Here is a 57,671-nt window from a genome sequence, read left to right as displayed (position 1 = left end):
CGTCGCCGGCGGCGAGCCACGGGAGATCACCGTCCGGGAGACCGGGAACGGCCCGATCATCTCCGACCGTGAGGAGGAGTTCGCCGACGTCGGCGACAGCGCCCCCGTCGACTCCTCCGCCCCTGACCGGGGCGAGGGCTACGCCGTCTCGCTCACCTGGACCGCGCTGGAACCGTCCAGGACCATGGACGCCATCTTCGCCGTGGACGCGGCCGGCGGCTGGGAGGAATTCCGCACGGCGGCCCAAGACTTCGCCGTCCCCTCGCAGAACCTGATCTACGCCGACACCGAGGGCAACATCGGCTACCAGGCCCCCGGCCTCATCCCCATCCGCGGCGAGGGCGACGGCCGTTACCCGTCGCCCGGCTGGGACTCGGCGTACGACTGGACCGGTTACATCCCGCAGGAGGAGCTCCCCTGGGAGCTGAACCCCGAACGCGGCTACATCGTCACCGCCAACCAGGCCGTGATCGACGAGAGCCAGTACGCGTACACCCTGACGGACGACTGGAGTTACGGCACGCGCAGCGGGCGGATCGAGGAGCTGATCCAGGACACCATCGAGGACGGCGGCAAGATCTCGATGGGCGACATGCAGTCCATCCAGCTCGACAACCACAACGAGATGGCCGAGGTCCTCGTCCCGCACCTGCTCAACATCGACATCGACGACCCGTACATCCGCGAGGCGCAGGAGCTGCTGGAGGGCTGGGACTACAGCCAGGACGCCGACTCCCCCGCCGCCGCCTACTACAACGCGGTCTGGCGGAACCTGCTGCTGCTCGCGTTCGGCAACAAGATGCCCAAGGAACTGCGCGTCGAGGGCCAGTGCCTGCGCGTCCCCCCGGCCGACGACTCCCAGCCGCTGGAGAACCCGGACGGCGAGGACCGGATGATCACCGAGTGCGGTGAACGTTCCCCCGGCACCGCTCAACCGGACGGCGGGGACCGGTGGTTCGAGGTCGTCCGGGGCCTGCTGGAGGACCCGGAGAACGACTGGTGGTCCACGCCCGCCGCCGACGGCCGGCCCGCCGCCGACAACCGCGACGAGCTGCTCGCCCGGGCCCTGCGCGACGCCCGCTGGGAGCTGACCGCCGAGCTGGGCAAGGACATCGACACCTGGAGCTGGGGCCGCCTGCACCGGCTGATGCTCAACAACCAGACACTCGGCGAAGAAGGCCCGGGTCCCGTCCAGTGGCTGCTCAACCGGGGCCCGTGGGAGCTGGCGGGCGGCAGCGACGCGGTCGACGCCACCGGATGGAACGCGGCCGGCGGCTACGACATCACCTGGGTGCCGTCCATGCGGATGATCATCAGCCTGGCGGACTTCGACGAGTCGCTGTGGATCAACCTCACCGGCGCCTCCGGCCACGCCTACCACACCAACTACACCGACCAGACCGACCTGTGGGCCAACGGCGAGTACCTGCCGTGGGCCTACGGCGAGGAAGCCGTCCAGGAGCGCGCCGAGCACACGCTCACGCTCACCCCCTGAGCGGCCCGCCCGCCGAACCGCTCTCCCGGCCCCTCAGCGGAACCGGTGCACGTCCTCCGGCGTCACGGCGGCGTGCACCGGCCGGTCGTGCGGCTCGCGCGGCAGCTCCTCGACCACCTCGTGCCCGTAGACCAGCGCCACCAGCGCCGGCTCCGCGCCCGAGGCCGCCAGCCTGGCCAGCACCCGGTCGAAGCTGCCGCCGCCCCGCCCCATCCGGACACCGCGCCGGTCCACCGCCAGACCGGGCAGCAGCACCACGTCCGCCCCGGTCACCGCCTCGCGGCCCAGCCGCGGCCCGGCCGGCTCCAGCAGCCTGATCCGGCCGCCGCCGCGCTCGGCCTCCACCAGCCGCCCCGGCCCCTCGTACTCGGCCCAGTCCAGGTCGTCGTCCTCCAGCAGCACCGGCAGCAGCACCCGCGCGCCGCGCTCCCGCAGCGCGGCCAGCAGCCCGGTGGTCCCGGGCTCGTGACCCATCGACACGTACGCCGCGACCGTCCCCGCCCCGGCCAGCTCCGGCATCTGAAGCGCCCGCCGCGCGAGCGCCTCCGACGCCTGCGCCACCTCGTCGTCCGCCATGGCCGCGCGCACCGCCAGCAGATCCCGCCTGACCTCGCGTTTCAGTGCCGTCGTCTCCTCCACGCCGCCCGCTCGCTCCCTTCACACATACTCGCCCGTACGCATATCCATCGCCAGATCAAACCCGCTCATAACACGACGCACAACTCCAAAGTGCTCCGTGGCCGTGTGCCAGGTGGATAAAGTGACCGGCATGACGACACCTCGCCCCCGGATCAGCAAGGCTGTCATTCCCGCAGCCGGGCTCGGCACACGGTTTCTGCCCGCCACGAAGGCCACGCCCAAAGAGATGCTGCCGGTCGTCGACCAACCCGCGATCCAGTACGTGGTGGAGGAAGCCACCGCGGCCGGGCTCACGGACGTACTCATGATCACCGGGCGCAACAAGCGCCCCCTCGAAGACCACTTCGACCGCAACTACGAGCTGGAGGACGCCCTGCGCCGCAAGGGCGACTCCGAGCGGCTCTCCCGCGTCCAGCAGTCCACCGCCCTGGCGACCATGCACTACGTCCGCCAGGGCGACCCCAAGGGGCTCGGCCACGCCGTCCTGTGCGCCGCGCCGCACGTCGGCGACCAGCCGTTCGCCGTCCTGCTCGGCGACGACCTGATCGATCCGAGGGACCCGCTGCTCACCAAGATGATCGAGGTCCAGGCCGAGCACGGCGGCTCCGTCGTCGCGCTGATGGAGGTCGACCCGGAGCAGATCCACCTCTACGGCGCCGCCTCCGTCGATCCCGTCGCGGACGGCGTGCTGCGCGTCACCGGCCTCGTCGAGAAGCCCGACGCGGCGGACGCCCCCAGCAACCTGGCCATCATCGGGCGGTACGTGCTGGACGCCGGGATCTTCGAGGTGCTCGACAAGACCCCGCCCGGCCGCGGCGGCGAGATCCAGCTCACCGACGCGCTCCAGGCCATGGCCGGCGACCCCGCCCTCGGCGGCCCGGTGCACGGCGTCGTCTTCAAGGGCCGCCGCTACGACACCGGCGACCGCGCCGACTACCTGCGGTCCATCGTCCGGCTCGCCTGCGAACGCCCCGACCTCGGCCCGGAGTTCAGGTCCTGGCTGCGGCAGTACGTGAACGAGGAGATGCCGCACGTTGACTGACATCTGGTCGGTGGACGAGCACCTCGCCGACATCCTGCGGGCGGTCAGGCCGCTGGAGCCCATCGAGCTGCCCCTGCTCGACGCGTCCGGCTGCGTGCTCACCGAGGACGTCGTCGTGCCCGCCCCGCTGCCGCCGTTCGACAACAGCTCCATGGACGGCTACGCGGTCCGGGTCGCGGACGTGGAGGGCGCCACCCGCGAGTGGCCGTCCGTCCTCTCCGTCGTCGGGGACATCGCGGCCGGCGGCGGCGACCTGCCGACGCTCTTCCCCGGACAGGCCGCCCGCATCATGACCGGCGCGCCCGTACCGCCCGGCGCGCAGGCCGTCGTCCCGGTCGAGTGGACCGACGGCGGCCGGGGCGGCGGCCCGGTCGACTCCATGCACGCCGCCTCGGCCGTCCGGGGCGGCGGGGGCGAGGTGCGCGTCTTCCGGCCGGCCGCCGAGGGCGCCCACATCCGGGGGCGCGGCAGCGACGCGCCCGCCGGGGCCCTGGCGCTCACGGCCGGTACGGTCCTCGGGCCGCCGCAGATCGGCCTGCTCGCCGCCCTGGGGCGCGCGACCATCCTCGTGCGCCCCAGGCCACGGGTCGTCGTGCTGTCCACGGGCAGCGAACTGACCCCGCCGGGCGAGCCGCTCGGCCCCGGCCGGATCCACGACTCCAACAGCTACATGCTGACCGCCGCCGCGAGACCGCCGGAGCGGTCGCGTACCGCGCGGCGGCCGTCGCCGACGACGCGGAGACGCTGCGGGCGGCGCTGGAGGACCAGTTGATCCGCGCCGACCTCGTCGTCACCAGCGGCGGCGTCAGCGTCGGGGCGTACGACGTGGTCAAGGAGGCACTGACCGGCGACGTCGACTTCCGGCGGCTGGCCATGCAGCCCGGCAAGCCGCAGGGCTTCGGCCTGATCGGCGCCGCCCGCACCCCGTTGTTCGCCCTGCCGGGCAACCCGGTCAGCGCCTACGTCTCGTTCGAGCTGTTCGTCCGCCCGGCGCTGCGGGCCATGGCGGGCCACGACGGGACGGCGCTGCACCGGCCGCGCGTACGGGCCCGGCTGGAGACGGACGCCCCGCTGTCGTCGCCCCCGGGCCGGCGGCAGTTCCTGCGCGGCGCTTACGCGCCCGCCGAGGGCACCGTCCGCCCGGTCGGCGGCGCCGGCTCCCACCTGATGGCCGCGCTGGCGGGGGCGGACGCGCTGATCGAGATCCCCGAGAACGTGACCGAGGCCGCCGCCGGTGCCGAGATGACGGTGGTGCTGCTCGGCTGAGCGAGGGGTACCGTAGCTGCTCATGAGCACCCCGCACCTCACCCATCTCGACGGCTCGGGAGCCGCCCGGATGGTCGACGTGTCCGGCAAGGACGTCACCGCGCGCACCGCCACGGCCAGCGGCCGGGTGCTCGTCACCCCGGCCGTGATCGAGCTGCTGCGCGGCGAGGGCGTGCCGAAGGGCGACGCCCTGGCCACGGCCAGGATCGCCGGCATCATGGGCGCCAAGCGCACCCCCGACCTCATCCCGCTCTGCCATCCGCTGGCCGTGTCCGGGGTGACGGTGGACCTGACCGTCGCCGACGACGCGGTGGAGATCACCGCGACGGTGCGGACGACGGACCGGACGGGCGTGGAGATGGAGGCGCTGACAGCCGTCAGCGTCGCCGCGCTGACGGTCGTGGACATGGTGAAGGCGGTCGACAAGGGCGCGGTCATCTCGGACGTGCGGGTCGAGGAGAAGACCGGGGGCAAGTCGGGCGTGTGGAGCCGCGGCCGATGACGCCGTACCGGGCCCTGGCCGTCACCGCCTCCCACCGCGCCGCCGCGGGGATCTACGACGACACCACGGGACCGCTGCTCGTCGAGGCGCTGGTCTCGCTGGACTTCGTGGCCGACGGCCCGGAGGTGGTGCCCGACGGCGAGCCGGTCGAGGCGGCGCTGCGGGCGGCCGTCGCCGCGGGCTACGACATCGTCCTCACCACCGGCGGTACCGGCATCTCGCCCACCGACCGCACGCCCGAAATGACGCGGCGCGTCGTGGACTTCGAGGTGCCCGGCATCGCCGAGGCGATCCGCGCGGCCGGGCAGGCCAAGGTGCCGACGGCCGCGTTGTCGCGCGGCGTGGCGGGCGTCGCCGGGCGCACTCTCATCGTCAACCTCCCCGGTTCGCGCGGCGGCGTCAAGGACGGCCTGGCCGTGCTGAGACCGCTGCTGCGGCACGCGGTGGACCAGCTCAGGGGCGGCGACCACCAGCAGTGAACGCGCACTCGTGGTCCGTCGAACTCGTCGACGGCGAAGTCGGTCTCCGCCCCATCTCGCAGCGCGACCACCGCGCCTGGCGGGAGGTCAACCAGCGCAACCGCGACTGGCTGCGCCCCTGGGAGGCCCCCCCCCCGCCGGCCCCGCCGGGTCAACTGGCGCCGCGGCGGCCGACGTTCCGGCAGATGGTGAGACATCTGCGCGGTGAGGCCCAGGCGGGGCGGATGTTGCCGCTGGTGGTGACCTACCAGGGGCGGCTGGCCGGGCAGTTGGCGGTGGCGGGGATCACGTGGGGGGCGGTGTGCTCGGCGCACATCGGGTACTGGGTGGACCGCGCGGTGGCCGGGCGGGGGGTGATGCCGACGGCGGTGGCGCTGGCCGTGGACCACTGCTTCCGCTCGCTGGGACTGCACCGGATCGAGATCTGCATCCGTCCGGAGAACGCGCCGAGCCGGCGCGTGGTGGAGAAGCTCGGGTTCCGCGAGGAGGGCGTGCGACCGCGCTATCTCCACATCGACGGCGCCTGGCGGGACCATCTGGTGTTCGCGATGACGTCCGAGGAGGTGCCGCAGGGGCTGCTGACGCGGTGGCACCGGCAGCGGACCCCGCCAAAAATAAAATAGACGTTCGAATTCAGATAACAATCCGAAGAAATGCCCAGGAGGACGTCCTGAACGCGCGACACACCGCCCGATTTGGCAGTTGGACCCACACGAACCCCTCTACGGTGTGAGCGTGAGCAGCAGTGGCCTCATCTTCGCAATGATCGTCGGGGCCTGGGCCGCGTATCTGGTGCCGATGTGGCTCCGCAGACACGACGAGCTGAACGAGGCCCGCCCGACGGAGCGCTTCAGCACCGCCCTCCGGCTGCTGACGCGCGGCAGACGCGGCGCGCCGGCGACCGAGACGGCCGCCCCGGCCCCGCCCCCCGCCCGCCCCCCCCACCCCCACGTGTGGATTGGGCGTAACGAGGGCGATGGATGTTAGAGAGTTCTGATGTTAAAGGATGCGGCATAACGCGTGTACTCTGTGGACCCCGTCGTCGGCGAGGTCAGATGGGTATAGGAGACAGGCGCACCCCCCTGTTCGACCAGTACGCCGACGACGACCACCGCCGAGCGGCCGGCGGCTAGCCCGGGAACGGATTTCGGAACGACGCGGCGTAGGTGCTAGTGTTTCCACGTCGCAAGGGCCTGTAGCGCAGCCTGGTAGCGCATCTCGTTCGCAACGAGGGGGTCAGGGGTTCAAATCCCCTCAGGTCCACCGGCAGGGCCGTTCACGAATCCAGGTGTGAGCGGTTGACCAGGTCCCGTCCGATCGGATTGATCGGGCGGGATCTCGGGGTTTCCGGGTTATGTTCGAGGTGGTGTCCGAACACGGACGGGCTCCGACACGGCTGCTCAGCAGGGTGCTGTCCGGTGGCGGAGGTGGTTTCTGGTGCTGGAGACGCACCTAGGCCGCTTTGGGGCATGCGGTTGCTGGCTCGGCCAGGAGCCCGGTCGGGAAGCCGAACGGCGACAGTGCGGTGAGGGTGTGGATGGCGTTGGGGCCGATGCGTTTGCCGGGGGTGTCCAGGACCAGGCCGAGGGCGAACTGGGGGTGGCCGCTGACTCGTCGGCCTGCTTGCTGGTGTCCTTTGGGATGTCGTCGGCTGGCGGCGACGAGCAGGGTCGCGGAGTAGCCGAAGACACCTTCCTCGGACCCGCCACTGAAGTGCCAACCGGCGGAGATCTCGATCGAGCCCAGACCAAGGTACTTGTTCGGCTCGCCGTGCCAGGAGGGGATGGAGGTGGTGTCGACGCCGACGTCACCGTTCCAGCTTTTGAAGTGGCCGCGGCGATGGGCGAGGTGAACGGTGACGAGCACCATACGGTCGCTGATCTCCTGCAGCAGTCGGCGGCGGCGGACGTGCTCGGGGTCGGTGCTTTCCCACGCCGCGGCGGCGCGGGCAGCGTCCGCTTCGGGCAGGCGCCGGCGTCGATCGCATCGATACGGGTCAAGTGCGGTGGTCAGCCGGTCAAAGGCGCGGTAGACACTCCGGGAGAAGGCGATACGGGCGTGCACGTCGTGCTGGTCGAGTTCGGGGACATCCAGCCATGTCCGGGCCCGTGGCCGCAGTTCGTCGAGCAGGACCCGGCAGGCGTCGGCGAGGGTGGCGCTGTGGTGGCAGTGCAGGCTCAGCAGCAGGCCCACCAGCACTGTCCGCGCGGGCAGACCGTTCGATCCGGGACGGTCGGCGAGTTCGCCATCGATCAACTCCAGCGCCCGAAAAGTGCAGCAGGGCGTTGAGCTGGCCGACCTTCGAGTCCGGAATCTCAGCCGGGGCATCACTGGTCGCTCGTGGTCGGCTCTGCTTGATCTTCGCGGGGTTGCGCCAGGCCCGGGGCCGGGTCACTGCTGGGACCCCCGGAGCAGGGCGAGGGCGGTTGCTTGGCCCAGGGGCGGGACGTGCGGCTGGTAGCGGGTGAGCGAGGCGGCCGATGCCAGTCCTGCGGCTTTGGCGATCAGGTCGTGGTCGATGCGTGCTGCCATGAGTTCGACGATCCATGTCGCCCGCAGCCGGCCCACGGAGAGTGGGGGCAGGCTTGCGGGTGGTCGATGCAACAGAGACCAGGAGCTGACCAGGTTCTTGGCGTACTCGGTGGTGCGGCGGGGGCGGAAGAGATAACCGCGGCCCGCGACGTCGGCCAGCTCGCCCAAGACGGGCTCCCACTCGGCGCGCGCTGCCAGCGGCACGGGTCGGTCGACTGCGGTGTGCAGCACGGGCCCGTCGCGGCGCGTGCGCCGCAGGTGGTGGCCCCGGCTGGCCGCGACTTCTTTCGGGGTCAGTCCGTAGCCCGCGCCGAGGCCCAGAAGGGCCAGGGCGTCGTTGCGTTGTTGGCCGCGCAGATGCTCGGCCCAGTGCCGCAGTCCGGCCACCTCGCCCCGGTCATAGGGCCGTTGGGGCTGCGGTTCGGCGTGGAGGCGGGCCGGGGTTGCTTCCCCGCGCTCAGTCCAAGCAAGCGCGTCCCGCACCCGAAGCAGCCACGTCCGGTAAGTGCGAACCGAAGAAGCTTCGATCTTCCCGACGCGGGAGAGGACGAAGGCGTCGATGTTCTCGTTGCGCAGCCAGGCGTCCGGATCCCGTTCCACGCCTGTGGCCTCCGCCCACAGCGCCAGCGACGCGGTCACGTGCAGCAGCCGCTCCAACTTGTACGGTACCGCGCAGACGGTGGCGGCCACCACGGACCGCACCAGCGGCGCCACTGCCTCCCAGGCTGGCGGAGCGTCCCGCGGCCGGTAGCGCGTGATCTTCGCGGACGTGTCGGGATTAAGGACCACGGTCCATGCATACCGGCTGGACAAGCAGCCATTCCAGGAAAGATCCACTTCAACCGATAGGATGGCGCGCACATGGTCGGCGGACGCGCCTGCGCACGCTCCCCCAGGCAGATGACCCCGGATCCGGAAGCCTGGCCCGAGACGCCCAGCACCGACCCCGCTGTCGAGGCGATCCGTCAGATCGCCCGCGCTCTCGGAAGCACCCTGGACGAACGGAACTGGAGTCTGCGACGAGTGACGGCCGGCTCGCGTGTCAACCGGCAGGCCATCGCCGACCTGCTCGCGGGCCGATCCTGGCCCGATGTCGCCACCGTGGCGCGCCTCACTGCGTTCGCCTGGACGGCGTTGTGGCCGACCGGGCTCACGATTGATCGAAGGACGGAACACTGAGCCTCGATTTCCGCCCGAAGTCACCACAGGTGTGATCGGGCATGGCGAATTCATGGCTCCGCCCACCGAGCTGAGGAAATCTCCATTAGTCTCGGTGGTGCGGGAGCCACTATCTCTAGGGCGCTCACGCAACCCGGCACCGCCGAGCTGAACCCTCGGCGGTGCCAGCCTTATCGCCGCCAGCACAACACTCGGCCAACGGCAGGTCTTCTCAGTTCCTTAGGCGCCTCCCTCCATGCGCTCACCGGACGTGGAGGCGATGGCGAACCATCCCACAGGACCTTCGACGACCCGTCCTTCCGTGGTGAGTCGCTTGAGACGCGAGCGGGTGGTCTCCACTCGGCTCGTCACGGACACGTCCTCGCCAATGGCCGCCGCGATGTCCCGTACCTTCATCGCCCGTCCGGCCCCCGCCAGCAGCACCAGCATCCGCTCGCGGCCCTCTTCCAAGCCAACGGGCTTCGCCAGCCCGGATTGCTGCTCGCCTGAGCCCTCATCCGTGTCGCTCTCGAGGGCGCGCTGCCCGGGCTGGTCCGGTTCGGCCTCAGGCTCCTCGTGGGCCATCACGGCGGCAGGCAGCATCCGCAGGACCTTTCGCGCGACCTCCAACTCGTTCAGGGAGCTTTCAGCCGCCGCGACCTTCGCCCGGAGCGCTTCCAACTCGCCACGGATGACGGCCACTTGTTTAGACGTCGTTTCGTTTGGTGGGATGGGTCGTTGTGCTGGGCATGGCGAGGCTTGTCGAGCGGCTGGTGCCGGATGAGTTGTGGGAGTTGTTCCGTCGGGTAGTACCCGAGACGGTGGTGATACGCCCGCAAGGAGGCGGACGTCGGCGCGCCGGGGACCGTGAGTGTCTGGCCGCGATCGTGTTCGTGGCGACGTCGGGCTGCACGTGGCGGCAGGTCCCGCCGGGGTTCGGGCCGGCATGGCCGACCGTCTACCGTCGCTTCGCGCGCTGGAGCGCGGACCGGGTCTGGGCCCGCCTGCACCGGATCGTCCTGGACGAGCTCGGCTCCCGCGGTGAGCTGGCCTGGTCGCGCTTCGCCATCGACTCGGTGAGCGTCAGGGCCCTCAAAGGGGGCCCCTGACCGGACCGAATCCGACCGACCGTGGCAAGAACGGATCGAAAATCCACCTCGTCACCGACCGGTCGGGCCTGCCGGTCGCGGTCGGTATTTCCGCGGCCAACACGCACGACAGCCTCGCCCTGCGGCCGCTCGTCGCGTCGATACCGCCGGTCCGCAGCCGGCGCGGGCCACGCAGACGCCGACCGGGCAAACTGCATGCGGACAAGGGCTACGACTACCCCCACCTGCGCCGATGGCTGCGCGAACGAGGTATCACACCCCGTATCGCGCGTCGCGGCAAAGAGACCTCACGGCGCTTGGGCCGCCACCGCTGGGTGATAGAGCGCACGATGTCCTGGCTCGCCGGCTGCCGTCGGCTCCACCGCCGCTACGAACGCAAAGCGGAACACTTCCTTGCCTTCACCGCACTCGCCACCACACTGATCAACTACCGCCGACTCACCAAGTGAAACGACGTCTTATCCAGGAGCCGCAGTGAGTGCGCGACGTGAGGATCCACCTGTACCTCCCGGCTCTTGGCGCCCCGTGGGCCAGAGACCCAGGCAACCGTAAGGCCTGCAGCCAGAAGATCGCAGGAGCAGACCGGCAATGCCCCAAACCGACAACTCCCGTCTACCAGAAGACCATTACTGCGCCAGAGCTGACGCCCCCTGTTCGCCCCACACGCGGCGACATCCTGCCTCGGTGAATGAACACCGCCGCCTATCGATCTCGTGTGTGGTTGGCGGTGAGGCGTCGGGGAGCCTGATCGTCGATCGCGGCCGCGTGGCGGGGAACGCGACCCGTACAGCGATCACGAGGGACCGAAGAACCAGCGACGGACCCCGTGATCGCCAGCGATGGCGAGTGGCCTTGACGCTGCTGGGCAGCGGTCGTGCTGCCACGGCGTGCCCAGCAGCGCAACACGCTGGAGGATCAGTACTTGGCGTCCGCCAGGGCGGCAGCGGCACTACGAACGCTCGTGGCCGCATGGTGCAGTTGCGTAGGCAAATCGGCCAGTCGTGCTAGGTCACGTGTTGTCGAAGCCAACAGCGGCACGCTGTCTTGGAGGTGTTGGAGTTTTCGGCCTGCCTCATAGGGCCATCCATGTCGTTTCCTCCGACACGCCAGGTGGGCGCCTACGCTGATCGTCAATATCCGACTTCAGGACTTTCACCAGGGATGCCAGTTCAGGCATTTGTTGTGCGATGGCACCCAAGAGCGGGCCGAGGCGGTCGACGTAGGCCTCCTGCGCCTCTTGGATCATTGTTACCAGCCGGGCCTCGGTCAGGCTATTCAGCCCTGCCAGGGCGTCTTGCCCGTCAGCTTCGCGGGCACGCTTCCACTGTTCTAGGATCTGTACAGTGCATTTTCCTCCGCCCGCTCCGTCGATTCGTTTATGGTGTACGTTGCAGAGGAGCATGAGGTTGGCGAAGCTGTACCTTTCCTCAACGCTCCACGATGGGTCATACCGCTTCCCGTCGGAGTTGAGGGCACGAACGTGCGCGATGTCTAGGTTGAGCACGGGCTTGTCGTCGATGATGCGTACGGTAGGTGTCCCACACCGGGGGGCGTAACAACCGCCCCGAGCCAGGGTCATCAGCGCGGCCACGGTGGCGTTGCTGTAGTTCCTGCGTGGTTGCTTAGCCACTGCCTTCTCCTTCGTTCTAGCTCCAGACGCCGGTCGCGTTGTAAACGACGGCGAGGGGGAATTTTCCTGATTCATTGTTCAGTCGGGCCAAAGCCGCGTGTTGACCTCCCCGATCTGGAGCAGTCTGTTGTCCGGATGTGGATCGGATCAGGAGGCGTGGTTTGCGCGGTGGGTCGAGTTCGGTTCGACTTCCGGGCGAAGATCCGGTCGTTGCTGCAGGGCACCGGAGCGCCTTCGCCGTAATTCCGTGAGATTTGAAGAACTCTTGTCGTCGCTACGGCCGCTTGCCCAGAGGGGACAAAACACGAGGCGGGCGGAGAGTCCGCTCTCCGATAAAGGCTCGAAGGCTGGACCTACCTTGAATTGTTGGTTCTCGCGTGGAACAGCTGATGGATTGCTCGCGCACTGTGTGGTGAGAACCTCCTGGCGGTGCGTGGCGAATGCACCGCGCCGAGCCCACCTCCGCTGAGCACGAGGCGCGACGTGTCGGCCGAGCCGCGCCGACGGGAGCTGTGGGCCGGCTTGGGCTCTATCCGGTACTGGGTTGTGGTCTGAGGGCTTCTCGTCGTCTCACCCGACGTCGCCGTCGTCGCTCTGGCAGGGCGGAGGAGGTCGTGTAGTGGCGTCCCGAGTTCGGCCCATGCCTGTAGCCGGGCCCAGTCGGTCCAGTGGATGTGGTGTTGGTCGCCCCAGGCTTTGGCGTCGCGGGTGAAGTCCGCGTTGGTGACGACTACCGCATGGTCCGCGCGGTGAACCGGGCGAGCCGTGCCCTTCACCTGGTACAACCCCGAAGAGCTGACCTTGCTTCCGACACGGGTGTGCTTGGCCTGCAGCACGATCCGGCCTCGCCGCTCGTGGTCCCCGATGACATCGGCGACCTGGTCGCCTTTCTGACCGACCACGCGTGCGGTCCAGCCGTCGCGAATCAACAGGTCCCGCAGTGCGAACTCGAAGGCCTTGTCGACCATGGCATCCAGGTCTGTGAGCCGGACTCGCAGCTTGGCGACCATCGCGGCGCGCGTCCGCCGAAATCGGGCCATGCGCCGAGTTCGCCAGATCCCGTACGCCACGGTCCCGATGGCCGCGGCGACCGACACTGGCCACCCTCGAACCAGGAAGTGGAGCATAGCCGCAGCCAGTTGGACCGTTGCCACCGCGACCGCCACAACTACCACGCCAGCAGCAAGTAGCTCTCGACTACCGCGGGGTTTACGCAGGCGCGGTTGACGAGCCGCCATCAACGGTCCACCGGTGGGAGGTGTCGGTGGACTCCACGATCTGCCGGGCCCATCAGCACGCTGCCGGCGCGAGGAAAAGGAGGCTGACCGTCCGGGCCGGCCGGGCGCGGACGGCCTTGCGGGCGAACCGGACGACCACGCGCTGGGCCGCTCGCGCGGCGGCCTGACCACCAAGCTTCACCTGGCCGCCGACGCCTCCGGGCATGTCCTGGCGGTGGTGGTCACCGGTGGACAGCGCGGCAGGCCCCCCACAGTTCACCGAGATCATGGACCGCATCCGCGTCGCTCGTCCCGAAGGCGAGCACCCGCGCACCCGCCCGGCTCACGTGATCGCCGACCGGGCGTACTCCTCCCGGAAAATCCGCGCCTACCTGCGACGGCGGCAGACCACGCACACCATCCCGGAGAAGCGTGACCAGGCCCGGACACCGCCTGCGCCGGGGCTCGGCGGGCGGCCGCCTGCCCGGCTTCGACACCGAGCGCTACAAGAACCGCCACAAGATCGAATGCGGATCGGCCGCCTCAAGCAGGCCCGCGGTGTGGCCACCAGGTACGACAAGCTCGCGACCAGTGGTTCCTCTGCGATCAGGAGCTTCACCCCCGTCCAGGCTCAAACACTCGTTCGCTAACGCGTAATGCCCTGCGCAGAGCTCTGGTGGCCTATGAAGACGGACAGGAGTGGAAAACGCATGGGTAACCGCCGATACCGGCGGTTACCCATGCGTTACGAGGTGGCCGTGTCAGAGATGGCAGACAGCGCAGGCAGCCGAGTCGTCGTCCTCGTCCAGCGCGTCCGAGAGGATCTCCAGCAACGGCCGGTTTGGCTTCTTGCGCTTCGCGGCTCGCTCGAGTGCGGCCCGGTGCTTCGCCTCAATCTCCTCACGACGCTCGATCAGCTCGTGTAGCGACTCGCCCTGAGACCAGGTGTACTGGCGGTCCTGCATGGCTGTGCGCTGGTAGTTGACCTTCTCCTCGTAGGCTATGGCCTTCTCGAAGAGCTCCGGGTGGCGTTCCTTGAGGCCGACCCACTCGTGCTTGCGCTGGAAGAAGCAGAAGTAGCAGCCGGAGCGGGTGCGCCACTCGTAGTAGGCGGGCAGACCGATGCCAGCCTCGTCGAGGATGCGGTCGACGCCGGCCCGGTCGATCCCGTCCTCTCGGAAGGGGAAGACCGCGGTGATGTTCGGCTTGGTGCTGACGTACCCGAGGCGGTTCTCGTCGGCGCGGATGGCGACGTAAGAGACGGCCTCGTCCTCGCCGATCCACTCCTCAAGGGGCTTGATCTTCAGGTTCTTCGTGCACCAGCGCATCTGAGGGCTGGGCAGGGTCCCCTGGTAGACCTCTAGCCAGTGGTCGAAGTCCCGGGAGGAGTTGAGCCGCTGGATGGGCTTGCCAAGGGCGCCTTCAAGGCGGTTGAGGTATTCGTAGGTCTCGGGCAGCTCGGCGCCGGTGTCGCAGAAGAAGTACTCCATGTCCGGCACACGGTCTCGCATGTAGATCGCGAGGGCGGAGGAGTCCTTGCCCCCCGAGATCCCGAGTACGTGGCGCTTCTTGCTGCTGGAGCCGTCGGCGTCAGTCACGGCTACTCCTTCCTCTCGGACGAGGCGTCGTCATAGTTGGACAGGCGCTCGGCCAGGGCGGCGAGCAGGATGCGCGCGCCGTCGGGGCCCAGTGCTTCCTCAGCTTGCTTGATGACACTGACAACGAGCTTGTCCGCGGCATTCCGTGACTTCTTCGGGACGTGGATGAGCGTGCGCTCCTCCGTCCCCTGGGGACTGGTGAGGGTCAGTAGGTGAGTATCGATCTGGCGGTGCTTGGGCTTCTCGCGACTGCGGACCTTCTCCAGAGTCTCACCGGCGTCGGCCGGCGCCTCCTCAACAGCGTTGTACAGGTGGCTCACGCGATCCAGTGCGCGCGCCCTGTCCCGCACGATACGAGGGAAGACATCTACGTCACGGTCGGTCCAGTCCCCGAGGGCCTGGTTGGTGAGCTGGACGACGAGCGTACTGAGCCAGTCATCGTCCGGAAGCATCTCGTTGATCACCCGGGCCACGAAGCCTTGGAGGCTGACCTCGAGAGAAGCGTCGGCGAAGCCGCGCATGCGTTCGGCCAGACCGGCGCGCAGCTCACCTGAGTTGGATGCGGGGATCCGGAACTCTTTCGCCAATGTCTCGACCACGTATCGGCGCAGGTACGCGCTTGCGCCAGTGAGCTCGTTGAGCGCGGCGGTGAGGCGTACGACGTATGCATCCGCCGCCTCGGGGGCCTTCCGAGAGCCCGGAGTAATCTTCTCAAAACCGAGTGCTTCGGGAAGCTCTTCGAAGACCAGTTTGTCCGGGTCAGTGGCCTTGAACAGCACATCGCGGACCACAAGGGTGTCATCACTGAGCCGCCGGGTCTTCCGCGAGTGCTGGTCCAGGACCATCATCCGCTCCAGCATCCCGCGGGTGACCGCAAGCAGCACCGGATTCCGGTTCGCGCGGCTGCGGGGAATGTCGACACCGAGTGTTTTCACCAGGCTGTCGAGGATGAGACGGCGCTGCCCCCGGTCGACAGGAGTCGCTTTTACGGTGAAGCGCTCCGGGTAAGGGACATTGAGCCGTTCCACGATCGCAGCGGTGAGGCGGGGGCAGTAGTTGCCCTCCTCGAAGAGTGCGACGTCGTTGCCGCGCAGAACGAGTCCGGCGACCACCAGGATCGGGACGACACCTGCCTTCACGCCATACGGAGGGGCCATGAGCCGCTCGTAGATCTCTACGATGCTGGTCGGCTCCGTGGCCTCGCTCAGCGCCTCCTCGAGTGCTTCCCAGGCAGGCATGACGCTCTCGTTCACGTCAGCGCTGGGGCGGGACATTCCGTGGGTGTGGAAACTCCCGTCGGAACTTCCACCACCGCCGACCTCTCCAGCGGCACGGTGCAGCCCGAGGTGCTCGATGACGCCGTCGTATAGCGCACGTTCCGCGGGGAACTTGTCCTCGGGCCAGCCGAGCCGTGGCAGTCCGGTCTTCTCGATCATCGCTGTGATGACTTCGCGGCGCGTGCGAGCGGCGTTGCTGGTGAGCTGGTGACGCCCCACCATCTCGTTCCGTACCTGTGGAGTCTGGTGGTACACCGCGTTGCACGCTTCGGACACGAGCCCCGCGTAGCTGCGGGCTCTGAGTTCCCTGGCGGGTTCACCGTCGGTGTCCTCACCGCTCTCCCACAGGTACCAGCTCGACTCGTCGCTCCCCGGACGGAATGCCTCGGCGAGCATGGTCGTAATGCGCTGCGAGAACTCCCCGGCTCGCTCATTGATCTCTCTCCGGGCGACATGGTCTAGTTCCTCGTCACCCATGAGGTCCTGGAGTGCCACAAGGGTGATGCCGGCATCCAGCAATGATTGAGGGTCCTTGGTCACGCCAATGACGACTGGCAGGGGAGACGCGACCCGCGGCTTGGCCTGCAGATCGCCGAGATGGAAGACGAGCATTCCGTCGGCCGCGTCCTGCACGACTTTCGGTCCCTGTAGCTTCTCGGTCCTGTGGCTGACGGCTGTCACGAAGTGCCGCTGCATGCCGGTGAGCTGGCTGTGCGCGCCCGCGGCGACAGCGTTCGGAAGGACACTCGACCCGAGGTGCTTGTTCAAGTAGCGGATTACGTCGTCAGGCTGTAGCTGTGTGGCGATCTCGTGCACTCGGGCGTCGATATCGACGTCGGTGCCCTGCCAGATCCGATACTCATCGCTGTACGAGCGGTGTACGACGAGCCCATCGTTCACCAGCTTGTCCAACCGCTTCTTCAGCTGGTCAAACCGCTTGGTGTCGGTGGCGTCGATCGGGTCGTTCAGTGCAAACTGGATCATCGCCGGCGTAGCACGGAGCAGTCCGTCGGCGTCGATGAGGTTGAGGACGCCGATGGCCTTGAGCAGCTCCTGGTCCTCTTCAGGGAGCCCGTGAGCTTCTTCAAGACGGGCGTCGATCTCCAGCCACCGGCTTGCCTTCGAGGAGGCGAGGATTGTGGTGCGCCCCGCGGAGAAGAAGAAGTCGTACAGCTGCGGGATCCGGATGGTCGAGGCACGCTCCGGTGTCCCAGCTGCGAAGGTGTCGAGGCTGCGTCGCACGGTGTACGGCTCGTCGTTGACGAGGAATCCGCTGAGGCTCCGGTCGTTCTGACCGATCTGCGAAGCCATGAGTGGCCCTGCGACGGCGGTGAGCGGGTGCAGCGGATACAGATGGGCGAACGACTCCGCAGAGATGTCGACGACCGAGTGCAACGACTGCTCGCGCCAGATGCGGTATGCGGCCTGGGCCTGTGCTTCGATCAGCTTGCGTCCCTGTTCCGGTACCCCGGAGTGAGACAGCTTCCGCTGCAGAAGGTAGACCGCGTCACCGAGGTTGGGGGCGAAGGTGATGTCTTCGAAGCGCCCCTGGATCTTGGCCCACTCCTGGGTCTGCACAGCGCTGGACCGCGAGGCGTAGTCCGTGAAGGCCAGGTGCTGCAGTGTGAACATGAACAGCGGCAGACCGTTGGCCCCGGCCCCCTTCTCCGCGAGCAGCTGTAGCAGGAAGACGTCGCTCTCGGCGTTGCTGCCCTCGCTGATGGAAGCCAGATGCTCCAGGGTCTTGCCGAACTCATCGATGACCAGCAGGAGCGGTGCCTTGCCGCACAGCGTGGTGACCGCGTCTAGCAAGCTGTCGGTCGTCGGCACGTCTTTCTCGGCGCAGGCAGCCAAGACAGTGGAGACGTCCTTGGGGACATGCTTCGGCCACCTGCGCTCCACCGCCGTCCCCAAGGCTCGGTGGATGGTAGCTGCCAGCGGCTCTCTGCGCGCGGTGGTGACAGCACTCAGAAACCCCTCAGCGGCGAGCGCCTCGCGGTTCTCGGAGATCTCCTGCGCCAGCTCGCTGTTGGTGGCGGCCACCGCCTCGTACGCGGTCGTCCTGCGCTCGACGTCGTGGCCGAGGAGAGCGTCGATCAGGTTGGCGAGGGTGGACTTGCCGGAGCCGTACGGGCCTGTGAAGGACCAAGCGCGGGTTCGCTTGAGGTCACGGAGGGCGTTGCCCACCCGGTCCAGGACGTCGAGGGCGCGCACGCCGACGTACGGGGAGTGGAGGTCCGGCTCTCGTACGTCGCGCTCTAGATTGGTGGAGCGGAACTCCGTACCAACGAAGTCGATCCCGGTTGGGATCTGGATACCAGAGTCTTCTGACTTGGTACGGAGAGAGGGCTTGGCGGCCGTGGTCACGAGAGCTCCTCGAGCATGTCGGCCTGCTGGGGAAGTTGCCCCTGTGCGGCCTCAGTGTCGTCCGTGGTCTTCTTCAAACCGGGGTTCTGCCGCGCCCACTCCTCGGGAGTCGGGAAGTTGTCGTGGTCGCGTACACGCCCGTACTGCTCGTCGAGGATGTTCCAGGCGAGCGTCTCCGGGTTGTCGGCGAAGCGCAGGCTGCGCTGACCGAGCGACTCCACGATCTCCAGCTGCGGGTGGCTGTCGACGAAGGCTTCGATCGACCTGGCAAGCTCCGGCTCGCGCATACGGAAGGCACGGCCGGGGGCGCCGGGCTCGCTGGCGAGGCGGGCCAGTGAAATGGAGTCCGGCTTACGGGAGAAGCGGGCCGCATAGTCAAGGCAGGTGTGGACGAGCACACGGGGTGGAAGGCTGGGGCGGATGCCGCTGGTGAAACGGTACGTGCGCTCCTTACCGCGGCCACTCTGGAACTCCAGGAGGCCGAGTTCACGGAAGGGGCAGAGGAGCGAATCCTCGAAGCTGCCCGGGGAAAGCGGGTTCGCATCGGCATCCGGTGCATACATCTTGATGAAGCACTCGACGTCACGAGTGATCGACTCCGCCGCTGGCCATACCTCGCGCTTGAAGCTGTTGTGCACCTCACGCGTGATGAGAGCGGACATCTCCTCGACCGTAACGCGGGCGAGCGGTGAGAGGTGGAACATCGCATACCAGCTCGGGGCGAGGCACTTGTCTTCCTTGCTGCCGGAGACCAGCCACCAGTGCAGCAACCACAGACTCCCGGTGTCCTCGAGGTAGGGGTCGGCGCCGTCCTCGTCCAGAAGCCACCGGGCGCGCCACGTCGGGGCGGCTGCGAGTGCTCGCGCCTGTGCTTCGGCGCTGCGGTACTCGTGGGTGAGTTTGAAAGCCTGCGACCAGTAGCGCATGGAGTAGACCATGTTCTTACCCACGCCCAGGCGCACGAGCGCGTCCGGGGCATGGAAGAGCATCTCGTCCTTCTTGACCTGCAGGTATGCCTTGTGCAGCCAACCGAAGCGCGGGGGGAAACTTTCGTGCCTGTTGAATTTCAGTCCGACGACGTCGGAGAGACGGCCTTCTGGCATTGTGGGTCGAACCCTTCAGTTCAAGGTATGCGTGCGGAGTCTTGGGGTGCCGGTCAAGGGCCGGTGCTGGCGTCCATGACTGTCTGCACGTGGGTGACAGCTCGTTCGGTGGTGTCGATGGCGCGGCGAACCTCCTGCTCCGTGGTGGCGTAGCCCAGCGAGAAGCGAAGGGTGGAGTCGGCTGCTTCCCTGCTGAGCCCCATGGCGAGCAGGACATGGCTCGGACTTGGCGCCCCTGCGGAGCAAGCGCTGCCATCGGACGCGGCGACGTCAGGCATTGAGGCGAGGAGCGCGTCGGCGGGAGTGCCGGGGAAGGTGATACTCGTGACGCCGGGCAGCCGCAGGGTATGCGCACCGTTGACATGGCTTCCAGGGAGCCGCGCGAGGAGCTCGCCCTCCAGCAGGTCGCGCAGCTTGGTGATGCGTGGAATTTCGTCACCGAGCTGCCGGCGCACGGCCTCGGCAGCAGCGCCCAGGCCGACGATGCCGGGAACGTTGAGGGTGCCTGCACGCCAGCCACGCTCGTGGCCTCCACCGAAGACCAGCGGGTGCTGAGGCAGCGGGGTGCCGCGTCGGATGAACAGTGCGCCAACACCCTGCGGCCCGCCAAACTTGTGAGCGGACAGAGACAGCATGTCGACATCAAGATCACTCAGGTCGAGAGGAAGCCGACCGACATACTGCGTCGCATCTGTGTGGACCAGTGCGCCAGCCGCGTGCGCGGCCTCAGCCAGGGGCGCGAGGTCGGTGATCACCCCGGTCTCGTTGTTCGCCAGCATGATGGAGACGAGGGCCGTGCCATGCTGCTGAACAGCAGCTCTGAACGTATCCGGGTCGATCTGCCCCCCACTGGCAACAGGCAGGATGACGAGGGCGCCCGAAGTGTTGTCTGTGAGTGCCCGGGCGGTTTCCAGGACCGCCGGGTGCTCAACGGCGGAGACGATGATCAATCCCCGATGTGCGTAAGCAGCCTGCAAGGCAAGGTTGTTGGCCTCGGTCGCACCAGAGGTGAAGATGAGTTCGCCGGGGGAGCAGCTCAGTAGATCAGCGAGCTGCCGACGTGCTTGGTCGACCCTGCTCGCGGCGTCGCGGCCGTGGTGGTGGATGCTTGAGGCGTTGCCCACGGCGCAGAGCGCGTCATACGTGGCCTTGAGCGCCTCCGGGCGCATGGGCGCGGTTGCGTTGTAGTCGAGGTAGACGGGCTGTGCACCATACGTCTCTGCTGCCACGGAATGCCCCTCGCTGACTATGGTTCCGTTCCCTATGCCTTCGCTGGTGGCTGCTCTCGGCCGGTAGCTCATGCTCCGCCAGGAGACGACTGAGATCCTAACGAACGTTGGTGGCGGGTGGGACCGGCGCACCGCAGGAAGTGCACTTCCCTGTGCCAGTGAGCAGTCCCATGAGGAGTGCACCCGCCTACCTACACGGGGTGCTCAGCGGGTGCGTGTGGAAGGGCCCGTTTCTTCCAACCGGGCCCCGGTTGTCAGCGATCAGGTCTACTGTTGAGCGCACGTCGTGGCCCGGGTCGCGGCAGTGACGACAGCGAGGGAACGCCGTACAGCGAGGGGCTCTGAAGGTGCGCGGTGAGGCCGTGCGAGGCGTGGGGGCGTCTCGCTTGAGGTGTCGGAGAGCAGAGGCCGGATGAACACGCCCGGCATCGCATTCACACATGTTCTCGATGCAGCGCCTATCGAGTACGTGCAAGGCCTCCTCGGGAAGGATACCCGCTCGCTTCTTGACCTCCTGAACGGAGGGGCCACCGACGAAGCCATGCTGCGGGCGGTGGCCGCGGCCGCGGTGTCGGCGGAAGAACTGCTCGCTGACGCTGACCGGCGAGACGGGTTCCTGGCACTGCTGCCGAACGAAAAGACGGAGGAACTCGCTGAGAGGCTGGGCTGGAAACGCTCTGGGTGTGCTTCGAATTTCCTGGCGAAGTGTGAGTGGAAGGCGGAGCAGAAGCAGACACTTCTGGGCTTCCTTGGTCTGATCGTTGAGCGGGCGCCGAAGACTCAGCTGGCCTTCCGCGGTGCGGCAGAGCCGCGTTACGGACTTTTTCCGCATCAGCGCCGTGCAACCGCGCGAGCCCGTGAGCGGCTGTACACGGATGAGCGCCGAGTAGTTCTTCATCTTCCGACGGGTGTCGGGAAGACTCGGACGGCGATGAGCATGACTTGTGATCATCTGCGGTCACATGAGCCGACTCTCGTGGTCTGGCTGGCTCGGGGGAGCGAGCTTCTGGAGCAGGCTGCCTCTGAGTTCGAACGAGCGTGGGCAAGTCTCGGTAATAGGGAGGTTCATGTTGCCCGGGTATGGGGAGACGCTGCGACGGACCTGGACGGAATCACCGACGGGATCATGGTTCTCGGCCTCGACAAGGCGGTGGCAGCAGCCAAGCGGGATCGCGAGTTCCTGGACCAATTGGCTCTGAAGACCACGCTGACTGTCTTCGACGAGGCACATCAGGCCGTTGCACCGACGTACCGCAGGGTCACGGACGCGCTGACGCTACGCCGTGACGCGAGCCTGCTGGGGCTCACCGCGACCCCGGGGCGCACCTGGTCGAACATCGACGAGGACGAGCGGCTGTCGGAGTTCTTCGCCCGGCAGAAGGTCATGCTGGACATCGAGGGGCATGGCAACCCGGTAAGTGCCCTGATCGAAGAGGGCTACCTGGCGCGGCCGACCTTTCGCACCGTCGCGGCCAACTCCGGTGTTGAGCTGAGCACGAGCGATCGACACGCGCTTGCTGATGCGTTTGATTTTCCCGAAGGACTACTTGAGCGCCTGGCAACAAACGTGCAGTGGAACCTGCAAGTTGTTCAGACGGTTCTTGAGCTCACGAAGAAACACCAGAGGATCCTTCTCTTCGCAGGATCTGTGGAGCACAGCCGGTTGCTCGTGGCGACACTTTCCACGCTCGGTATCGACGCGGAGCAGGTGACTGCGGAGTCCTCGAAGAGGCATAGAGAGAAGGTGATCGCCCGCTTCAAGGGGAACTCCAGTCGACCGATGGTGCTCTCGAACTACGGCGTACTGACGACCGGATTTGATGCGCCAGCCGCGAGTGCTGCCGTGATCGCACGGCCTACGACGTCTCTGGTGTTGTACAGCCAGATGGTAGGGAGGGTAATTCGTGGGCCAAGGGCGGGTGGGACCTCGACATGTGAAGTGGTAACCGTTATTGACCCTGAGCTTCCAGGGTTCGGAGACATCGCGGACGCATTTACCAACTGGGAGGACGTGTGGAACAACAGATGATCGAAGTCGAGAGCTACCCGATCGTCAGTGCGGACATGACGATCAAGGCGATGCGTGACAGCGGCTACAAGTCCACCGCACATGCCATCGCCGAGCTCATCGACAACGGCATTGAGGCCCAGGCGGACGTCGTCGAACTCTTTGCCGTGGAGGGAACGGAGCGGCCCACCGCGCGCTCGCGTTACCGGATCGAGAAGATCGCAGTGATGGACAACGGCAACGGGATGGACTGGGAGACGCTAAGGCGGTCGCTGCGCTTCGGGGTAGGCACTCGGCAGGAGCGTAAGGGGATAGGGCGATTCGGCGTCGGCCTTCCCAACTCCAGTATGTCTCAGTGCCAGCGCGTGGACGTTTGGTCGTGGCAAACCGGGCCGGACAACGCTCTCCACACCTACCTTGACCTGCGTGAGATCGACGGTACCGAGACACAGGTACCAGAGCCTGACCAGCAGGCTGTCCCCACAGGGTGGCAGAGGCTGAGCCAGGGACTCGGCCCCTCCGGAACCCTCGTGCTCTGGACGGCGCTCGACCGTGTTCAGTGGATGGGCGCGGGCACGACCCTGAGGCACACCGAGGAGCTCATCGGACGTATCTACCGCAGGTACATCGCCGATGGTCGGTGCAGGATCCGCCTCGTACCCGTCCACGGCTGGGAGGAGCTTCCGGAAGCGGCTGACGCTCGCCCCAACGATCCCCTGTACCTGACGCCAGTGTCGTCGACTCCCGCCCCGTTCGACAGGAAGCCGATGTTCAGGCCCATCGGGGCCGGCTCCACTGGCAAGATCGGCGTCGAGCAGTTCATGGTGAAGGGAGCGGACGGCAAGGAGTACCCGGTCACGGTCCGGGCCTCGATCGCCACCGACGCGGCTCGCCGTTCTGACATCGAAGGTGAGCTCTGGCCGGAGCACGTCTCCCCGACTCTGGACCCTGGCCACACTCTCTGGGGCAAACACGCTGCGCGAAACCTCGGCATCTCCCTGATGCGAGCCGATCGCGAGCTCGACCTGGACAAGGGCTGGACCAGCACCTACGACCCGGTCGAGCGGTGGTGGGGAATCGAGATCGACTTCCCACCCCAGCTCGACGAGGTCTTCGGTGTCACCAACAACAAGCAGGCGGCCACGCTGTTCTCCTCCCTGGCCCACTTCGACTGGAAGGAGGAGGGCGAGGGGCTCACCCCGCTGGAGTTCAAGCAGCGGCTGGTGGAGGAAGGTGACCCGCGCGTCCCGCTCATGGAGATTGTTTTCCACGTACGGGACAAGCTGCTCAAGCTTCTGAGGGACGAGCTGAAGCAGCAGACTCGGGGTACGCGCAAGGCGCGGAGCCGTCACGAGCCGGCTGAGAAGCAGGCCGAACAGGCCGTGCGACGGCGTCGCACGGAAGCACGCCCCAGCGAGACCGACACGCTGGAGACGCAGAAATCGCCGGAGGAGAGCCAGCGGGAGCAGGTCGAGAGCTTGGTCAATCGGCACAAGTACACACCGCTGGACGCCGAGCGCATGGTTGCCGAGACCATGGCGCAGAATCGCCATGTCCGTCTGCTGACGAGCCACAACCCGGACTCCCCCGCGTTCTTCAACGTCGAGTTCATCCCCGGCGTGCTTCAGGTCTCGCTGAACATGGACCACCCCGTGTACGAAGACCTGGTGGCCGTGCTCGACGACGACTACCAGGGAGCCAGCGAGAGCGAGCTCAGGGATCGACTAGAGAGGGCCTCCAGCGCCTTCAAGCTGCTGCTGTTCTCCTGGGCGCGCTTCGAAGACGAGTCCGGCCCGAAGATGAAGGAGCGTACGAAGTCCTTCAGGCAGGACTGGGGACGTATGGCCAAGGAGTTCTTCTCGGTCGACGAAGAGGACGATGAGTGAGGCCGGACCATGTCTGGGGACAGCTTCATGAGCTGCTCAGCTCGGCACATGAACGCGTCGTGCTGGTCGCTCCCTTCATCAAGAAGGAGGTCTTCGCCGCGGCGCTGGCTGCCATCGGAGACCGGGATGTCGAGCTGCTCTGCGTGACCCGCTGGGCGGTCATGGAGATCGCCGCCGGCGTGACGGATCCGGAAATCGCAGAGCTCGCGGAGCAGGACGACCGCGTGACCGTCAGGCTCTGCCATGACCTTCACGCGAAGCTGTACGTGGCGGATGAGCGCTGTCTCGTCGGCTCCGCGAACCTCACAGGCCGTGCAACCGGTCGCCGACTCCCGAAAAATCTCGAACTGCTCGTTGAAGTCCCTACTGGTCATCCAGAGGTGCAGTCCGTCCTCGAACAGATCCAGCAGACGGCCATACCGGCAGATGTGGAGATGGCGAGGCAGTTACGGAGCCAGGCGAACCTCCTGGCCAGTGCGGTGGATCGGTCGGAATTCGTTGTTGTGGTAGACGAAGAAGCGGATTCGAAGCGTGCCCGGTGGCGTCCAGAGACCCGTGTGCCGCTCCGGCTCTACCCCGTATACCAAGGGCTGAAGTGCGACTACCCGAACGAGATTCTTGCTGGAGTAGCACGGGACCTTGCTTACCTTAATATCCAGCCCGGCCTTGACGAGGCGGCCTTCTCTCAAGCTGTTCGCTCCCGCCTTTATGAACTGCCTGAGGTGACCGCACTGGCTGTCGGGGGCAGCCTCAGCCTTGCGACTCTCCAGCGGTCGATCATGGAAGCGGACGGGCGTGAGGAGGAGGCGGCTAAACGCGCGGCAGAGAACATCGCCGAATGGTTGAGTTATTTCGACGAGGTTCAGATTGTGCCTACGGGACCTTGGGAAATCAGGCGGGGGCGTGAACTCGCATGAACCGCTTAACTTGCCGATGAGTCAGGTGCGGATGCCATTCCGGTAGAAAATCACGCGAGGAAATTCTCGGAGATTATCTGCCGCAGCGGAGCGATATCAGTGAGCTTTTTCAGCGTTGCCGCTCCAGGGAGAGGACGGCTGCGGCGATTGCCGACAGGCGGCTCGGGCTGCAGCGGGCCCCTCGGAAGAGCCACCAGGACTTCAATCTCGCGACGCTCCGTTCGACCGGTGCTCCTGCTGCTGACAGGGCCCGGTTGACCGTGCGCTGGGTTGGTGTGAACTCTCGGCGAGGTGGGCGTCGGACCGGTGTGGTCACCCAGGGGTCGGCCCAATGTGGGCGCGATCGGCGAACACGGGCACGCCCTGCCGTTCGCAGATCCGGATGATCCGGTGGGTGCGGGCCGCAGTCAGGTCGTAGGTGCGGCCGGGCGACGCGGGTTAGATCCGCAGCAGCCGCTCGACTGGGTCGGGCACCGGCTGCACGTTCACTCCCTGGCGGCGTGCTTGTGGAAGAAGTCGGCCCGACTGTCACCCGACCCGGTCGCACTCGGCGAGCGTGCCGTCAAGGAGGATGTGCTCGGGATCGGTCTCCCGCAGCACTCGCAGCAGCCCGGGCGCCCGGCGGGATAGATGGCCGACGAGGGCGATGACGTAGGCGTGGGCGGTGCCGACCGAGATGCCGAAGCCTGCCGGATCTGCGCGAGGGTGTCGTGCCGGCGCAGGTACGCCAGGCCGACCAGGGCACGCTGTGCGGCGGAAGCTTGCAGCGGCGGTCACCCTTGCGGGTGACGATGAGCATGGTAACCCACTCCACCAGCGCGTTAGGCAGGTCGAGTGCAGCAGGATAGACAACCAACGAGGTTTCGGCGCCGGTGGGTTGAGACGTAGAACGCCTCTCTCAACGGCACGGGAGCCTCGTGCGTTGCGGGACGCCAGCCGTCACCCGATCAGTGGCCACGCTGAAAAAGCTCAGTTGCTCACAAGCACATACAGCGGCCAAGAACTGGATGCTACAGTGCCAACAACCAGCAACTGGCCTGCGGAGCGGCTAAGTTGGCACAGGAGGCCTGATTGTACGCGTCGTTCAAGTTGGTCTTGTTGAGCGTGCAGCAGTACCTCTCGCTATCACGGACTGCCCGCCGAGGAATGATTCCGGCGCAGCCTGGCATCTACATCTGGACAGCTGACCTCCGAGATCTGGCGCTGAGTGCCTTCGAGCGCGACGCCAACGACGTGTTCGAGGACCTTCAAACCAGAATCGCTCCGCAAAACGGGCCGCCCCTCGAAGCTGGCATGGTGGGTAAGTACAGACACATCGTAATTCAAGATCGCCCGCCGGCGCTAACTGGTGCTTCGTCATCTCGGTTGAGCGAGATGATAACGGAGAAGAACATCCATCTTGAGTGGGCCTTGCTCTGTGCGACTGTTTTCCAGCGGCCCCTCTATGTCGGCAAGGCAGTCAACCTGTCAACACGGATCCGGCAACACTTGCGGACGGGTTCTAAACTCAGCCGTGGGCTTGAGCAACTCAACCTCACACCCGGCGACTGCACCGTGGTCCTACTACCCGTCCAGCCCCCAGACGATGTACTCGAACTCGCCGCATCCCTGCGGCAGCGCACAGACTCTCCGGACGCAGATGAAGAAGACCTCGACGCCGACATTGAAGATGTTCTAGACGATGGAAGCGACGAGGATGACTTTGACGAATTCGATGCAGAAGAAGAACTGCCGGCCGATGCCCCTGTCGAGCTGAGGCAAGCTGATCAGTTGGTACGCCTTGCTGAATCGTTGACTATCCGCCTCGCCCACCCGCTGCTGAATGAAAAGATGGACTGAGAATGAGCCTCTCAGCGATGAGTCGCCGACGGCAAGCCTACACGGGCCAGTACGCCTTCGTGCGGGGAGAATATGCCATCGGAGATGAGCGAGTGCCGTACTACGCCATCTCCATGACCGTAACTGAAGCCACTCGATACCTACAGCTGGCGCGTGATCTGGCAATCACCGATCGCCAGCCGGTCAAATTCGAAGAACTATTCCAACGCGCGGTTGACGACGACCGTGCTGCGGGTCCGATCAGGACTTACCTGCTTCAGCCTGGCTCACTTAAATTCTTCAACTCGTTCACAGTAGTTCTCCTCCCAGTCGATCCAGGCAACCGCAATGCGGTGATGGAGACGTATGAGGATGATCCATCAGGCCCTGATGACGTTCCATACGAGGGAATGGAGCGCAATACGATCGGTCCAGTGCTGATTGATTCACTACCGAACCAAGAAGTTGGATACCTCCGCTGGAATACAGAGCGAGCGCATGCCGTAATCCTCGATGGACAACATCGATTCCTTGCGCTACGGAAGATTCTCGACTCGGCACAGCGCGGACTACTCAGTCCGAACGAGACCAGAATCCCAGTTCTTGTTCTGGTACTGGATCCCAGAGCAGGATTCACTCCTCCCACCGAGCAATCCAGCAATGTGCTACTCGCTTGCCGCAGCATCTTCGTGGCGCTGAACAAGCACGCGGTTTCCGTATCGAAAGCTCGGACATACCTTCTCGATGATCAAGATCTGGTGTCCGTTACCGTACGGCGCTTGATTGCCTCAGAGCTCGGCGGAGATGCCGACAGTGAAGCATCGTTGCAGCGAATCCCGCTCGCCCTGGTCGACTGGCATTCAGATCAAGCCAAATTCGACCAGAGTCTCTACTTGACGACAGTACTTTCCCTTTATGAGACCGTCAAGACGATCTACCCACCTCGCTGCGACGACACCGATTACGAGAAACTGGAAGAGTTCGTCAGAGACGTAACTGCACGGGTCGACCCTCCTGCGGGTCTACGTTGGGACGAGATCGAACTCAAGAAGAAGATCCGTGTAGCGCGGCTAGAGGAGCGTCCGTTTGCGTTCACACCTGAAGAAGTTGCCGCGATTAGTGAAGCATTCGCTGATGGAATCGGCCAAAATCTGGTGCGCCCCCTGCTTCAGTTGAAGCCCTATGCAGAACTTCGCGAACGCTACGCGACGGCTGGGTTCATTGGCGGTGACCACGAACTTTGGCTGGGCTCTGACAGCGACACGAAGAAGGCCATCGAAACCAGGACTGGCGAGAATCCTAACACGAAGGCAAATGGAATCTCCGAGAGCGTTAAGGCCGACAATCTAGCGTTCCTCGTAGTATTTCAACGAGGCCTTCTCTTGTCAGCCTTCGCGGCCGACCAGGCTCGCGAGGATCTAAAAGAGATCTGGTCTGTGGATGCAGAACGCTTCTCAGTGCTCAACGAGTGGATCAATCGCACGAACCGGCGAATCGTTCCGAAATTGAAGGATCCAGACTTCTGGATTGGCACAGGTATCGGCCCAGATCGAAACATCAACTTCACCAAAGTTGGAACCAAAGGAATCAAGGGCCTAGCCCTTCTGGCTGCCCTTTGCCCCCTGCAAGAGGTCAGAAAGGAAGCATCAGCCTGGGCCGGCGGACCTCCTCGCAACGAGGAGGATGCGCCAGCATGGGAGCTCGTCAGAGCTACGAACATCCCTTACCTTGAGTCGGACCGGTCATACACCGATGCTGGAACTCCCGAACTACGGATGGCTGCCTACCAATGGCTGGCAGAGCAGTTCAGTAGAATCTCTCCAGGACGAGTAGCTGGCGGAGTGATGGCGGCGATCATACGAGAAGCCTGCATGGACCTCCGCAAGGCGGTTGAGGCCCACATTAAGAAGGAAGTCCGTGCTGCAGGCGGAGAGACCCCAGACAGAGAAACGCTGAGACAAGCAGCGATTCTGCTGGGAGCTCGTCGACTCGCCGCGCTCGCAAGCATGGGCTAAGCCCCGACTGCCCCATCACTGGGCGATTTACTCAGACCAGTGAAATTTTCTCAGTGAGTTCGGCTGTGCTCGAATTGGGTGGGTACGAGGCAGGCGCGGGTGATGTCGCCGGTTCGGCTGGGGTTGAGGGTGATGCGCTGGAGGGTTTTCCAACGGGTCTTGAGCAGGGCCATGGCTCGTTCGCCGAGGGCGCGCAGCGGGGCGAGCAGGCTGTTGTAGGTACGGTTGTCGTCATGGAGGGGTATGCTGTTGGCCTGCCGCTTGACCGGGACGAGTACTCCAGCCCCTGCGCCCTGGTAGCCCTTGTCCGCCAGAGACTTGAGGCCGTCGCGGGCTGCTTTGTGCAGGGCGGTCGGCACCAGTTCGCGGGCTGCCTCGATGTCCGGGACGCTGGCGGGGCGGACATCGGAGGTCCACAGCGGGAAGCCGTCCGGGGCGGCGAGGAACTGGATGTTCCCGCCGTGCTCCTGGTGTTTTCCGGAGTACCACAGGTCGACCTCCTTCCCCTTCTTGCTCACGATCGTCTCGGCGACGCGGTCGGTGGGGATCAAAGAGCTGCCGAGGATGACATGGCCGAGGCCGGCACGCTGGCCTGCTCAAGGACCTCGTGCAGATCCGGGGGCCTGGGCGGTGAGGACCGCGATGCCCTCGTGGAGGTACCGGTATGCGGTCGCGATCGAGATGCCGCAGTCGCGGGCGAGCTGGCTGACCCGGGTGCCGTCGCGGAACCAGCGCACGATCAGCACCGCCTGGCGGAAGTTGGTCAGGGCCCTGACGCCCCTTGGGGTTCCGCGCCTGCGGCGCTCGGCCTGAAGCAGGCGACCCAGGTGCTGCACGAGCGCGCGGGGGACATCAAGCATGGCAGGATAGGTGACCAACGTGAAGCCTTTGATTCGGACGATCTTGTGAGAGAGACCTGTCCTATCAGGGCTTTACGTCTACCCGTCACCGGGGCCTCCGCGCCCGAACCATGCCACTATCAGCACTTCGTCCCGCTTCACGATGATTATTTCGCTGCGAAAACCTCAGTGAGCAGCTTCAGCGTTACCGCTCAAGGGTGTGAACGGCTGTGGCGATTGACGACATTTGATTCGGACTGCACCGGAAGCCCTGCGAAAGACTCGCCCACGCCTTCAGCCGCAACTCGTTGATCCTCCCAAAACAACCCACCTGCCGACCGTCACCTGTTCCCATGCCAAGCTCTCTGAGCGACGCACCGGGAGACGATCACTCAACGCGCGGGAAGCGATCTTGAAAGCCCCGAGACGACGCTGGTCAGACCCACTCGTCAACGGCCCACTCTGGCACTTGCCGACAGAAGCCCCCGCCGATCTCGATCGGCGGGGGCTTCGGTGTGTGCGCGGCTCGTCCGCCGGCTTGTGTCGGGGCGGGCGGTTCGCGTCGGTGCCGGGTCGGTGGACGGTGCGGGGTCGGGGGTGTCAGAGGGTACCCGAGCCCCACCGAAAGGCGGAAATACCCGAGCCCCACCGAAAGGCGGAACACTATCCTCTTCGTCGGCGGCGGCAGATGTGTAGAAGTGACAGACCGGGGTGACCGTCCAGTCCGGGTGGCCGGGCATGCGGGGGGTCGTGGTGCCGTACAGCCACTCGGTGAGGAAGCCCGTCAGGTCCTGGCCGGACGCCTCGGAGGCCACGGCGATGAAGTCGGCGGTCGAGGCGGAGGAGTTGCGGAAGCGGTCGAGGAAGGCGTGCTCGATGCGCATGAAGACCTCCTCACCGACGAGGTTCCACAGCGCGTACAGGACCAGCACGCCGCCGGTGTAGCGCTGGGCGTCGAAGAGGTTCTCGGCGGTCGGTGAGGCGACCGGGCCGGAGTCGTGGCGCCACTGGTCGCCGCGCGAATAGACGTCCCTCATGCGGGCTTCCATGGTGGTCATGCCCAACGAGTCGGGCCAGCCGCGCTCGTAGCGGTAGAGCAGCCCGTAGTAGTCGGCGTGGCCCTCGTTGAGCCACAGGTCGGCCCAGGTGGCGGGTGAGACGAGGTTGCCGAACCAGGTGTGGACCAGCTCGTGCATCATGTGCGAGCCGATCTTGCTCTCCTGCTGGAGAAGGTAGTTCGGCTTGTAGATGGTGAGGGTCTGCGTCTCCAGGCCGGTGAAGTCGAAGGCGTTGGGGTCGTCGGTGTTGGCGGGCAGGATGCCGTACGTCTCGAAGGGGTACGCGCCGAGCCTCGCCTCCAGCCAGCTCAACTGCCCGGCGGTCAGGGCGAGTGCGGGCTCCAGGGCCTGGGCCCTGGCGACCGGCACCACGTCGCGCAGCCGCAGCCCGCTGGGGCCCTGGCGCTCGACCACCGTGTAGTCGCCGGCGGATATCTGGATGACCTCGGTCGCGATCGGGTCGCGCGAGTGGTAGGTGAACGTGGTGCTGCCGCCCGCGCTTTCCTTCGACACCAGCGTGCCGCTGGCCACGCCCTCCAGGCCGTCGGGGACGGTGATGCGGAAGGTGAAGTCCGCCTTGTCCGTGGGGTGGTCGTTGCAGGGGAACACGGTGTGGGCGAGGTTGGGCTGCCCGGCGACGGCGAAGCCGTCCGGGGTGGGCACCCAGCCGTTGGTGGGGAACGGCAGGGCGCCGGGGTCAGCGGTGTACTTGATCCGCACGTTCATCCGGCTGTTCTTCGTGACGCAACGGCGGGGCGTGATCAGGAGCTTGTCGGCCTGCTGCTCGAACTCGGCGGTGCGGCCCCCGACGTGGACGCTGTGCACGGTGAGGGTGGCGCCCGAGTCGAGCGAGAAACGTTCGAGGTTCTGGGTGGCGCGGGCCGCCACGATCACGACGGCGTCGACCAGCTTGGTGTCGGGCCGGTAGGTGAAGTCCAGGACGTAGGCCGAGACCTGGTAGCCGGTGTTGCCGAGCGTCGGGTAGACCGGGTCACCGAGGCTGGTGCCGCCGGTGGAGCCCGACGCCGGGGTCGCGGCCCGGGCGGCCGGGCCGAGGCCGAGGGTCGCGCCGGAGGCGAGGAGCGCGGCGGCGGGTGCCGTCACCCGGGTGCGGTTGCGCATGGGGTTCTCTTTCGGTCCGTGACTCCAGAAGGGCGGGAAGCCACGACGGAGTACGGGCATACCCGTGCCTCGTGCAAGTCATCGAAACTCCCCCGTGTTTCCGGGTGCGATGGTTCGCGGCACCCGTCGCGCCATCATCGGGTGACGTTGGTACGGGCGTCAACCTCCGTCTCCCCTCGGACGTCTCCCCCGGGTGGGAGTGGTGGCGGGGGAGTTGTCATGCTGTTGTTCCTGGCTCTTGACACGAGTCGCTTCGTCGACAGCGTCAGAGGGTTATAAGAGCAAGACATCCAGGGGCTGCGGGCCCTGGCGGTGTCGCTGGTCGTGATGTCCCACGCCGGGGTGCGGCAGTTCGCCGGTGGTTACGTGGGGGTCGACGTCTTCTTCGTCATCTCCGGTTTTCTCATCACGTCGCTGCTGCTGCGCGAACTGGCGGCCACCGGAAGCGTGTCGGTCCGCGGTTTCTACGCGCGCCGCGCGCTGCGGCTGTTACCCGCGTCGTCGCTGGTCGTGGTGGTCACGCTCGGCGGCGCGTGGCTGTTCCTGTCGAAGATCCGCTTCCAGGAGTACGTGGGGGACGCGGTCAGCAGCGTTCTGTACGTGGTGAACTTCCGGCTGGCGGGCGAGGGGACGGACTATCTCGCGGAGGGGAGTCCGCCGTCGCCGTTCCAGCATTTCTGGTCGCTGGCGGTCGAGGAGCAGTTCTATCTGCTGTGGCCCCTGCTGTTGCTGGGGAGTTGGAAGCTGGTGCGGCGACGGCGGCTGCTGGCCGTGCCGTTGGCCGGGCTGTGCGCGGTGTCGTTCTGGTTGAGCGTGTCGGTGACGGAAAGCTCGGGCCCGTGGGCGTACTTCGGGTCGCACACCCGGTTCTGGGAGTTGGGCGCCGGGGCTCTTCTGGCGCTGGGCGCGGGCCGGTTGAGGCGGCTGCCGGGGGTGGTGGCGGCGCTCATGACATGGGCCGGGCTGGGGTGCGTGCTGCTGGCGGCGGTGTGGTTCGACGCGCGCACGCCGTTTCCCGGTTCCCACGCGGCACTTCCCGTGGTCGGGGCGCTGCTCGTGCTGGGGGGCGGGTGCGCGCCGGCGCGGTTCGACGCGCGGCCGCTGCTGGCGTGGCGGCCGGTGACGTGGGTCGGCGGGGGGTCGTACGGCTGGTACTTGTGGCACTGGCCGCTGTTGCTGATCGGGCCGCAGGCGCTGGGCCGGCCGGCCGGTGTCCGGCTGGGGCTGGCGCTGTGCGGGGTCGCGCTGGTGCTGGCGTGGGTGACGACGCGGCTCGTGGAGAACCCGGTGCGTTTCCACCGGGTGTTCCGTGGCCGGCCGGGCCGGGCGCTGGGGTTGGGGCTGGGGGTGTCGGCGGGGGCGGGGGGGGGGGCGGTGGGGGGGGGGGGGGGCGCGGCGGCGGCGGGGGTGTTCTGGTGTATAGGTGGCCGTGGGTGGGCGCGCTGTTTGTGGCGGTGTTACGTGCGGCGGTCCGCGCCGGTGCGCCCGCGCCCGTGCTGCGGGAGGAGTTGGCGTCGGCGCCGGACGCGGAGGCGAGGCTGGCTCAGTTGCTGACGGAGTCGGGCACGAGCCTGCCGGGCAACCTCGCGCCGGCGCTGGCGGATGTGAAGGAGAACGAGTCCGCGATCTACCGGGACGGGTGTCACATGGGGTACACGAGTGCCCGGACGCCGCTGTGTGTCTACGGGGACCGGACGTCGGACGACGTGGTGGTGCTGTTCGGTGACTCGCACGCGGCGCAGTGGTTCCCGGCGCTGGACCAGGTGGCGCGGGAACGGGGTTGGCAGTTGGTCTCGCTGACGAAGGCATCGTGCAAGGTCGCGGCGGTGACGATCGTCAAGGAGGGCGAGCCGTACGCGTCGTGCGAAGCGTGGCGGGACAACGCGCTGGAGATGATCGCGGAGTTGCGGCCCTCGCTGGTCATCACCTCGTCGTCGGACGCGGGTGATCCGGTGGACGCCATGGCCGATCCCCTGGCGGGATGGACCGCCGGATACGAGGACACCTTCCGGCGGTTGGCGGACACCGGTGCCCGGGTGAGCGTCCTTCTGGACACTCCCTGGCCGCGGGAGGACGCCGTGGAGTGCGCGGCGCTGCATCCGCTGGAGCTGGACCGCTGCACGAGCGAGGTGCCCGAGACGATCCGGGACCGAACGCGGCGGGAGGCGACCAGGGCCGCGGCGGAGACGACGGGGGTGTCCGTGATCGACCCGCTGCCCTGGTTGTGCACGGGCGCGGGCGACTGCCCGGTGGTGGTGGGCGACACGTTCGTCTACCGCGACGACAACCATGTGAGCGAGGCGTACGCGGAGGCGCTGGCGCCGGTGCTGGGCGAGCAACTGGACGGGGTGCTGGGGCGGGAGCCGTAGGGCCGGTGAAGGGGCGGTGGCGGAGCGGGGGGTTGTGGCCGGCGCTGCTTGCGAGGTCTGGGCGCTGACGAATCCGAGGCGCTGAGGACGTTCGTCGGCCATTTGATCCGCGACCCCGGGACGGCGAGGGAGAGATGACGCGGCGTTCTCTTCCGTGGCGGGTGCTTTTTTTCGCCACCGTTCAGGTGGGGGAACTCTTCGCCCGGCTCGGGGCTGAATATCCGCGGCGGTTTGCCTCTGGCGAACTCTCGTCGCGGATGAGAACACCGGCCTTGACGCCCACCGAAGTGGACCAAGGCCGGCGTCGGTTCCGGTGTGGGACCGGATCAGACCAGGCAGCCCAGGACAAGGACGACCTCGGCGAGCAGGTGGGTCAGCATAGGTGCTCCTACAGGGTGGGACACATGTCACAGGTGTTAACCCCTGTGACGGGACGCGACTGGTTTAGCACGCCGTTTATGGCCTCTCAAAGCCTCCGGACCGGATTCATCGGTGAGTTCGCGTGTCCGCGTTCCGGGCCCGGCTGATTACTCAACTACCGATAAGGCGAATGGGGTTGTGGTGTGTTGTCGGCAAACACGCGCGTCCGGTGTGGAAATGGCGGGTCGTCAGTGAATTCGGCGGAGATCGCCCGGAGTTGATCCGGAGGTCCCGGGAGAAGGCGTCCTTCGGTCCGGCCCCCGCCCGCAGCGGGGCGAAGAAGGCGCCGGACGGGTCCTGCTCCGTGGGTCGTCGAGGGGGGCGGGTTCGTGCCCGACCACGAGCAGTGGCTCGACCGCTCACCGCAGGGCGCCCTGCCCCGCGGGCCGTTGGCCTGGGAGGAGACACCGGTACGGCACGACCGCGGTGGTGACGGTCGGGGTACGGCGGCGGCGACCGTTCCGCCGGGGGCGGACACGGCCCAGCCGGAGCGTTGAGACCACAGCACATCACCGTGCTGGGCCGGGGAGTGCTGTGGCGGGCGGTGTCAAACATCCCCGAGCCCACGCGACAGGCAGAAAACTCGGATGCCGACTTTTGTTTGAAAAAGAAAAAAAAGCAAACAGAAAAAATCAGGCATTACGGACAACCAGAAGACGGGTGGCGGATTTCCGGGGTGGCGCGTGGGCTCGGGAATGTGTATAAGAGCAAGGGCCCAGGGAGCGGTGGGGGGCGACGCGGTCGCGGATCAGGCGCTTGATGGCGGTGGGTTCGGGGAAGCCCTGGGTCTTGCGGTCCCAGACGGTCTCGCCATTGACCTCGACCGTGAAGACGCCACCGGTGCCGGGGGCGAGCGCGACCTCGGACAGTTCGGCCTCGAAGGTGCCCAGCAACTCCTGGGCCAGCCACGCCGCTCGGGGCAGCCAGCGGCACTGGGTGCAGTACGCGATGCGGACCTTGTTCGTCGCCGTCATGCCGACCATTGTCGGGCTATCGGTCGGGCCCGGCGTCGTGTTCGGCGTCGGGCTCAGCCGGCGAGGTTGCGCAGGGCCGTCCACAGCAGCGCGGAGCCGAGGACGGCCGCGGTGGCGCGGGGGTCGGCGCGGGGGCGGTAGCGGCGTCCGCACAGGCCCTCGTACAGCCAGCGGCCGGTCAGCCACAGGGCCAGGGGCAGGCCGAGGAGGAGCAGCGCGGCGTTGTCGTGCCAGGCCGCCGCGAGGTCGCCGTGCAGCAGGTCGTACGCCATCCGGGTGCCGCCGCACGCGGGACAGAGCAGGCCGGTGGCCCAGTTGACCGGGCAGCGGGGCAGGAGGTGGCCGTCCTCGCGCGGATCGGTCCGCCACAGGTACGCGCCGGCCGCGATCCCGGCCGCGAGGGCGGCGAGCGGCGGGACCGCGGGGTGGGGCACCGGTCGGCGGATCGCTCTCATGGCGGACGCCCGTCAGCTCCGCAGGACGCGACCGCTCGCGTCGGTCCTGTCCTCGCTCGCGAGGAAGAGAACGCCGTCGATGATCGCCCAGAAACCCAGCCCGCCGCAGGTCAGGAGCTGTGCGACGGCCATGCCGATATGGCCGGTGTAGAACCGCCCGGCGCCGAAGGTGCCGAAGAGGAGCTGGAGGACGCCCGCGAGGATCTTCGACTTGTGCGAGAACGGACGGCCGCGCCGGTCGTAGCCGTAGGGCGCGGCCGGGTCGTACGGGTACATGCCGGGGTACACGGCGGGCGGCGGATAGGCGCCCGGGAAACCGGCCGGGTAGCCGGCGGGGTACGCGCCCGGGTAGCCCGGGGGGTGACCGCCCGGACCACCGCGCGGGTAGACGGACGCGCTGTGCACTTAATACACAACAGCGCGCTCCTCGCCAACGACCCGCTCCCCCGCGGCGGCAGCGGCAGATGGGTATGAGAGGCAGCGCCGGTGTCGGGCCCCCACGCGTAGCCGGAGCGGCCCGGGCCGGCGGGTGGCGGTGGCGGCGACGGTGGCGTCGGCTTGGCGAACGGGTCCTGCGAAGCGAACGGGTCCTGCGAACCCTGCTCACGCGGATCGGACATCTTCCCCCCACGGGCGTGACGAACGGATGATCGGTCACGAAGGGCACCGCTGGGCGCCGGATCGTCCCGACCCATAGTGCCAGTCGGGGTCCGGGCCCGTCAGGCGTCCGCCGCAGGCCGGTTCAGCGCCCGCGCAGGGCCCGTTCGACGGCTGCCTCCGGGGTCGGCGCGTGGTCGATGCCGGGAAGTTCCCGGCCGTCGCGGTCCACCACCCGCCAGCCGCCGAGGGAGACGACCGGCACGGCGGCGTCCTCCCTGCGCCTGGCGAGGGCGATCTCGCTGAGCGTGCCCCACGAGCCGCCGATCACGACGACCGCGTCGGCGCTGGCCGCGACGATCGCGTTGCGCGCCTGGCCCATGCCGGTCACCAGCACGGCGGACAGGCCGGGGGCGGCGCCCTCGCGGGTGGCGCCCGGCCACACGCCGATCGCCGGCCCGCCCCCGGCGCGGGCGCCCGCCGCGGCGGCGGCCATCACGCCGCTGCCGCCGCCGCAGATCACCACGGCGCCCCGCTCGGCGAGCAGCCGCCCCACGGTGTGGGCGGCGGACTCCTCGTCCGGTGTGCACTCCCCCGGGCCGCAGACGGCCACCTGGTACGGCATCGCTCGTTCCTTTCCTCACACGCCCGCGTTTGGGGCAATCCGGACGCGGGCCGCCCGGAGCTGTCACGGTGTGGCCGTTCAGGCAGCTTTCCCATGGATCGGGAGGATTCATGCGCATTCGTACGGTTCTGGCCGCGGTCGGCCTCGCCGCCGCCGGTCTCTTCGCCGGGGCTTCGGGCGCCGCCGCCTACGGTGACGTCCCGCCGTCCCTGGTGCACGGCGAGTTCGCCGCGCACGGCAAGTACATCGCGATGGACGAGGAGGTGCTGGCGCTGGGGACGTACTCCATCGAGAACCTGATCCACGCCGAGGTCGGCAAGCACCTTCGCTGACGCGGCGTCACGCGACGCACAACGCACGACGCACAACGCAACGGAGTCACCAACCGCCCGCCCCGTTCCCGGCGTTACGCCCGGAGCGGGGCGGGCGAGCGTCATCCGCGCCGCGCCGCCTGTGGGATGATGCCGCGGGTGCGCTTCCACGCTGACCTGCATATCCACTCGAAGTTCTCCAGGGCCTGCAGCAAGGACTGCGATCTGGAGCATCTGACCTGGTGGGCACGGCGCAAGGGCATCTCCCTTGTCGGTACGGGGGACTTCACGCATCCCGCCTGGTTCGCCCATCTGCGGGAGACACTGGTGCCCGCCGAGCCGGGGCTGTTCCGGCTGCGGGAGGAGCTGGACCGGGACATCGCGCGGCGGTTGGCGCCGAGTCTGGCGGCGGCTCCGGTCCGTTTCATGCTGTCGGTCGAGATCTCGACGATCTACAAGCGCGGGGACCGCACCCGCAAGGTGCATCATCTGGTCTACATGCCGGACTTCGACGCGGCGGCCGAGTTCAACCGCAGGCTGGCCAGGATCGGCAACATCGCCTCGGACGGGCGGCCGATCCTGGGGCTCGACTCGCGGGATCTGCTGGAGATCGCGCTGGAGTGCGGCGAGGGCGCGTATCTGGTGCCCGCGCACGTGTGGACGCCGTGGTTCGCGGTGCTGGGCTCCAAGTCGGGGTTCGACGCGATCGAGGACTGCTACGTCGATCTCGCCGACCACATCTTCGCGCTGGAGACCGGGCTTTCGAGCGATCCGGCGATGAACTGGCGCATCTCGGGCCTCGACCGCTACCGGCTGGTCAGCAACTCCGACGCGCATTCGCCGCCGATGCTGGGACGCGAGACGACGCTGTTCGACACGGAGATGGACTACTTCGCGGTCCGGCGGGCGCTGGAGACCGGTGTCGGGCACGTCGGCTCCGTGGAGTTCTTCCCGGAGGAGGGGAAGTACCACACCGACGGGCACCGCAAGTGCGGGGTGCGGATGGACCCGGCGGAGACGCGGGCGCACGGCGGGATCTGTCCGGTGTGCGGCAAGCCGGTGACGGTCGGGGTGCTGAACCGGGTCGAGCAACTGGCCGACCGGCCCGAGCCCGTACGGCCGCCGGGGGCACCGGACTTCCTGAGCCTGGTGCCGTTGCCCGAGATGGTGTCCGAGATCGCCGGTGTCGGGCCGAAGAGCAAGCGGGTGCTCGGGGAGGTCGAACGGCTCACGGCCGCGCTGGGGCCGGAGTTGTCGATCCTGGAGGACGTCCCGGTGGACGACATCGCGGCGCACGCTCCGCTGCTCGGGGAGGCGGTGGCGCGGCTGCGGCGCGGCGAGGTGCTGCGGGAGGCCGGGTTCGACGGGGAGTACGGGGTGATCCGGCTGTTCGAGCCGGGTGAGCTGAAGCGGATGACGGCGGTGGCGGCGCCCGCGCTGTTCGAGGACGAGGGGCTGTTCGGGGCGGACCAGTCCGAGGGGACGAGCGGGCTCTCTTTTGCACTGGTGCGGCTGCCGACGGTGGGGGTATGGTAGAGACCGGGAAGCAGACGCATGCCGACCTGCAGCCCCCCCCCCGCCGCCGGGGGCGGGGGAGGGGAACGGGGGCGGCCCCCGGCGCGGCCCGCCGAGCCGGTGTCCGCGCGGCCCGCGGCGCCTGCCGGGCCCCCCGGGGCCGGCGGGCTCGACGGGCTCGACGCGGAGCAGGCCGCCGCGGTCGCCGTCACGGAGGGGCCGCTGCTGATCGTCGCCGGTCCCGGCACGGGCAAGACCCGTACGCTCACCCACCGCGTGGCGCGTCTGGTCACCGAGCACGGGGTCGCGCCCGAGCACTGTCTCGCCCTCACCTTCACCCGCCGCGCGGCCGAGGAGATGGGTGAACGGCTCGCGGCGCTGCTGCCCGGCCGGGTGGCGCGTCCGACGATCGCGACGTTCCACTCGCTGGGCCTGTCCATCCTGCGGGAGCAGCACGAACGGGTGGGCCTGAGCGCGGAGTTCGGCATCGCGGACGAGGCGCGGCAGGCGGAACTCCTCGCCGCCGAAGGCGCGGACGGGTACCGCGCGGCGCTGCGGCGGGCGGATCTGGTGGACTTCGACGACCTGATCGCGTTGCCCCTGGAACTGCTGGAGACCGACGAGGAGTTGACCGCCGCCTACCGGGACCGTCACCGCTGGATCTCGGTGGACGAGTACCAGGACGTGGACGAGCGGCAGTACCGGCTGCTGCGCCGCCTGGCGCCGCCGGACGGGAACCTGACCGCGATCGGTGACCCGGACCAGGCGATCTACGGGTTCCGGGGCGCGGATGTCGGGTTCTTCCTGCGGTTCCGGGAGGACTTCCCGACCGCCCGCACGGTGTCCCTGACCCGCAACTACCGTTCCAGCGCGCGGGTGCTGGCCGCCGCCGCGCAGGTGATCGCGCCGGCGACGCTGGTGCCGGGACGTGAGCTGCTGCCGCTGGGCGATCACGGGGACGCGCCGGTCACGCTCCACGCGGCGGCGAGCGAGGCGGCCGAGGCGACGTTCGTGGCGCGGACCGTCGAGGAGTTGCTGGGCGGGGCGTCGTTCCACGCCCGGGACAGCGGGTGGGCGGAGACGGCGGGTTCGGAGGGGCTGGGGTTCTCGGACTTCGCGGTGCTGTACCGGACGGACCGGCAGGCGGGCGCGGTGGCCGAGGCGCTGGCGCGCGTCGGGCTGCCGTTCCGGAAGCGGTCCCACGACCGGCTGGCGGACCGGCCGGGCGTCGCGCGGGCCGTGGCCGCGCTGGACGGCGGGGATCTGCCGCTGGCCGGGCAACTGGCCGAGGTGGCGCGGCGGGCGAAGGACGACGCCGAGGTGCTGGCCGCCGTGGAGCTGCTGTTGCCGCTGGCCGAGCGGTGCGGGGGTGATCAGGCGCGATTCCGGGACGAGTTGGCGCTCGGTGTCGAGGCGGACTCCTGGGACCCGCGGGCCGACCGGATCTCGCTGCTGACGCTGCACGCCGCGAAGGGCCTTGAGTTCCCGGTGGTGTTCGTCGTGGGGTGCGAGAACGGGCTGCTGCCGCTGCGGATGCCGGGTGCGGAGCCGGACCCGGAGGGGGACGCGGAGGAGCGGCGGCTGCTGTTCGTCGGCGTGACGCGGGCGCAGAGGCACCTGTATCTCAGTTACGCGGCCGAGCGGTTGCGGCACGGGCGGGTGCGGCCGGCCGGGCGGTCGCCGTTCCTGGACGGGCTGACGGACGTGGCGCGGGTGGCGACGACGGTGCCGCGCCGGCGGACGGGCGGCACGCAGCTGAAGCTGATGTGACCGGGCGGCTCGTGCGGAAGGGGGTGCGTTCCCGGGTTGGGCCGGGAACGCACCCCCTTCCGGTGCCTCTTTGGGTGCCGGTCAGGCCCTGGGGTAGCGCTCCAGCCACACCTGGGCGGAGTCGGCCGGGCCGTGCAGGGCCGGTCCCTGGGTCATCTCCATGGCGAAGTCGTCGGCGAGTTCCAGGATCGTGGCCCGGCCCTCCAGCTCCGCCAGCCAGGCGGGCGGCAGCGCCGTCTCGCCGTGCAGGGCGCCCAGCAGGTTGCCGCAGATGGAGCCGGTGGAGTCCGAGTCGCCGCCGTGGTTGACCGCAAGCAGCAGCCCGTGGCGGACGTCCTGGGCGACGAGCGCGCAGTACACGCCCATGGCGAGGGCCTCTTCTGCGACCCAGCCCTCGCCCAGCGACTCGACGCGCTCGGGTGTCGGCAGGCCCTGGCGGACCGTGCCGAGCGCCTTCTTCAGCGCGTCGCTGGTCTCCTCGTGCCCCGGCCGGGTGGAGAGGTGCATCAGCGCCTTCTGCACGGCCGCGTCGAGTCCGTCGCCGCGCACCAGCGCGTGGATGATCGCGGCGAACGCCCCGGCCGCCAGCACGCCCGAGGGGTGGCCGTGGGTCTGGGCCGCGCATTCGACGCCCAACTGGAACACCAACTGCGGCTCCCAGCCGACCAGCAGGCCGAACGGCGCCGAACGCATCACCGTGCCGCAGCCCTTGGAGTCCGGGTTCTTCGGCTTCTCCGTGGTGCCCATCGTGCTGTCGGCCAGGCCGCTCAAGCAGGCGCGGCCGGGGGCACGTTGGGAGTAGAGCCACTCCTGCTTGGCCAGCCAGCCGTCGTTCGTCCGCCGTTCGTCCGGGCCCCACTCGCGCTGTGTGGTGTACCAGCGGCGGTACGCGGCGTGCACGTCGGTCGGGGGGTGCCAGGCGCCGGTGTCGCGGCGGACGTGGGCGCGGATCAGGCCGTCCACGGTGAACAGCGTCATCTGCGTGTCGTCGGTGACGGCTCCGCGACGGCCGTACGCGGGCACGTAGTCGGTGACGCCGTCCGGGCCGTGCTTCTCGCGGATGGCGGCCAGCGAGTCGAACTCGATGCCGGCGCCCAGCGCGTCGCCGATCGCGCCGCCGAGCAGGCAACCCCGCACGCGGCTGCGGAAGTCCTGCTGCTCCGGGCGCCCCCACAGGGCGCCGCCGACCGGGGCGCTCACTCCTGCGCCCCGACGACCGGGAGCAGGCGCGGCAGGTGGCCGTCGGCGGCCAGGGCGCGTTCCCGCCGTTCGGGCGTGACGTCGCCGTAGGTGGTGGTGCGCAGCCGCGAGGGGCGGCCCGCCGCCTCGGCGATGGCGCGCAGGTCGGCCACCGAGCGGTACGAGCCGTATGTCGAGCCGGCCATGCGGGAGATGGTCTCCTCCATCAGGGTGCCCCCGAGGTCGTTGGCGCCGGAACGCAGCATCTCCGCCGCGCCCTCGGTGCCGAGCTTGACCCAACTCGTCTGGATATTGGTGATGTGCGGGTGGAGCAGGAGCCGGGCCATGGCGGTGACGGCCCGGTTGTCGCGGTGGCTCGGGCCGGGACGGGCGATTCCGGCCAGGTACACCGGGGCGTTGGTGTGGATGAACGGCAGGGTGACGAACTCGGTGAAGCCGGGCACGCCTTTCTCCTCGTTGGCCCGCTGGATGCGGGCCAGGGTGCGCAGGTGGCCGAGCCAGTGCCGGGGCTGGTCCACGTGCCCGTACATCATGGTGGAGGAGGAGCGCAGGCCGATCTCGTGGGCGGTGCTGATCACCTCGATCCAGGTGGCGGTGGGCAGTTTGCCCTTGGTGAGGATCCAGCGCACCTCGTCGTCGAGGATCTCGGCGGCGGTGCCGGGGATGGTGTCGAGTCCCGCTTCCCTGGCGGCGGTCAGCCAGTCGCGGATCGACATGCCGGTGCGGGAGGCGCCGTTGACGACCTCCATCGGGGAGAACGCGTGGACGTGCAGATCCGGGACGCGTTCCTTCACGGCGCGGGCGATGTCGAAGTAGGCGCTGCCGGGCAGGTCGGGGTGGATGCCGCCCTGCATGCAGACCTCGACGGCGCCCACCTCCCATGCCTGCTCGGCGCGTTCGGCGACCTGGTCGAGGGAGAGGGTGTAGGCGTCGGCGTCGGTGCGGCGCTGTGCGAAGGCGCAGAAGCGGCAGCCGGTGTAGCAGACGTTGGTGAAGTTGATGTTGCGGGTGACGATGTACGTCACCTCGTCGCCGACGACGTCGCGGCGCAGTTGGTCCGCGATGCGGGTGAGGGCGTCGAGGGCGGGGCCGTCGGCGTGCAGGAGGGCGAGCGCCTGGTCGTCGGTGAGCTTCACCGGATCGTCGGCGGCGACGGAAAGGGCCGCGCGGACGTCGGTGTCGATCCTCTCCACCGCCATGCCCGGCGCGGCCATTTCCCTCAGCTCGGCCCAGTCTCCGTAGATGTCGTCGAAGTCGTCTCTGCGGTCGCCCGTGCGGCCCTCGGTGTCGATGGTGCGGTGCAGGTCCGTGCGGCCCTGGGCGGACAGGGGCTCGTCGGGCTCCTGCCAGGGCAGACCGCGCGGGACGGCGTCCTCGCGGGCGAGGCCGGTGTCCGGGTCGGCGAGGGCGGTGACGTGCGGCAACAGCCGGGGGTCGAGCCAGGGTTCGCCGCGTTTGACGAACTCGGGGTAGATCGTGAGGCGTTCCCGCAGGGTGAAGCCGGCGGCGGCGGTGCGGGCGGCGAGTTCGTCGATGTGCGGCCAGGGGCGTTCGGGGTTGACGTGGTCGGGCGTCAACGGCGAGACGCCGCCCCAGTCGTCGATCCCGGCGCGGATGAGCAGGGCGTACTCCTCGTCCACGAGGTTCGGCGGGGCCTGGACGCGGGCGGTGGGGCCCAGCAGCAGCCGGGCCACGGCCACGGTCGCGGCCAGCTCGGCGAGTTCGGCGTCGGGCATGGCGCGCATCGCCGTGTCGGGCTTGGCGCGGAAGTTCTGGATGATGACTTCCTGGATGCCGCGGTAGGCGCGGGACACCTTGCGCAGCGCGAACAGGGACTCGGCGCGCTCGGTGAAGTCCTCGCCGATGCCGATGAGGACGCCGGTGGTGAACGGCACGTTGGACCGGCCCGCGTCCTCCAGGACGCGCAGCCGCACGGCCGGTTCCTTGTCCGGGGAGCCGTGGTGCGGCCCGCCCGGCTCGGACCACAGGCGGGTCGCGGTCGTCTCCAGCATCATGCCCATGGAGGGCGCGACCGGCTTCAGGCGCTGGAAGTCGGTCCAGGACAGCACGCCGGGGTTGAGGTGCGGCAGCAGCCCGGTCTCCTCCAGCACGCGCACGGCCATGGCCCGCACATAGGCGAGGGTGTCGTCGTATCCCTCGGCGTCCAGCCAGGCGCGGGCCTCCGGCCAGCGGTCCTCCGGCTTGTCGCCGAGGGTGAACAGCGCTTCCTTGCAACCCATTTCGGCGCCCCGGCGGGCGATGTCCAGGACTTCGTCCGGCGACAGGTAGGCCCCGGCCGCGCGGTGTCCCGGGGGACTGCCGGCCTGGGCCGACTCCCTGCGGAGCTTGCCCGGCACGGTCACGAACGTGCAGTAGTGGCAGCGGTCCCGGCACAGGCGGGTCAGCGGGATGAACACCTTCCGGGAGTAGGTGATCACGCCGGGGCGTCCGGCGGCCTCCAGGCCGGCGTCCCTGACCCGGGCCGCCGTCGCGGCCAGCTCGTCCAGGTCGGCGCCCCGGGCCTGGAGCAGCACGGCCGCCTCCGCCACGTCGAGGGCCACTCCGTCGCGGGCCCGGCGCAGCGCGCGCCGCATGGAGTTGGCCGTCGGTACCTGCGCGCTCGTTGTCATTCTCTGAGCATAAGAGCGAAGGGTGGCGTCGGACATGGCGTCTTTCGCTGTGCGCTCACTCCTCCTCCCGGCTTCCCTCATCAGCCATCTACGCGTGTGACGCTGGCCACTTGCCGGCGGCGTTCCGCCGTTGACGTCGCGGTGACCCGCCGGTGACGCGGAGATGGGCCGGAGTGCCGGGAAAGCCGAGAGAGAGGGCCGGACGTGAAACGACGCGACGTGCTGAGGATCGGGGCCGCGGGCGGCGGAACCGCCGCGGTGACGCTGGCACCGGTGGAGTTCGCGCGGGCCGCGAACGGGACGGAGGCGGCGGCGGGAACGGAGACCCGGACCGTGCGCGGGCATCTCGACACGGGGGCGCCGGACTTCGTGTACCTGCCGGTCCGGGTGCCGCGCGGGGTGCGGCGCCTGGCCGTGGCCTACACCTACGACCGGCCGCAGGTCCCCGCCGGAACGCCCGGCAACGCGCTGGACATCGGCGTCTTCGACGAACGCGGCACCGAGCTGGGCGGCGACGGGTTCCGCGGCTGGTCCGGCGGTTTCCGCGCCGAGTTCGCGATCAGCGCCGAGGAGACCACCCCCGGCTACCTCGCCGGGCCGGTCAACTCCGGTACGTGGCACGTCGTCCTGGGCCCGTATACGGTCGCGCCGCAGGGCCTGGACTACGAGGTGACCGTCACGCTGGAGTACGGCCGCCAGGGGCGGACGCCGCGTCCCGTTCACCCGCCGGAGCGGGCCGCCGGGCGGGGCCGGGCCTGGTACCGGGGTGACGCCCATCTGCACACCGTTCACTCCGACGGCCGCCGCACGCCCGCCGAGGTGGCCGCGGCGGCGCGTGCCGCGGGGCTGGACTTCATCGTGACGACCGAGCACAACACCAGCTCGGCGCACGGCGCGTGGCAGGGCCTGTGGGGCGACGACCTGCTGATCCTGTGCGGCGAGGAGGTCACCACCCGCAACGGTCACTACCTGGCGCTGGGTGTCGATCCCGGCACGTTCGTCGACTGGCGCTACCGGGTGCGCGACGACGCCTACGCCCGTTTCGCGCGCCGCATCCACCAGGCGGACGGCCTGGTGGTGCCGGCGCACGCGCACGCCACCTGCGTCGGCTGCTCCTGGCGGTTCGGCTTCCACGAGGCCGACGCCGTCGAGTTGTGGAACGGGCCCTGGACCGCCGACGACGAGCTGTCGCTGGCCAGTTGGGAGACGCTGCTGCGGGACGGCGGCGAGTGGCTGCCCGCGATGGGCAACAGCGACGCGCACCGGGAGCCGCAGGTCGTGGGCCTGCCGCAGACCGTGGTGCTGGCCGAGGACCTGACCCGGCGCGCGATCCTGGACGGGATACGGGCGGGCCGCAGTTACCTCGCCGAGTCCTCGTCCGTCCGGCTGGAGTTGAGCGTGAGCGACGAGCGCGGGCAGTACGCGGGCATCGGCGAACGGCTCACCGCGCCGTCCGGCACCGGGGTCACCGTGCGCGCTGAGGGGTCCGGAGTCCCGGGAGGTATCGTGCGGTTGGTCACGGATCAGGGACTGATGCGCAGTGAGACGCTTCCGGCTGCCGGAGACGGGGCAGTGACGTGGCAGACCACCGTCGCCAATGTCGGGTACGTGCGCGCGGAGATCCGGCGCGCGCCTGCCGACGGTGGTGCCTCCGGAATCCCCGGGGAGATGGTGGCGTTGACGAATCCGGTCTTTCTAGAGAGCAGCGCATCCGGATAAAGTTTCAGGTTCGCCCCATAAGTTGAGAAGTTGAAGCAGAGGACACCATGGTCAAGGCTGAGGAGACCACGGGGGGTCATACGGCTGCCTTGCACTTCACCGTGCTGGGACCGGTCCGCGCCCGGCAGGGCGACCGATCTCTGCCATCCGGTTCACCTCAGCAACGGGCGCTTCTGGCCACGCTGTTGCTGCGGCGCGGCCGGACCGCCACCGCGCAGGAGCTGGTGAACGCCCTGTGGGGTGAGGAGTCGCCGCGCGAGGCGGTGGCCGCGCTGCGCACGTACGCCGCCCGGCTGCGCAAGTCGCTGGCGCCCCGGTCCGGGGTGCTGGTGACGGAGCTGGGCGGGTACGCGCTGCGGCTGGCCGAGGGGGACGAACTCGACCTGGACACCGTCGGCAGGCTGACGAGCGCGGCCGAGAAGTGCGTGGCGGCCGGGGATCTGGCCGGCGCGTACGAGCTGTACGGCAGGGCGCTGGCGCTGTGGGACGGCGAGGCGCTGGGCGGACTGCCCGGACCGGAGGCCGAGTTGCAGCGGGCGCGGCTGGAGGAGCAGCGGCTGTCGCTGATCGAGCAGCGCCTCGACGTCGGTCTCCAGGCCGGGATGCACACCGAGTCGGTGTCGGAGCTGACGGCGCTGACCACGTCGTATCCGCTGCGGGAGCGGCTGCGGGAGCTGTTGATGCTGGCGCTGTACCGCAGCGGCCGGCAGGCGGAGGCGCTGGCCGTGTACAACGACGCGCGCCGGCTGCTGATCGACGACCTCGGTGTCGAACCCCGGCCGGAGCTGGCCGATTTGCAGCAGCGCATTCTCAACGCGGACCCGGCGCTGAACCACATCGGTGTCCCCTCGGTCGCTCCCGCGCCCACCGTCCGTCCGCACCAGCTTCCCGCCGCCGTCCCGGACTTTACCGGCCGGGCGTCGTTCGTGGACGAGTTGGGCGCCCAGTTGGCGACGGCCGGGGGGCGGGTGATGGCGGTGTCGGCGGTGGCCGGGATCGGCGGCGTCGGGAAGACGACGCTGGCGGTGCAGGTCGCGCACGCCGCGCGGGAGCACTTCCCCGACGGGCAGTTGTACGTGGACCTCCAGGGCACCGGCGCCGGTCCGGCCGATCCGGGCGCGGTGCTGGGCGCGTTCCTGCGTTCCCTGGGGGCCCCGGACGCGTCCATCCCGGACGGGATGGCCGAACGGGCGGCGCTCTACCGGTCGCTGCTGGACGGCAAGCGCGTCCTGACGCTGCTGGACAACGCGCGGGACGCCGCGCAGGTGCGGCACCTGCTGCCGGGCACGCCGGGCTGCGCGACGCTGATCACCAGCCGGGTGCGGATGGTCGACCTGGCCGGGGCGCATCTGGTGGACCTGGACGTGATGAGCCCGGAGGAGGCGCTGACCCTCTTCACGCGGATCGTCGGCACCGAACGCGTCACCGCCGAGCGGAAGGCGGCGATGGACGTGGTGGCCGCCTGCGGGTTCCTGCCGCTGGCGATCCGTATCGCCGCCTCCCGCCTCGCGGCCCGCCGCACGTGGACCGTGTCCATCCTGGCCCGCAAGCTGTCGGACGAGCGCCGCCGCCTGGACGAGTTGCAGGCCGGCGACCAGGCCGTGAAGGCGACGTTCGAACTCGGCTACGGCCAGCTCGACCCCGAACAGGCCCGCGCCTTCCGCCTGCTGGGACTGGCCGACGGCCCGGACATCTCGCTGGCCGCCGCCGCGGCCATCCTCGACCGCGACGAGGAGACCACCGAGTCCGTTCTCGAATGCCTCGTGGACACCTCCCTGCTGGAGTCCGCCGCGCCCGGCCGGTACCGGTTCCACGACCTGGTGCGCCTGTTCGCGCGGGCGTGCGCCGAGCGCGACGAACAGCCCCCGGCCGAACGGGACGCCGCGCTGTCCCGGCTGCTGGACTTCTACCTCGCCACGGCCGCCGAGGTCAGGAACCTGGAACGGCCGGGTGACCGGCTGGTCGCCCATCTGGCGCCCACCGAGTACCCCGGGCTCGCCTTCGCCGGGCAGGAGGACGGCCTGGAGTGGCTGTTCTCCGAGGGGGAATGCCTGCTGGCCTGCGTCCGGCAGTCGGCCGACCACGGTCCTGGCGCGCTGCGCCGCGCCGTGGACATCCTGCTCGCCACCCAGGACCTGGCCGAGTCCGGCGCGTTCTCCCGGCAGTACGAGCGGGCCGCGCAACTCGTCCTGGACGCCGCCCAGTCCACCGGCGCCGCCCTGGTCGAGGGCAGAATCCGGATGCTGCTGTCCCATGTGCACAGCGTCGGGGGACGGTTCGAGGAGTCGGACGCGGAGGCCGTGCGGGCGATGCTCCTCGCGCAGTCCGTCGAAGACCCCATGCCCTACGGCTACATGGTCAACGACCGCGGCATCATCGCTCTCTACCAGGAGCGTTACGACGACGCCGAGGAGTACTTCACCCGCGCGCTGGAGTCGTTCCGCGAGGACGGCAACCGCTCCTGCGAGGCGAGTGCCCTGAGCAATCTCTCCCGGGTCCATCTGGCCACCGGGCGCATCGAGTCGGCGGTGGCGCTGGCGAAGGAGGCGCCGCCCATCTTCATGGAACTGGGCGCCAGCCTGCGCCTGGCCAACGCCAACTACTCGCTGGGCATGGCCCTCACCGGCGCCGGTCAGGCCGACGAGGCGCTGGAGGTGCTGCGGGCGGCCCTGGCCACGTTCCGCGACAAGCGGCAGCGGCTGTGGGAGGGCATGACGCTCTACCGCCTCGCCCAGGCGCACTTGGCCCAGGACGACGCGGCGCGGGCGGCGCCGCTGGCCGAACAGGCGCTGGCGCAGTTGCGCGACATCGGGGGCGGATGGCGGCGCGCGCAGATCCTCACCGAGCTCGGGCGCGCGCTCAGCGGCATCGGGCAGAGCGGCCGGGCCCGTGCCTGCTGGGAGCAGGCGCTCGCGGTCTTCGACAAGCTCGGCAGCAAGGAATCCACAGAACTCCGCAACCTTCTGGCGTCTCCCACCGTCTGATCACTCGAACCACTCAGTCCACTCACTCGTGATTCATTCATCGAATGTTTATCGCGAGCTGACAGGCTCATGCCGTCGTCGCCGCTGGGGGGATGGCGGTGGCAGAGCAGGGCCGTCCGTGAGCTACGGGGGAGTTGGCGGACGGCCCCGCAGATATCGAGTCCACGATCACCGGGGAGAAGACCGTGACCGACACCACGACCAAGCCCGAGCCGGCCGACATCCGCATAGTCGACCACCACCCGACCAGCGAGCCCGCGACGGACCGGGACGGGGTCCTCACGAGTCCGCCCCGGCGGAAGGACGACGGCGCCGCCGACGCGACGGACACCACGAACGACACCGCGACCGGCGCCCCGGCCGACACCGGGACCGAGCCCGGTGAGGAGGCCGGTGACAAGCCGGCGGCCACGGCGGGGAACCCCGCCGTCACGCCGCCGCGCGTCACCCGTCCCGGTGCGGGCCGCAAGCCGCTCGTCACCACCGACCACCACCCCACGGGGGCTCCGGCCGCCGGGGCCCAGGTGCCCGCGAAGTCCACGGCCGGCGACGGCCCGTCGAGCGGCGACGCCGCCTGACGATCCTTCGGGGGCCACGAGTCAAGGACCGGCCGCTGCGCACTGGTTGCGGAGCGGCCGGTTCTTCTGTGCGGTCCCTGAGCATCATTCGGACAACGGCTCATCCGGTCCGTGTTTCTGGTCCATCTCCCGCTTCCCGCCTAGGAGTTCGGTATGACCCGCAAGCAGCGCATCCTCGTCCTGTGCGCCTCGGCCGCCGCGGCTCTGGCCGCCGTTCTGGCCGGAACGGCCCCCGCCTCCCAGCCGGCCGGCATCGTGACCGTCGCCGATCACCACCCCCTCAGAGCGGAGCCGGAGTCCGGGGCGCCGGTACGGGGGGACCAGTGACAGCGGTCCGGTAGGCGGCGTGGGGCGGGCCTCCCGAAGGCCCGCCCCACGTCGTTTATCGCTTGTTTATGAGTGCCTGCCATCCTCGTCGAAGACCGGCCGCACAGGGGTGCGCGGTTGGGCCTCCCCGGACCTGTTCGGCGGTGACGGGGGAGCCGCCGAACAGGTCCGGTGCCGGCGTTTCGGCCTGGACGGCGCGGAGGGGGCGTCGTCCGGGCCGCACCCGGCCCCGGACCCGCTCGGGCCACCACCGGTCCCAAGGCGCCGGTCCCAAGGCGCCGGCCCCGGTCCCCGGTCGAAGGTCACGGCCCCAGATCGCCGGTCCCAGGTCCCCGGACCCATGCGGATCTCATCCTTCGCCATGATCCTTCTCCTTCTCCGGTCCGATCCCGGGCGGCCCCGGCGCCACTAGCGTCGCGGTATGAAGATCGGATTTCTTGGTACCGGCAATGTCGCCCGCGCCCTCGCGACCGGCTGGGCCGCCGCCGGGCATGACGTCGTGCTCGGCTCGCGCAAACCCGGCGAACGGGAGGGCAGGCCCGACGGCGGCCATCCCGTGACCGGACTGGCCGAGGCGGTCGCCGCCGCCGACGTGCTGGTCAACGCCACCCCCGGCACGGCCTCCCTGGACGTCCTGGAGACGATCGGCGCCGCCGCCCTGGCGGACAAGGTGCTGATCGACGTGGCCGTGGGGCTCACCGGGGACATGCGGCTGTCGCACCCGGGCGTCTCCCTCGGCGAGGAGATCCAGGCCGCCTACCCGGACCTGCGCGTGGTCAAGTCGCTGTGCACGCTCACCGCCGCCGTGATGGTCGCGCCGCACCTGCTGGAGGGGCCGTCCACCGTGTTCCTCTCCGGCGACGACGAGCCGGCCAAACGCACCGTCGCCGCTCTGCTCACCGACCTCGGCTGGCCCGCGACGTCCCTGCTCGACCTGGGCGACATCGCCACGGCGCGCGGCCAGGAGCACTTCGCGCTGCTGTTCCTCGGCATCGCCGGAGCGCTGGGCACGCACCGGTTCAACGTCCGGGTGGTCCCGGCCGTGCCGACGGGCCCGGGAACGGACCCGGCCTAGGCGGTGCCCGCGTCCTGCTCGTGGAACGCGCGGCCGTGACCGCGCACCTTCTCCAGCACCTCCTGCCCCCGGCGGTCCACCTGGTGCGTGACCGCCTCCTGCGCCGCGCCGAAGATGGCGGCCCAGGCCAGGATCTGCCCCGGCGTGTCGAGATCCGACAGTCCGGGCACCACGCTGCCGCGCACCAGGAGCAGGCCGATGACGGCGGCCACGGCCCCGGCCGGGAGCTTCAGCATCATCAGCGACATCGGCACCATGTACGGCGTCGTGGTGCCCTGGATGCGCCGCAGCGAGGCCGCGCCGGCCAGGGCCGCCGTCGCGAGGCCGACCGCCTCGGTGGTCAGCACGTCCCAGCTCGACAGCTTGTTGCCGGTGGGGCAGGCGGGCGCCTTCTGCCGGGCGTCGTGGAAGCACATGTCGAACACGGTCGGCCGCGCGGCGCCCCAGACGGCGAAGGCCACGGCGATGCACGTCATCATCACCGTGGCGCCGAACAGGCAGTTCCGGAACGACCGCACCCTGGCCCGTTCCGACTCCTCGGCGCCGTGCGCCGCCTTCAGCGCCCGGACCGCCAGCTCGCGGAAGTCGGGCAGCAGCCGCTGGCCGCTCGCGGTGAGCCGCTCCTCCAGGGCGCGGCGGCGCGGGTCCTGCGGCGGGAGGTGCTGCCGGACGCGGGCCAGTACGTCGGCGGACCACCACTTCAGCTCGTCGGACGGCGCGATCTGGAGCAGCTCGACCTCGACCTGATGGATGTTCGACCATGTCGCGTCCACGTCGGACCCGTACCAGGCGGCCTTCACCGTGCTCTTGTCGGCCGCCGCCTCCCTGGCCCGCGCTAGCTGCCGCTCGACGCCGTCCAGCTTGGTCCGTTTGGCGGCGGCGACGAATCTGCGGCTCTTGATGCGCTCCAGCGCGTATTCGAGGCTGGCGATCTCCGCGAGAGCCCGCTCGCGCCACGACGCCCGGCCGCCGCGCGACCTGCGGCGCGCGCGCCGTGATCCGGGCTCGCGGGGACCCTCGTCCGTCTCGCGGGGACCCTTGTCCATACCGCCATGGAACGCGGGACGGACCGTCCCCGCGCGCCGGATTCAGTCGTTCGGGGGAACGGCCGGGGGGCGCTCCCGGCGTGCCGGGGTGCCGCCTAGGGTGATCGGCATGGGTGTCCTGGACGGCAAGGCGGCGGTCGTCACCGGCGGTTCGCGCGGCATCGGGCGCGCGATCGTGGAACGGCTGGCGCGCGACGGCGCGCACGTCGTGTTCGGTTACGCGACGAACGCGGCGGCGGCCGAGGAGGTGGCGCGGACGGTCGCGCGGGCGGGCGGCACGGCCCACGCGGTGGCGGCGGACTTCACCGGGCCCGGCGCGGCGGAACAGTTGATGCGGCGGGCGGACGAGCTGCTCGGCGGCCTGGACATCCTGGTCAACAACGCGGCGCTGACGTTCACTCCGACGAGGATCGCGGAGACGGACGAGGAGCAGTACGACGCCATGATGGCGGCCAACGCCAGGGCGGCGTTCCTGACAACGCGCCACGCCGCCCGCCACATGCGCGACGGCGGGCGGATCATCGGGATCTCCTCGCTCAACACCGTCCGCCACGCGCCGGGCGTCGGCCCGTACGCGGCGAGCAAGGGCGCGCTCGAACAGCTCTGCGCGGTCGCCGCCGTGGAACTGGGCGAGCGCGGCATCACGGTGAACGTGGTCTCCCCCGGCGCCACCGACACGGACCTGCTGCGCGGCGCGAACACCGCCGAGTCCCTGGCCCGCGTCCCCGCCCTGACGCCCCTCGGCCGCCTCGGCGAGCCCGCCGACGTGGCCGATGTGGTCGCCTTCCTCGCCTCGCCCGACGCCCGCTGGGTGACCGGCCAGAACCTCCGCGCGACAGGCGGCCTCGCCTGAACGAGGCCCCCGACGCGGCCCCGGGCGACAAGGCACGCCGCCGCCGCGGGCCGTGGCGGTCCACGGCCCGTGGCGGCGAGCGGGGTCAGGCCGCGTGGCGGCGGCGGGAGGGTTTGTCGGATTCGGCCGTGCCGGGCGCTTCCGCGTCGCGCGGCCACGGGCCCTCGTGGATCTCGCCGCCGGTCCGCGGCTCGGTGGCGGGGGCGCGGTGTGCGCGGACGTGGCGCCCCGCCATGCCGCCCGCGCTGAACAGCAGCAGCAGGCCCGAGGCCAGCGCCACGGCGACGGGCCACTTGAGCCCGGTGGAGCCGATGGTGAGGCTGTCGGTGACCTGGTACTGACGGATCATCCACAGAATGGTGAAGCCCAGCGCGGTGATGCCCGCGAGGAGCATCAGCAGGCGCGAGCGGAGCAGGATCGCGGCCAGCGCCAGGGCGGCGGCGACCAGCATCGGCAGGAACATTCCCTCGAAGAGAGCGGCGTTCCCGGCCGTGACCCCGTCGGTCGTGAACAGCTCCGTCCACTTGAAGTGCCGACCGTCGCGGGCGCCGTACCAGTCGAAGAAAACGCTGGCCACAGCGGCTGCGGCGGCGATGGCGGCGAGCACGAAGCCGAACGTGTTGCGCCACATGACGAGCCTCCCTCGGTCGGTGAGTCAACTGACGGCTCGTCTTTCGACGCTACGCGCCCCCCACCGGGCCCGCACCCCGAACGGTGGCGACCCGTCCGGGGGCACTAACCTCCGCCCCATGATCCCTGCCGCGCCGCCGCTGCCCCTGCTCACCGCCGTGACCACGCTGGTCACCCTCGAATCGCTGCGGCTGTGGGGCACCACGGGAACGGTCGCGGCGGCCGTGCCGGCACTGTGCGCCGCCGCGGCGGCCGGGCCCCTGCCGTGGTGGCTGGGCAGCAGGCGCGCGGCGACCTCGGCCGCGGGCGCGCTGGTGGTGGCCCGGCTGGTGGCGCCGTTCCCGGCGGCCCGGACCGTTCCCGTCGTCGCGCTGGTCACGGGTGCGGCGCTCGCCGCGCTGCTGCTCGTCGTCCGCCGCTGCACGGCCGCCGACGCCACCGGCGGGCCGGAGAGCGCCGCGCGGGCGGTCGCGCTGGGCGTGGGCGCGGACGTCGCGCTGCGGCTGGCGCTCGACCTGCTGGACCCGGTGCGGCGCGGCGGCTTCACGGGCTGGCTGATCGCGCTCTTCGTGGCCGCGCCGCTCGGCGTGCTCGCGTGGCGCGCGGACCGCGAGGCGACCGGCGAGACGGTCGCGGACGGCGGCGCCGAGCCGGGGCTGCTGGGGCCCGCGCTCGGCCTGTACGCGGTGCTGCTGGCCTCGCCGGGGCTGATCGCGGCGCGCGCCGGGATCTCGCCCGCGGCCGCCGGGCTGTGGATCGCGGCGGGAACGGTCCTCGCCGTCCTGCTCCTGCCGGTGCGGCTGCCGCACCGGGCGGCGGTGGCCGTGCTGCCGGTGGCCGTGCTGGTGATCGCGTGGCTGCCCGCCCTGTCGCCGGTCGCCGCCCTGGCCGGGGTGGCGGTGCTGCCCGCCCTGCTGCGCCGGGCGCTGGCGGCCCGCCTGGGCACCGGCCGGGGCCCGCTGGCCGACCTCGCCCTGGCGGGCGCGGGCGGCGCGCTCGGGGCGACACTGCTGGTGCTGCCGGACGGCTTCGCCGCGCTGGTCGTGTGCGCCGCCCTGGCCGCGCTGGGCCTGGCCCTGGCGGCGGCGTTCCACCCGGCGCCGGGCGACCCCGGCACGAGCACCGGCGCGGGCACGGGCCCGGCGGCGGACCGGTTCGTCCCGCTGGTGGTGGCCGCGCTGCTGCTCGCCGTGCCGCCGCCGCTGGCCGCGGCCCGGCCCGCGCCCGACCCGCTGCCCACGGACACGGCCGGCGGCGTGTACCGGCTCCTGACGTGGAACGTGCACGGCGCCGTGGACCGCGACGGCGAGCCGGCGCCGGAGGCGATCCTGGAGGTGATCGAGGAGTCCCGGGCGCATGTCGTGGTCCTCCAGGAGGTGCCGCGCGGCGCGTCCGGCGCGGGCGGTCTGGACCTGGCGGCCTGGCTGGAACGTCACCTCGACGTCGAGACGGTCTGGGCGCGGGCGGCCGACCGGCAGACCGGCAACCTCGTCCTGACCAGCCTGCCCGTGCGGGAATCGGCGTCCGGCGGTCTGCCGGGCGGGCGTTCCTGGGCGCGGGTCGAGGTCGGTCTCGTGGACGGCGAACAGGCCCGCGTCGTCACCACCCACCTGGACGGCGGGAGCGACCCGGACACGCGCCTGGAGCAGCTCGGCCCGCTGCTGCGCGCCACCGGGGACGACCCGCACACGGTGCTCGCCGGTGACCTCAACGCCCTCCCCGGCTCGCCGGAGATCGACCGGCTCCGCGACGCGGGCTTCCGCAGCGCGCAGGACGAGAACGGCGACCCGGACCGCGACACGGCGGTCTCCCCCGCACGCCGCGTGGACTGGATCCTCGGCGCGGCGGGCGTCTCCTTCGCGGACTTCCGCCTCACCGACACCCGGACGTCCGACCATCTGCCCCTGACCACGACGGTCTTCCTGAACTGACCCGGCACCCGACGAACGAGCGGCCCGACCCGGCACCCGACGAACGACCGGCCCGGCGACCGCGCGCTACGACGACTGGCGGGTGCCGCGGGCCGCGTCGAGGGCGTACACGCAGTGGTCCTTGCTACAGGCGAAGATCATGCCGTCCGCCGCGGCCGGGGTGCCGGTGATGGCGCCACCCGTCTCCAGCTTCCAGCTCAGCCGGCCGCTGACGGCGTCCAGCGTGTACAGGCAGTGGTCCTCCGAGCCGAAGTGGAGCCTGCCGTCGCTGACGACCGGGGAGCCGACGATCGAGTCGCCCGCCGCGAAGCGCCAGCGCGGGGTGCCGCTGACCGCGTCCAGCGTGTACATCGCCGTGCCGCTGCCCAGGTGCACCAGGCCGTCCGCCACGACGACGGGCTCCAGCGAGTTCCGCGCCTCGGTGGCGATCCGCCAGCGGTCGTCCCCGGTGGCCGGGTCCAGCGCGTAGACCGTGCCGAGGTAGTCCGTGAAGTACACCCCGGCGGAACGGGACGCCGGTGACTGGTACGTCGCCGGGCACAGGATCGCGGCCGGGGCGTCGAACCGCCAGCGCTCCGCGCCCGTCGCCGCGTCCAGGGCCAGCACCCGGGAGCCGGCGCAGACGAACACCACGCCGTCGTCCGTGGGCGTGACGCGGACCGGGACGCCGCCGGTCACCGACGTGTCGCCCACCGGGTGGCGCCACATCTCCGAGCCGGTGCGCGCCTCCAGCACGTACAACTGGCCCTCGCCCCACGCGTAGACCACGCCGTCGCGCATGACGGGCGCGGTGTCGTGGGTCTCGAAGTCGGACTGCGCGCCGCTCAGCTCCCACAGCCGCTCGCCCGTGCCGGGCTCCCACGCCTCGACGCCGCCGCCGCGGGTGGCGGTGACGACCGTGCCGCGTTCGGCGCGCAGGGCGTAGATCCAGGTGTCGGTCTGGACGCGCCAGCGGTCCGAGCCGTCCGTGGCGTCCAGCGCGTAGAGGCTGGGGCCGTCCGAGGCGAGGACGCGTCCGCCGGTGACGGCCATGGACCAGGCGACCTCGCGGGTCTTGAACTGCCGCCGCCCGGTGGCCACGTCCAGCGCGTGCACCTCCAGCGACGTCACGTACAGCAGCCCGTCGCGGACGACGGGCGAGCCCCACAGATCGTTGTTCATCCGGAAGCGCCACGGGCGCCAGCGCGCGGGGGCGGCGGGCTCGGCGCCGGCGGGGGCGCCGGCGGCGGGGGGGCCGCCGGCGGGGGGGGCTCTTTTACACCTCTGCCGCTGCCCGCCGAGAGGGGAGGACCGTGCTTGGTGGGATCCTCAGTACTATCATCCATACAACTCGAGCTATGAGAGAGCTCAAGGAAG

Annotated in this window: 45 protein-coding genes, 1 tRNA gene and 4 pseudogenes (1 of these 50 running past the window's edge); 28 read left to right on the top strand and 22 right to left on the bottom strand. The window is 69.4% G+C overall.

Features of this window, described 5'->3' with window-relative positions:
- Positions 1-1,495, top strand: the 3' portion of a protein-coding gene (locus tag BN2279_RS05490; RefSeq protein ID WP_059007014.1) for a penicillin acylase family protein. Its footprint begins 1,232 nt before the window's first position; the window shows 1,495 of its 2,727 coding nt (coding positions 1,233-2,727); the start codon falls outside the window, past its left edge; its stop codon occupies positions 1,493-1,495.
- Positions 1,496-1,528: 33 nt separating this feature from the next.
- Here BN2279_RS05490 and BN2279_RS05485 read toward each other — a convergent pair whose 3' ends face one another.
- Positions 1,529-2,134, bottom strand: coding sequence for a 5-formyltetrahydrofolate cyclo-ligase (locus BN2279_RS05485; protein ID WP_059007012.1), 606 nt, complete (start codon positions 2,132-2,134; stop codon positions 1,529-1,531).
- A gap of 130 nt (positions 2,135-2,264) precedes the next feature.
- Here BN2279_RS05485 and galU point away from each other — a divergent pair, with 130 nt between their 5' ends.
- The 7 genes and pseudogenes from galU (at position 2,265) to BN2279_RS05450 (ending at position 6,686) form a co-directional block, all read left to right on the top strand.
- Positions 2,265-3,176 carry a UTP--glucose-1-phosphate uridylyltransferase GalU gene (galU, locus tag BN2279_RS05480; protein ID WP_059007290.1) on the top strand — a complete coding sequence of 304 codons (912 nt, stop codon included), beginning with the start codon at positions 2,265-2,267 and terminating at the stop codon, positions 3,174-3,176.
- Positions 3,169-4,442, top strand: a pseudogene (glp, locus tag BN2279_RS29765) (molybdotransferase-like divisome protein Glp). Before galU ends, glp begins: the two are co-directional and overlap by 8 nt.
- A 22-nt stretch (positions 4,443-4,464) precedes the next feature.
- On the top strand, positions 4,465-4,944 hold the full coding sequence (gene moaC, locus BN2279_RS05470) for a cyclic pyranopterin monophosphate synthase MoaC (RefSeq protein WP_059007010.1): 480 nt from the start codon (positions 4,465-4,467) through the stop codon (positions 4,942-4,944).
- Entirely contained in the window at positions 4,941-5,423 is a 483-nt protein-coding gene (locus BN2279_RS05465; protein WP_059007288.1) for a MogA/MoaB family molybdenum cofactor biosynthesis protein, read from the top strand. Before moaC ends, BN2279_RS05465 begins: the two co-directional genes overlap by 4 nt.
- The gene (locus BN2279_RS05460) at positions 5,420-6,046 is read left to right on the top strand and encodes a GNAT family N-acetyltransferase (protein WP_059007007.1); all 627 of its coding nucleotides are present in this window, start codon (positions 5,420-5,422) and stop codon (positions 6,044-6,046) included. The genes BN2279_RS05465 and BN2279_RS05460 overlap by 4 nt, the downstream gene beginning before the upstream one ends.
- Positions 6,047-6,158: 112 nt before the next feature.
- Entirely contained in the window at positions 6,159-6,410 is a 252-nt protein-coding gene (locus BN2279_RS05455; RefSeq protein ID WP_159037077.1) for a hypothetical protein, read from the top strand.
- A 202-nt stretch (positions 6,411-6,612) separates the two neighbouring features.
- Positions 6,613-6,686, top strand: a tRNA-Ala gene (locus BN2279_RS05450).
- Between the two features lie 189 nt (positions 6,687-6,875).
- On the opposite strand, the gene BN2279_RS05445 is transcribed toward BN2279_RS05450, so the two are convergent.
- On the bottom strand, positions 6,876-7,679 hold the full coding sequence (locus BN2279_RS05445) for a hypothetical protein (RefSeq protein WP_059007003.1): 804 nt from the start codon (positions 7,677-7,679) through the stop codon (positions 6,876-6,878).
- 135 nt (positions 7,680-7,814) lie between these two features.
- Positions 7,815-8,744 carry a hypothetical protein gene (locus BN2279_RS05440; RefSeq protein WP_059007001.1) on the bottom strand — a complete coding sequence of 310 codons (930 nt, stop codon included), beginning with the start codon at positions 8,742-8,744 and terminating at the stop codon, positions 7,815-7,817.
- Between the two features lie 111 nt (positions 8,745-8,855).
- On the opposite strand from BN2279_RS05440, the gene BN2279_RS05435 reads away from it, so the two are divergent.
- Positions 8,856-9,134, top strand: coding sequence for an XRE family transcriptional regulator (locus BN2279_RS05435; protein ID WP_199827637.1), 279 nt, complete (start codon positions 8,856-8,858; stop codon positions 9,132-9,134).
- A 219-nt stretch (positions 9,135-9,353) separates the two neighbouring features.
- Here the strand turns inward: BN2279_RS05435 and BN2279_RS05430 are convergent, their stop codons facing one another.
- Positions 9,354-9,815, bottom strand: a complete 462-nt coding sequence (locus BN2279_RS05430; RefSeq protein ID WP_059006999.1) for a hypothetical protein — start codon at positions 9,813-9,815, stop codon at positions 9,354-9,356.
- A gap of 47 nt (positions 9,816-9,862) precedes the next feature.
- Between BN2279_RS05430 and BN2279_RS28370 the strand changes: the two genes are divergently transcribed.
- Positions 9,863-10,671 (top strand): IS5 family transposase gene (locus tag BN2279_RS28370; protein ID WP_104530948.1). Its coding sequence is split into 2 segments (ribosomal slippage): positions 9,863-10,210 and positions 10,213-10,671, totalling 807 coding nucleotides; the frame shifts between segments, so codons are not numbered across the junction.
- Between the two features lie 623 nt (positions 10,672-11,294).
- Here the strand turns inward: BN2279_RS28370 and BN2279_RS27215 are convergent.
- Together BN2279_RS27215 and BN2279_RS31145 are read right to left on the bottom strand one after the other, a co-directional pair.
- Entirely contained in the window at positions 11,295-11,852 is a 558-nt protein-coding gene (locus BN2279_RS27215; protein ID WP_234347476.1) for a hypothetical protein, read from the bottom strand.
- Positions 11,853-12,205: 353 nt separating this feature from the next.
- Positions 12,206-12,862 (bottom strand): restriction endonuclease, encoded by a 657-nt coding sequence (locus BN2279_RS31145; protein ID WP_324612817.1) that lies wholly within the window; start codon positions 12,860-12,862, stop codon positions 12,206-12,208.
- A 242-nt stretch (positions 12,863-13,104) separates the two neighbouring features.
- On the opposite strand from BN2279_RS31145, the pseudogene BN2279_RS31390 reads away from it, so the two are divergent.
- A pseudogene (locus BN2279_RS31390) lies at positions 13,105-13,719 on the top strand (IS5 family transposase); the annotation flags it as partial.
- A gap of 111 nt (positions 13,720-13,830) precedes the next feature.
- Here BN2279_RS31390 and BN2279_RS05405 read toward each other — a convergent pair.
- The 4 genes from BN2279_RS05405 to BN2279_RS05390 are packed head-to-tail and all read right to left on the bottom strand — an operon-like array spanning position 13,831 to position 20,643.
- Positions 13,831-14,667 (bottom strand): phosphoadenosine phosphosulfate reductase family protein, encoded by an 837-nt coding sequence (locus tag BN2279_RS05405; protein WP_059006993.1) that lies wholly within the window; start codon positions 14,665-14,667, stop codon positions 13,831-13,833.
- A 2-nt stretch (positions 14,668-14,669) separates the two neighbouring features.
- On the bottom strand, positions 14,670-18,311 hold the full coding sequence (locus BN2279_RS05400; RefSeq protein ID WP_059006991.1) for a hypothetical protein: 3,642 nt from the start codon (positions 18,309-18,311) through the stop codon (positions 14,670-14,672).
- A complete protein-coding gene (locus BN2279_RS05395) occupies positions 18,308-19,414 on the bottom strand; it encodes a DUF4007 family protein (protein ID WP_059006990.1) in 1,107 nt (368 codons plus the stop codon). Before BN2279_RS05395 ends, BN2279_RS05400 begins: the two co-directional genes overlap by 4 nt.
- 53 nt (positions 19,415-19,467) lie before the next feature.
- Entirely contained in the window at positions 19,468-20,643 is a 1,176-nt protein-coding gene (locus BN2279_RS05390; protein WP_234347475.1) for a cysteine desulfurase family protein, read from the bottom strand.
- 412 nt (positions 20,644-21,055) lie between these two features.
- On the opposite strand from BN2279_RS05390, the gene BN2279_RS05385 reads away from it, so the two are divergent.
- The 3 genes from BN2279_RS05385 to BN2279_RS05375 are packed head-to-tail and all read left to right on the top strand — an operon-like array spanning position 21,056 to position 25,454.
- Positions 21,056-22,672: a DEAD/DEAH box helicase gene (locus tag BN2279_RS05385; protein WP_059006987.1), complete on the top strand. Its 1,617-nt coding sequence runs from the start codon at positions 21,056-21,058 to the stop codon at positions 22,670-22,672.
- Entirely contained in the window at positions 22,669-24,537 is a 1,869-nt protein-coding gene (locus tag BN2279_RS05380) for an ATP-binding protein (RefSeq protein ID WP_059006985.1), read from the top strand. Before BN2279_RS05385 ends, BN2279_RS05380 begins: the two co-directional genes overlap by 4 nt.
- Complete coding sequence (locus BN2279_RS05375) at positions 24,534-25,454, top strand: phospholipase D family protein (protein WP_059006983.1); 921 nt, start codon at positions 24,534-24,536, stop codon at positions 25,452-25,454. The genes BN2279_RS05380 and BN2279_RS05375 overlap by 4 nt, the downstream gene beginning before the upstream one ends.
- A 109-nt stretch (positions 25,455-25,563) precedes the next feature.
- Here the strand turns inward: BN2279_RS05375 and BN2279_RS27205 are convergent.
- Positions 25,564-26,310: pseudogene (locus BN2279_RS27205) on the bottom strand (transposase family protein).
- 242 nt (positions 26,311-26,552) lie between these two features.
- Here BN2279_RS27205 and BN2279_RS29105 point away from each other — a divergent pair.
- Positions 26,553-27,293: a GIY-YIG nuclease family protein gene (locus BN2279_RS29105; protein WP_234347473.1), complete on the top strand. Its 741-nt coding sequence runs from the start codon at positions 26,553-26,555 to the stop codon at positions 27,291-27,293.
- 113 nt (positions 27,294-27,406) lie between these two features.
- Positions 27,407-29,287, top strand: a complete 1,881-nt coding sequence (locus tag BN2279_RS27200; RefSeq protein ID WP_159037074.1) for a ParB N-terminal domain-containing protein — start codon at positions 27,407-27,409, stop codon at positions 29,285-29,287.
- A 50-nt stretch (positions 29,288-29,337) separates the two neighbouring features.
- Here BN2279_RS27200 and BN2279_RS05365 read toward each other — a convergent pair.
- Both BN2279_RS05365 and BN2279_RS05360 read right to left on the bottom strand, forming a co-directional pair.
- Positions 29,338-30,165: pseudogene (locus BN2279_RS05365) on the bottom strand (transposase family protein).
- A gap of 410 nt (positions 30,166-30,575) precedes the next feature.
- Positions 30,576-32,306, bottom strand: a complete 1,731-nt coding sequence (locus tag BN2279_RS05360; protein ID WP_079031861.1) for a M1 family metallopeptidase — start codon at positions 32,304-32,306, stop codon at positions 30,576-30,578.
- Between the two features lie 327 nt (positions 32,307-32,633).
- Between BN2279_RS05360 and BN2279_RS28360 the strand changes: the two genes are divergently transcribed.
- Together BN2279_RS28360 and BN2279_RS28355 are read left to right on the top strand one after the other, a co-directional pair.
- Positions 32,634-33,860, top strand: coding sequence for an acyltransferase family protein (locus BN2279_RS28360; RefSeq protein ID WP_104530947.1), 1,227 nt, complete (start codon positions 32,634-32,636; stop codon positions 33,858-33,860).
- Entirely contained in the window at positions 33,854-34,675 is an 822-nt protein-coding gene (locus BN2279_RS28355; RefSeq protein WP_159037073.1) for an SGNH hydrolase domain-containing protein, read from the top strand. The genes BN2279_RS28360 and BN2279_RS28355 overlap by 7 nt, the downstream gene beginning before the upstream one ends.
- Before the next feature lie 1,052 nt (positions 34,676-35,727).
- Here BN2279_RS28355 and BN2279_RS05345 read toward each other — a convergent pair.
- From BN2279_RS05345 to BN2279_RS05330, 4 genes are all read right to left on the bottom strand, one after another.
- Positions 35,728-36,069, bottom strand: a complete 342-nt coding sequence (locus BN2279_RS05345) for an Rdx family protein (RefSeq protein ID WP_079031897.1) — start codon at positions 36,067-36,069, stop codon at positions 35,728-35,730.
- Positions 36,070-36,122: 53 nt separating this feature from the next.
- On the bottom strand, positions 36,123-36,524 hold the full coding sequence (locus BN2279_RS05340; protein ID WP_059006976.1) for a DUF2752 domain-containing protein: 402 nt from the start codon (positions 36,522-36,524) through the stop codon (positions 36,123-36,125).
- A gap of 12 nt (positions 36,525-36,536) precedes the next feature.
- On the bottom strand, positions 36,537-36,929 hold the full coding sequence (locus BN2279_RS05335; protein ID WP_059006974.1) for a TM2 domain-containing protein: 393 nt from the start codon (positions 36,927-36,929) through the stop codon (positions 36,537-36,539).
- 337 nt (positions 36,930-37,266) lie between these two features.
- Positions 37,267-37,746, bottom strand: coding sequence for an SLOG cluster 4 domain-containing protein (locus BN2279_RS05330; RefSeq protein ID WP_079031860.1), 480 nt, complete (start codon positions 37,744-37,746; stop codon positions 37,267-37,269).
- A 110-nt stretch (positions 37,747-37,856) separates the two neighbouring features.
- Between BN2279_RS05330 and BN2279_RS05325 the strand changes: the two genes are divergently transcribed.
- The 3 genes from BN2279_RS05325 to BN2279_RS29755 all read left to right on the top strand — a co-directional run bounded on the left by BN2279_RS05325 (position 37,857) and on the right by BN2279_RS29755 (position 41,342).
- Positions 37,857-38,078: a hypothetical protein gene (locus tag BN2279_RS05325; RefSeq protein WP_059006972.1), complete on the top strand. Its 222-nt coding sequence runs from the start codon at positions 37,857-37,859 to the stop codon at positions 38,076-38,078.
- A 138-nt stretch (positions 38,079-38,216) separates the two neighbouring features.
- On the top strand, positions 38,217-39,593 hold the full coding sequence (locus tag BN2279_RS29760; protein WP_199827636.1) for an endonuclease Q family protein: 1,377 nt from the start codon (positions 38,217-38,219) through the stop codon (positions 39,591-39,593).
- Positions 39,594-39,611: 18 nt separating this feature from the next.
- Complete coding sequence (locus BN2279_RS29755; RefSeq protein ID WP_199827635.1) at positions 39,612-41,342, top strand: ATP-dependent helicase; 1,731 nt, start codon at positions 39,612-39,614, stop codon at positions 41,340-41,342.
- Between the two features lie 81 nt (positions 41,343-41,423).
- On the opposite strand, the gene BN2279_RS05315 is transcribed toward BN2279_RS29755, so the two are convergent.
- Positions 41,424-42,542 (bottom strand): ADP-ribosylglycohydrolase family protein, encoded by a 1,119-nt coding sequence (locus BN2279_RS05315; protein WP_059006970.1) that lies wholly within the window; start codon positions 42,540-42,542, stop codon positions 41,424-41,426.
- The gene (locus BN2279_RS05310; protein WP_059006968.1) at positions 42,539-45,172 is read right to left on the bottom strand and encodes a bifunctional FO biosynthesis protein CofGH; all 2,634 of its coding nucleotides are present in this window, start codon (positions 45,170-45,172) and stop codon (positions 42,539-42,541) included. The genes BN2279_RS05315 and BN2279_RS05310 overlap by 4 nt, the downstream gene beginning before the upstream one ends.
- Before the next feature lie 204 nt (positions 45,173-45,376).
- On the opposite strand from BN2279_RS05310, the gene BN2279_RS05305 reads away from it, so the two are divergent.
- The 5 genes from BN2279_RS05305 to BN2279_RS05290 all read left to right on the top strand — a co-directional run bounded on the left by BN2279_RS05305 (position 45,377) and on the right by BN2279_RS05290 (position 51,855).
- The gene (locus tag BN2279_RS05305) at positions 45,377-46,891 is read left to right on the top strand and encodes a CehA/McbA family metallohydrolase (protein ID WP_104530941.1); all 1,515 of its coding nucleotides are present in this window, start codon (positions 45,377-45,379) and stop codon (positions 46,889-46,891) included.
- A gap of 47 nt (positions 46,892-46,938) precedes the next feature.
- The gene (locus BN2279_RS05300; protein WP_059006966.1) at positions 46,939-49,875 is read left to right on the top strand and encodes an SARP-family global regulator AfsR; all 2,937 of its coding nucleotides are present in this window, start codon (positions 46,939-46,941) and stop codon (positions 49,873-49,875) included.
- Between the two features lie 185 nt (positions 49,876-50,060).
- Entirely contained in the window at positions 50,061-50,453 is a 393-nt protein-coding gene (locus BN2279_RS05295) for a hypothetical protein (RefSeq protein ID WP_159037072.1), read from the top strand.
- Positions 50,454-50,606: 153 nt separating this feature from the next.
- Positions 50,607-50,780 carry a hypothetical protein gene (locus BN2279_RS29100; RefSeq protein ID WP_159037071.1) on the top strand — a complete coding sequence of 58 codons (174 nt, stop codon included), beginning with the start codon at positions 50,607-50,609 and terminating at the stop codon, positions 50,778-50,780.
- 421 nt (positions 50,781-51,201) lie between these two features.
- A complete protein-coding gene (locus tag BN2279_RS05290) occupies positions 51,202-51,855 on the top strand; it encodes an NADPH-dependent F420 reductase (protein ID WP_059006962.1) in 654 nt (217 codons plus the stop codon).
- On the opposite strand, the gene BN2279_RS05285 is transcribed toward BN2279_RS05290, so the two are convergent.
- Positions 51,852-52,901, bottom strand: coding sequence for a hypothetical protein (locus BN2279_RS05285; RefSeq protein ID WP_059006960.1), 1,050 nt, complete (start codon positions 52,899-52,901; stop codon positions 51,852-51,854). The genes BN2279_RS05290 and BN2279_RS05285 overlap by 4 nt on opposite strands.
- A gap of 109 nt (positions 52,902-53,010) precedes the next feature.
- Here BN2279_RS05285 and BN2279_RS05280 point away from each other — a divergent pair, with 109 nt between their 5' ends.
- Positions 53,011-53,754, top strand: a complete 744-nt coding sequence (locus tag BN2279_RS05280; protein WP_059007278.1) for a glucose 1-dehydrogenase — start codon at positions 53,011-53,013, stop codon at positions 53,752-53,754.
- A gap of 85 nt (positions 53,755-53,839) precedes the next feature.
- Here BN2279_RS05280 and BN2279_RS05275 read toward each other — a convergent pair whose 3' ends face one another.
- The gene (locus BN2279_RS05275) at positions 53,840-54,385 is read right to left on the bottom strand and encodes a hypothetical protein (RefSeq protein ID WP_059006959.1); all 546 of its coding nucleotides are present in this window, start codon (positions 54,383-54,385) and stop codon (positions 53,840-53,842) included.
- Between the two features lie 118 nt (positions 54,386-54,503).
- Here BN2279_RS05275 and BN2279_RS05270 point away from each other — a divergent pair, with 118 nt between their 5' ends.
- Complete coding sequence (locus tag BN2279_RS05270) at positions 54,504-56,315, top strand: endonuclease/exonuclease/phosphatase family protein (RefSeq protein ID WP_059006956.1); 1,812 nt, start codon at positions 54,504-54,506, stop codon at positions 56,313-56,315.
- A gap of 66 nt (positions 56,316-56,381) precedes the next feature.
- On the opposite strand, the gene BN2279_RS05265 is transcribed toward BN2279_RS05270, so the two are convergent.
- Positions 56,382-57,476, bottom strand: coding sequence for a PQQ-binding-like beta-propeller repeat protein (locus BN2279_RS05265; protein ID WP_059006954.1), 1,095 nt, complete (start codon positions 57,474-57,476; stop codon positions 56,382-56,384).
- Between the last annotated feature and the right edge of the window lie 195 nt (positions 57,477-57,671).

This window comes from Streptomyces specialis, from assembly GCF_001493375.1.
GTDB classification, from domain to species: Bacteria; Actinomycetota; Actinomycetes; order Streptomycetales; family Streptomycetaceae; genus Streptomyces; species Streptomyces specialis.
Note: the sequence above shows the minus strand (reverse complement) of the source record. Positions and strands in the feature narration are given on the sequence as shown.

Excerpts from the sequence above, each read along its gene's own strand:
- galU (WP_059007290.1), top strand. The coding sequence starts at position 2,265 with ATGACGACACCTCGCCCCCGGATCAGCAAGGCTGTCATTCCCGCAGCC.
- moaC (WP_059007010.1), top strand. The coding sequence starts at position 4,465 with ATGAGCACCCCGCACCTCACCCATCTCGACGGCTCGGGAGCCGCCCGG.
- BN2279_RS05465 (WP_059007288.1), top strand. The coding sequence starts at position 4,941 with ATGACGCCGTACCGGGCCCTGGCCGTCACCGCCTCCCACCGCGCCGCC.
- BN2279_RS05435 (WP_199827637.1), top strand. The coding sequence starts at position 8,856 with ATGACCCCGGATCCGGAAGCCTGGCCCGAGACGCCCAGCACCGACCCC.
- BN2279_RS31145 (WP_324612817.1), bottom strand. The coding sequence starts at position 12,862 with ATGGTCGCCAAGCTGCGAGTCCGGCTCACAGACCTGGATGCCATGGTC.
- BN2279_RS05395 (WP_059006990.1), bottom strand. The coding sequence starts at position 19,414 with ATGCCAGAAGGCCGTCTCTCCGACGTCGTCGGACTGAAATTCAACAGG.
- BN2279_RS05385 (WP_059006987.1), top strand. The coding sequence starts at position 21,056 with ATGAACACGCCCGGCATCGCATTCACACATGTTCTCGATGCAGCGCCT.
- BN2279_RS05380 (WP_059006985.1), top strand. The coding sequence starts at position 22,669 with ATGATCGAAGTCGAGAGCTACCCGATCGTCAGTGCGGACATGACGATC.
- BN2279_RS27200 (WP_159037074.1), top strand. The coding sequence starts at position 27,407 with ATGACCGTAACTGAAGCCACTCGATACCTACAGCTGGCGCGTGATCTG.
- BN2279_RS05360 (WP_079031861.1), bottom strand. The coding sequence starts at position 32,306 with ATGCGCAACCGCACCCGGGTGACGGCACCCGCCGCCGCGCTCCTCGCC.
- BN2279_RS28360 (WP_104530947.1), top strand. The coding sequence starts at position 32,634 with ATGTCCCACGCCGGGGTGCGGCAGTTCGCCGGTGGTTACGTGGGGGTC.
- BN2279_RS05345 (WP_079031897.1), bottom strand. The coding sequence starts at position 36,069 with ATGACGGCGACGAACAAGGTCCGCATCGCGTACTGCACCCAGTGCCGC.
- BN2279_RS05340 (WP_059006976.1), bottom strand. The coding sequence starts at position 36,524 with ATGAGAGCGATCCGCCGACCGGTGCCCCACCCCGCGGTCCCGCCGCTC.
- BN2279_RS05330 (WP_079031860.1), bottom strand. The coding sequence starts at position 37,746 with ATGCCGTACCAGGTGGCCGTCTGCGGCCCGGGGGAGTGCACACCGGAC.
- BN2279_RS05325 (WP_059006972.1), top strand. The coding sequence starts at position 37,857 with ATGCGCATTCGTACGGTTCTGGCCGCGGTCGGCCTCGCCGCCGCCGGT.
- BN2279_RS29755 (WP_199827635.1), top strand. The coding sequence starts at position 39,612 with ATGCCGACCTGCAGCCCCCCCCCCGCCGCCGGGGGCGGGGGAGGGGAA.
- BN2279_RS05310 (WP_059006968.1), bottom strand. The coding sequence starts at position 45,172 with ATGACAACGAGCGCGCAGGTACCGACGGCCAACTCCATGCGGCGCGCG.
- BN2279_RS05300 (WP_059006966.1), top strand. The coding sequence starts at position 46,939 with ATGGTCAAGGCTGAGGAGACCACGGGGGGTCATACGGCTGCCTTGCAC.
- BN2279_RS29100 (WP_159037071.1), top strand. The coding sequence starts at position 50,607 with ATGACCCGCAAGCAGCGCATCCTCGTCCTGTGCGCCTCGGCCGCCGCG.
- BN2279_RS05290 (WP_059006962.1), top strand. The coding sequence starts at position 51,202 with ATGAAGATCGGATTTCTTGGTACCGGCAATGTCGCCCGCGCCCTCGCG.
- BN2279_RS05285 (WP_059006960.1), bottom strand. The coding sequence starts at position 52,901 with ATGGACAAGGGTCCCCGCGAGACGGACGAGGGTCCCCGCGAGCCCGGA.
- BN2279_RS05280 (WP_059007278.1), top strand. The coding sequence starts at position 53,011 with ATGGGTGTCCTGGACGGCAAGGCGGCGGTCGTCACCGGCGGTTCGCGC.
- BN2279_RS05275 (WP_059006959.1), bottom strand. The coding sequence starts at position 54,385 with ATGTGGCGCAACACGTTCGGCTTCGTGCTCGCCGCCATCGCCGCCGCA.
- BN2279_RS05270 (WP_059006956.1), top strand. The coding sequence starts at position 54,504 with ATGATCCCTGCCGCGCCGCCGCTGCCCCTGCTCACCGCCGTGACCACG.
- BN2279_RS05265 (WP_059006954.1), bottom strand. The coding sequence starts at position 57,476 with ATGAACAACGATCTGTGGGGCTCGCCCGTCGTCCGCGACGGGCTGCTG.